Annotated in this window: 47 protein-coding genes and 2 pseudogenes (1 of these 49 only partly in view); 35 read left to right on the top strand and 14 right to left on the bottom strand. The window is 65.6% G+C overall.

The genetic code is table 11. The features are described 5' to 3' along the window. On the bottom strand, positions 1-947 hold the 5' portion of the coding sequence (locus tag M3I54_RS22125) for a zinc-binding dehydrogenase (protein ID WP_254339798.1). 124 nt of this gene lie to the left of the window's left edge; only the first 947 of its 1,071 coding nucleotides appear in the window; the start codon lies at positions 945-947; the stop codon falls past the left edge of the window. Positions 948-1,018: 71 nt separating this feature from the next. Between M3I54_RS22125 and M3I54_RS22120 the strand changes: the two genes are divergently transcribed. The 8 genes from M3I54_RS22120 to M3I54_RS22085 all read left to right on the top strand — a co-directional run bounded on the left by M3I54_RS22120 (position 1,019) and on the right by M3I54_RS22085 (position 10,649). Next, a complete protein-coding gene (locus M3I54_RS22120; protein ID WP_254339796.1) occupies positions 1,019-1,987 on the top strand; it encodes a LysR family transcriptional regulator in 969 nt (322 codons plus the stop codon). A 164-nt stretch (positions 1,988-2,151) separates the two neighbouring features. Further along, positions 2,152-3,804, top strand: a complete 1,653-nt coding sequence (locus tag M3I54_RS22115; RefSeq protein WP_254339794.1) for a cyclic nucleotide-binding domain-containing thioredoxin-disulfide reductase — start codon at positions 2,152-2,154, stop codon at positions 3,802-3,804. A 354-nt stretch (positions 3,805-4,158) separates the two neighbouring features. Then, positions 4,159-4,875: a (2Fe-2S)-binding protein gene (locus tag M3I54_RS22110; RefSeq protein ID WP_254339792.1), complete on the top strand. Its 717-nt coding sequence runs from the start codon at positions 4,159-4,161 to the stop codon at positions 4,873-4,875. A 16-nt stretch (positions 4,876-4,891) separates the two neighbouring features. Beyond that, the gene (locus M3I54_RS22105; protein ID WP_254339791.1) at positions 4,892-5,908 is read left to right on the top strand and encodes a xanthine dehydrogenase family protein subunit M; all 1,017 of its coding nucleotides are present in this window, start codon (positions 4,892-4,894) and stop codon (positions 5,906-5,908) included. Continuing rightward, entirely contained in the window at positions 5,905-8,136 is a 2,232-nt protein-coding gene (locus M3I54_RS22100; RefSeq protein ID WP_254339789.1) for a xanthine dehydrogenase family protein molybdopterin-binding subunit, read from the top strand. Before M3I54_RS22105 ends, M3I54_RS22100 begins: the two co-directional genes overlap by 4 nt. Positions 8,137-8,297: 161 nt before the next feature. Further along, complete coding sequence (locus tag M3I54_RS22095; RefSeq protein ID WP_254339787.1) at positions 8,298-8,885, top strand: NTP transferase domain-containing protein; 588 nt, start codon at positions 8,298-8,300, stop codon at positions 8,883-8,885. A gap of 121 nt (positions 8,886-9,006) precedes the next feature. Next, a complete protein-coding gene (locus M3I54_RS22090) occupies positions 9,007-9,156 on the top strand; it encodes a hypothetical protein (RefSeq protein ID WP_176732810.1) in 150 nt (49 codons plus the stop codon). Positions 9,157-9,419: 263 nt separating this feature from the next. Further along, positions 9,420-10,649 carry a PepSY domain-containing protein gene (locus M3I54_RS22085; RefSeq protein ID WP_254339785.1) on the top strand — a complete coding sequence of 410 codons (1,230 nt, stop codon included), beginning with the start codon at positions 9,420-9,422 and terminating at the stop codon, positions 10,647-10,649. A 17-nt stretch (positions 10,650-10,666) separates the two neighbouring features. On the opposite strand, the gene M3I54_RS22080 is transcribed toward M3I54_RS22085, so the two are convergent. After that, entirely contained in the window at positions 10,667-11,767 is a 1,101-nt protein-coding gene (locus M3I54_RS22080; protein ID WP_254339783.1) for a porin, read from the bottom strand. 446 nt (positions 11,768-12,213) lie between these two features. Here M3I54_RS22080 and M3I54_RS22075 point away from each other — a divergent pair, with 446 nt between their 5' ends. The 3 genes from M3I54_RS22075 to M3I54_RS22065 are packed head-to-tail and all read left to right on the top strand — an operon-like array spanning position 12,214 to position 15,360. Beyond that, complete coding sequence (locus M3I54_RS22075) at positions 12,214-13,101, top strand: N-formylglutamate amidohydrolase (protein ID WP_254339781.1); 888 nt, start codon at positions 12,214-12,216, stop codon at positions 13,099-13,101. An 8-nt stretch (positions 13,102-13,109) separates the two neighbouring features. After that, positions 13,110-13,889 (top strand): IclR family transcriptional regulator, encoded by a 780-nt coding sequence (locus tag M3I54_RS22070; RefSeq protein WP_254339779.1) that lies wholly within the window; start codon positions 13,110-13,112, stop codon positions 13,887-13,889. 13 nt (positions 13,890-13,902) lie between these two features. Continuing rightward, on the top strand, positions 13,903-15,360 hold the full coding sequence (locus M3I54_RS22065) for a YfcC family protein (protein ID WP_254339777.1): 1,458 nt from the start codon (positions 13,903-13,905) through the stop codon (positions 15,358-15,360). Positions 15,361-15,423: 63 nt separating this feature from the next. On the opposite strand, the gene M3I54_RS22060 is transcribed toward M3I54_RS22065, so the two are convergent. Genes M3I54_RS22060 through aepX form a run of 3 tightly spaced genes read right to left on the bottom strand, consistent with a single transcriptional unit; the run spans position 15,424 to position 19,389 of the window. Next, on the bottom strand, positions 15,424-16,491 hold the full coding sequence (locus tag M3I54_RS22060; protein WP_254339775.1) for a 2-aminoethylphosphonate aminotransferase: 1,068 nt from the start codon (positions 16,489-16,491) through the stop codon (positions 15,424-15,426). Between the two features lie 10 nt (positions 16,492-16,501). After that, positions 16,502-17,689, bottom strand: coding sequence for a phosphonopyruvate decarboxylase (aepY, locus tag M3I54_RS22055; protein WP_254339774.1), 1,188 nt, complete (start codon positions 17,687-17,689; stop codon positions 16,502-16,504). Beyond that, on the bottom strand, positions 17,686-19,389 hold the full coding sequence (aepX, locus tag M3I54_RS22050) for a phosphoenolpyruvate mutase (protein ID WP_254339773.1): 1,704 nt from the start codon (positions 19,387-19,389) through the stop codon (positions 17,686-17,688). Before aepX ends, aepY begins: the two co-directional genes overlap by 4 nt. 416 nt (positions 19,390-19,805) lie before the next feature. Between aepX and M3I54_RS22045 the strand changes: the two genes are divergently transcribed. Both M3I54_RS22045 and M3I54_RS22040 read left to right on the top strand, forming a co-directional pair. Next, positions 19,806-21,353 (top strand): methyl-accepting chemotaxis protein, encoded by a 1,548-nt coding sequence (locus M3I54_RS22045; protein WP_254339880.1) that lies wholly within the window; start codon positions 19,806-19,808, stop codon positions 21,351-21,353. Positions 21,354-21,572: 219 nt separating this feature from the next. Next, the gene (locus tag M3I54_RS22040; RefSeq protein WP_254339772.1) at positions 21,573-23,354 is read left to right on the top strand and encodes a penicillin-binding protein 2; all 1,782 of its coding nucleotides are present in this window, start codon (positions 21,573-21,575) and stop codon (positions 23,352-23,354) included. An 8-nt stretch (positions 23,355-23,362) separates the two neighbouring features. On the opposite strand, the gene M3I54_RS22035 is transcribed toward M3I54_RS22040, so the two are convergent. Both M3I54_RS22035 and M3I54_RS22030 read right to left on the bottom strand, forming a co-directional pair. Further along, positions 23,363-23,722: a DUF4148 domain-containing protein gene (locus tag M3I54_RS22035; RefSeq protein WP_254339771.1), complete on the bottom strand. Its 360-nt coding sequence runs from the start codon at positions 23,720-23,722 to the stop codon at positions 23,363-23,365. Between the two features lie 116 nt (positions 23,723-23,838). Beyond that, positions 23,839-24,606 (bottom strand): Crp/Fnr family transcriptional regulator, encoded by a 768-nt coding sequence (locus M3I54_RS22030; protein WP_375542186.1) that lies wholly within the window; start codon positions 24,604-24,606, stop codon positions 23,839-23,841. 196 nt (positions 24,607-24,802) lie between these two features. Here M3I54_RS22030 and M3I54_RS22025 point away from each other — a divergent pair, with 196 nt between their 5' ends. The 5 genes from M3I54_RS22025 (at position 24,803) to M3I54_RS22005 (ending at position 30,655) form a co-directional block, all read left to right on the top strand. Continuing rightward, the gene (locus M3I54_RS22025) at positions 24,803-26,473 is read left to right on the top strand and encodes an acyl-CoA synthetase (RefSeq protein WP_254339770.1); all 1,671 of its coding nucleotides are present in this window, start codon (positions 24,803-24,805) and stop codon (positions 26,471-26,473) included. 311 nt (positions 26,474-26,784) lie between these two features. After that, positions 26,785-27,102 (top strand): hypothetical protein, encoded by a 318-nt coding sequence (locus M3I54_RS22020; RefSeq protein WP_254339769.1) that lies wholly within the window; start codon positions 26,785-26,787, stop codon positions 27,100-27,102. 794 nt (positions 27,103-27,896) lie between these two features. Next, complete coding sequence (locus M3I54_RS22015) at positions 27,897-28,490, top strand: YigZ family protein (RefSeq protein ID WP_254339767.1); 594 nt, start codon at positions 27,897-27,899, stop codon at positions 28,488-28,490. A gap of 157 nt (positions 28,491-28,647) precedes the next feature. Next, a complete protein-coding gene (fliD, locus tag M3I54_RS22010) occupies positions 28,648-30,090 on the top strand; it encodes a flagellar filament capping protein FliD (protein ID WP_254339765.1) in 1,443 nt (480 codons plus the stop codon). A 319-nt stretch (positions 30,091-30,409) separates the two neighbouring features. Beyond that, positions 30,410-30,655: a DUF2964 family protein gene (locus tag M3I54_RS22005; protein WP_254339763.1), complete on the top strand. Its 246-nt coding sequence runs from the start codon at positions 30,410-30,412 to the stop codon at positions 30,653-30,655. A gap of 31 nt (positions 30,656-30,686) precedes the next feature. Here M3I54_RS22005 and M3I54_RS22000 read toward each other — a convergent pair whose 3' ends face one another. Together M3I54_RS22000 and M3I54_RS21995 are read right to left on the bottom strand one after the other, a co-directional pair. Beyond that, positions 30,687-31,301 (bottom strand): hypothetical protein, encoded by a 615-nt coding sequence (locus tag M3I54_RS22000; RefSeq protein ID WP_254339760.1) that lies wholly within the window; start codon positions 31,299-31,301, stop codon positions 30,687-30,689. 59 nt (positions 31,302-31,360) lie between these two features. Then, positions 31,361-31,759: a hypothetical protein gene (locus tag M3I54_RS21995; protein WP_254339758.1), complete on the bottom strand. Its 399-nt coding sequence runs from the start codon at positions 31,757-31,759 to the stop codon at positions 31,361-31,363. 808 nt (positions 31,760-32,567) lie between these two features. Between M3I54_RS21995 and M3I54_RS21990 the strand changes: the two genes are divergently transcribed. Next, positions 32,568-32,972, top strand: a complete 405-nt coding sequence (locus M3I54_RS21990; protein WP_028209627.1) for a helix-turn-helix domain-containing protein — start codon at positions 32,568-32,570, stop codon at positions 32,970-32,972. Between the two features lie 43 nt (positions 32,973-33,015). Here M3I54_RS21990 and M3I54_RS21985 read toward each other — a convergent pair whose 3' ends face one another. Beyond that, on the bottom strand, positions 33,016-34,641 hold the full coding sequence (locus M3I54_RS21985; RefSeq protein ID WP_254339757.1) for a diguanylate cyclase: 1,626 nt from the start codon (positions 34,639-34,641) through the stop codon (positions 33,016-33,018). 165 nt (positions 34,642-34,806) lie between these two features. On the opposite strand from M3I54_RS21985, the gene M3I54_RS21980 reads away from it, so the two are divergent. Continuing rightward, positions 34,807-36,396 carry an inorganic phosphate transporter gene (locus M3I54_RS21980; protein WP_254339756.1) on the top strand — a complete coding sequence of 530 codons (1,590 nt, stop codon included), beginning with the start codon at positions 34,807-34,809 and terminating at the stop codon, positions 36,394-36,396. 77 nt (positions 36,397-36,473) lie between these two features. On the opposite strand, the gene ppk2 is transcribed toward M3I54_RS21980, so the two are convergent. The 3 genes and pseudogenes from ppk2 to M3I54_RS21965 all read right to left on the bottom strand — a co-directional run. Next, positions 36,474-37,403 (bottom strand): polyphosphate kinase 2, encoded by a 930-nt coding sequence (ppk2, locus tag M3I54_RS21975; RefSeq protein WP_375542187.1) that lies wholly within the window; start codon positions 37,401-37,403, stop codon positions 36,474-36,476. 110 nt (positions 37,404-37,513) lie between these two features. Beyond that, complete coding sequence (locus tag M3I54_RS21970) at positions 37,514-37,894, bottom strand: VOC family protein (protein ID WP_254339752.1); 381 nt, start codon at positions 37,892-37,894, stop codon at positions 37,514-37,516. A gap of 230 nt (positions 37,895-38,124) precedes the next feature. After that, positions 38,125-38,787, bottom strand: a pseudogene (locus M3I54_RS21965) (FadR/GntR family transcriptional regulator); the annotation flags it as partial. A 207-nt stretch (positions 38,788-38,994) separates the two neighbouring features. On the opposite strand from M3I54_RS21965, the gene M3I54_RS21960 reads away from it, so the two are divergent. The 10 genes from M3I54_RS21960 (at position 38,995) to M3I54_RS21915 (ending at position 50,072) form a co-directional block, all read left to right on the top strand. Then, positions 38,995-39,786, top strand: coding sequence for a (Fe-S)-binding protein (locus tag M3I54_RS21960; protein WP_254339748.1), 792 nt, complete (start codon positions 38,995-38,997; stop codon positions 39,784-39,786). Continuing rightward, positions 39,783-40,517 carry a lactate utilization protein C gene (locus tag M3I54_RS21955; protein ID WP_254339747.1) on the top strand — a complete coding sequence of 245 codons (735 nt, stop codon included), beginning with the start codon at positions 39,783-39,785 and terminating at the stop codon, positions 40,515-40,517. Before M3I54_RS21960 ends, M3I54_RS21955 begins: the two co-directional genes overlap by 4 nt. Next, a complete protein-coding gene (locus M3I54_RS21950; protein WP_254339746.1) occupies positions 40,514-41,980 on the top strand; it encodes a LutB/LldF family L-lactate oxidation iron-sulfur protein in 1,467 nt (488 codons plus the stop codon). The genes M3I54_RS21955 and M3I54_RS21950 overlap by 4 nt, the downstream gene beginning before the upstream one ends. Before the next feature lie 91 nt (positions 41,981-42,071). Then, positions 42,072-43,790: a lactate permease LctP family transporter gene (locus M3I54_RS21945; RefSeq protein ID WP_254339745.1), complete on the top strand. Its 1,719-nt coding sequence runs from the start codon at positions 42,072-42,074 to the stop codon at positions 43,788-43,790. A 278-nt stretch (positions 43,791-44,068) separates the two neighbouring features. After that, positions 44,069-46,882 (top strand): monovalent cation/H+ antiporter subunit A, encoded by a 2,814-nt coding sequence (locus M3I54_RS21940; protein ID WP_254339743.1) that lies wholly within the window; start codon positions 44,069-44,071, stop codon positions 46,880-46,882. After that, positions 46,882-47,235, top strand: coding sequence for a Na+/H+ antiporter subunit C (locus tag M3I54_RS21935; protein ID WP_254339742.1), 354 nt, complete (start codon positions 46,882-46,884; stop codon positions 47,233-47,235). The genes M3I54_RS21940 and M3I54_RS21935 overlap by 1 nt, the downstream gene beginning before the upstream one ends. Then, positions 47,232-48,896: a monovalent cation/H+ antiporter subunit D gene (locus tag M3I54_RS21930; protein WP_254339741.1), complete on the top strand. Its 1,665-nt coding sequence runs from the start codon at positions 47,232-47,234 to the stop codon at positions 48,894-48,896. Before M3I54_RS21935 ends, M3I54_RS21930 begins: the two co-directional genes overlap by 4 nt. Before the next feature lies 1 nt (position 48,897). Continuing rightward, complete coding sequence (locus M3I54_RS21925) at positions 48,898-49,392, top strand: Na+/H+ antiporter subunit E (protein ID WP_254339733.1); 495 nt, start codon at positions 48,898-48,900, stop codon at positions 49,390-49,392. After that, a complete protein-coding gene (locus M3I54_RS21920; RefSeq protein ID WP_069261755.1) occupies positions 49,386-49,661 on the top strand; it encodes a K+/H+ antiporter subunit F in 276 nt (91 codons plus the stop codon). The genes M3I54_RS21925 and M3I54_RS21920 overlap by 7 nt, the downstream gene beginning before the upstream one ends. 12 nt (positions 49,662-49,673) lie before the next feature. Then, entirely contained in the window at positions 49,674-50,072 is a 399-nt protein-coding gene (locus M3I54_RS21915; RefSeq protein WP_254339731.1) for a Na+/H+ antiporter subunit G, read from the top strand. 83 nt (positions 50,073-50,155) lie between these two features. On the opposite strand, the gene M3I54_RS21910 is transcribed toward M3I54_RS21915, so the two are convergent. After that, a complete protein-coding gene (locus M3I54_RS21910) occupies positions 50,156-51,064 on the bottom strand; it encodes a LysR family transcriptional regulator (protein ID WP_254339730.1) in 909 nt (302 codons plus the stop codon). A 147-nt stretch (positions 51,065-51,211) separates the two neighbouring features. Between M3I54_RS21910 and M3I54_RS21905 the strand changes: the two genes are divergently transcribed. The 5 genes and pseudogenes from M3I54_RS21905 to M3I54_RS21885 form a co-directional block, all read left to right on the top strand. Then, a complete protein-coding gene (locus M3I54_RS21905) occupies positions 51,212-53,335 on the top strand; it encodes a 3-hydroxyacyl-CoA dehydrogenase NAD-binding domain-containing protein (RefSeq protein ID WP_254339729.1) in 2,124 nt (707 codons plus the stop codon). Between the two features lie 15 nt (positions 53,336-53,350). Continuing rightward, on the top strand, positions 53,351-54,547 hold the full coding sequence (locus M3I54_RS21900; protein ID WP_254339728.1) for an acyl-CoA dehydrogenase family protein: 1,197 nt from the start codon (positions 53,351-53,353) through the stop codon (positions 54,545-54,547). Between the two features lie 10 nt (positions 54,548-54,557). Further along, positions 54,558-55,694 (top strand): acyl-CoA dehydrogenase family protein, encoded by a 1,137-nt coding sequence (locus tag M3I54_RS21895; protein ID WP_254339727.1) that lies wholly within the window; start codon positions 54,558-54,560, stop codon positions 55,692-55,694. 59 nt (positions 55,695-55,753) lie between these two features. Then, positions 55,754-56,968 (top strand): CaiB/BaiF CoA-transferase family protein, encoded by a 1,215-nt coding sequence (locus tag M3I54_RS21890; RefSeq protein ID WP_254339726.1) that lies wholly within the window; start codon positions 55,754-55,756, stop codon positions 56,966-56,968. A 23-nt stretch (positions 56,969-56,991) separates the two neighbouring features. Further along, positions 56,992-57,435, top strand: a pseudogene (locus M3I54_RS21885) (electron transfer flavoprotein subunit beta/FixA family protein); the annotation flags it as partial.

Below are 57,435 nucleotides of genomic sequence, written 5' to 3'. Positions count from 1 at the left end.
CGCACGAGCGCGATCAGCGCACGGTAGTCCGCACCGCTGTACATGAAGTGGCCCATCAGCTCCCAGTTGTTGAGCAGCATCTCCCCGTACTTGATTGGCAACTCCACCTCCATGCTGCCCATCAGCATCATGCGGCCGTTGCGGCGCAGGCTGCGCAGCGCGGCAAGCGTAGCGCCCGGGTCGGTGGCGTGGCCCACCATGTCGAAGGCGAGATCGGCGCCGCCTTCCGCGGCCGCGCGGATCGCCTCCACGTCGCGCGCCATCTCGCCGCTGAGCGCGACGGTGACCACGCGAGCGCCACCGAGCTTCGCGAGCGGCGCCAGCGCCGCCGCGCGCCGCCCGAGCGCCACCACACGGCCGGCGCCGAGTGCGAGCGCATCGAGTACGGCCGCCGAGCCGAACGCGCCAGCGGCACCGTTCACCACCACGGTTTCGCCTGCCGCGAGCCGGCCGCGCCGCAGGCCGCCGAACGGCACCACGAGCTTGCCGAGCGCCGCGAGCTGCGCCGAGGGCAGGTGATCGAGGCCATCGAGCGGGAACACCGTCGAGGCCGGAAACTCGACGGCCTCGCGCAGCGTGCCGTGCGGAAAATCGCCGAGCATGGGCGCGCTGTCCGGGCTGATCGCCGTAAGCCCGAGCAGCGCCTGGGCGGGCTCGCGCAGCGCCTCGTCGGCGATCCAGTAGGGGCTCAGCGCCACGCGCTGGCCTACGCGATAGCCATACACACCTTCGCCGACCGCAAGCACCCGGCCTATGCCGTTGGTCCCCGGTGAAAACGGCCCCTGCGGGTAGCCGTAGGGCAGCTTGCCTTGCACATACTGGCGCGTATAGCTCAACAGCGGCACGGCCTCCACGCCCACCAGCAACGCGCCGCGGCGCGGTTCGGGTTGCGGCACGTCGCGCAGCGCGAGCGGGTGGCCGGGTTGATCGAGCATCCAGGCTTTCATGGCTTCTCCTGATGGAAAGGGCTTTCACGGTTCATCTGACGGATTGAACTCTAGGCGAGCGACACGTATTCTTGAAATCAATCGCCGACATTCCACCTATCACCGTGATTGATCTCTCTGGCATCGACCTGAATCTGCTCGTGTCGCTGGACGCCTTGCTCGCCGAGTCGAACGTGACGCGCGCCGCCGCGCGCCTGAATCTCACGCAGCCGGCCGTTTCGGCGCAGCTCGCGCGGCTGCGCCAGCTCTTCGACGACCCGCTGCTCATTCCCGCCGCCAATGGCCGCGGCATGACGCCCACGGCACGCGCGCTCGAACTGATGGCGCCGCTGCATGCGGCGCTCCGGACGCTCGAAACGGTGGTGCGCCGCGAGCCCGCCTTCGATCCGCTCACGGGCACGCGGCGCTTTGTGGTCGCCGCGAGCGACCAGTGCGTGGCCGTGCTCGGCCTGCCTCTGATGATCGAGTGGCCGCGTCTGGCCGGGCCTGGGCTGCAGCTGGCGTTCATCGCGATTGAATCCGGTTCGCTCGCGGAGCGCTTCGAGCGCGGCGAAATCGATTTGCTGCTCGGCTCCGCGCAGCAGGTGCCGCCAACGCTCAAGGCCAGGAAGCTCTACGACGAACGCTTCGTCGTGGCGCAACGCAAAGGGCACCCGCGCGGCGCGGCCACGTTCGACCTGGACAGCTATTGCGCGCTCGAGCACGTGCTCGTTTCGACCAGCGGCGCGAGCTTCTTCGGCTTCATGGACGAACATCTGGAAGCGCTAGGCCGACGCCGCCGCGTGGCGCACTCAGTGCAGCACTTCACGCTCGTGCCCGAGGTGCTCGCGCGCACGGACTACGTGGCGACGCTGCCTTACCGGCTCATCGCACGCTACCAGGACTGCGTGGACCTGTTCGAGCTGCCGTTCGAGGCACGCGGCTTTTCGATGCATGCGGCATGGCATCCGCGCAATCATGCGGATCCGGCGCTCGTGTGGCTACGCGAGGCCGTGGCTGCGCTAAGCACAGGTAGCATGGTTAGCGATCCTCTCGAATGATGGCCACACCCAATTCATCAGTCGATTGATTCGGCGAATGTCTGCCTGCGCGCCGCCTATACTGCATGAGATGTCAAAAAAGCGGCCACGCCGCAACACGAAAGCACGTTCCCGCGCCGCTGTCCCGTTCGTCGTTTCCTGCTTTCCCGCTACGTTGCGAAGCCATGCTCACCCCAGACGAAATCCGCGCGGTCCCGCTTTTCTCCACGCTCCCCGACGCCGAACTCGAACGTCTCGCCCAAACCTCCGCGGACCTGCACCTGAGCCCCGGTGAGTACGCCGTGCACGAAGGCGGCGAGCGCGCACTCTACGCCGTGCTGTCCGGCAAGATGGAGGTCGTCAAGCTGTTCGACGGCATCGAGCGCACGCTTGGATGGCGCTTGCCCGGCACGATCTTCGGCGAGGTGCCGCTCGCGCTCAGCTCGCCGTTTCCCGGCGCATACCGCGCAGCCATTCCTTCGCGCGTCATGCGCGTGGACGCACAACACTACTACGCGCTCGCCGCCGCCTCGTCCGACGTTGCCACGCGTATGGGCGCGCTCGCCCGCGAGCGCATAGGCGGCTTGCAGGGCCTTTCCGCGGAGCCGCCGAAAACACGTGTCACGCTCGTTGGCGCGCGCTGGGACCCGACCTGCGCGAACCTGCGCCAGTTTCTCGCGCGCAACCAGATCAGCTGCGATTGGATGACGCCCGACGCGCCCGAACTCAAAACACGCTGGAACGGCCCCTGCCCCGAGGAACAGCACTGCCCCGCCTTGCGCCTCGCCGATGGCACCCTGCTGAGCCGCCCCGCGACGCGCGACCTGGCGGAGCGCCTGGGGCTGCAAACCCAGCCGCGTCTCGCGGAATACGACACGCTGATCATCGGCGGCGGGCCGGCCGGCCTTGCAGCTGCTGTCTATGGCGCGTCAGAAGGACTCCGTACCATTGTGGTCGAGCGTGAAGCACCGGGTGGCCAGGCCGGCACCTCTTCCCGCATCGAAAATTATCTGGGCTTTCCAGGCGGCATTTCCGGCGACGAACTGGCGAGCCGCGCGTTGCAGCAGGCACGACGACTCGGCGCGGAGATCCTCGTCACGCGCGCTGTTGCGCGCGTCGATACCGCCGCGCGCGAAGTCCATCTCGACGGCGGCGACGTGGTGCGCGCGCACACGCTCATTCTCGCGACGGGCGTCACCTGGCGGCGTCTTGCGATCGAAGGCTTCGACCGCTTCATCGGCAAAGGCATCTATTACGGTGCGGCGCGCAGCGAGGCAAGCGGCACGCACGGACTCGACGTATATCTGATCGGCGGCGGCAATTCTTCGGGGCAGGCGGCGCTGTACTTCGCGAATCATGCGCGCGCCGTGACGCTCATCGTGCGCGGCGAATCGCTCGAGAACAAGATGTCGCGCTATCTCGTCGAGCAGTTGGGGGGGAAAACGAACGTCCGCATTGAACTGAATTCGGAAGTGGTCGGCGTGTACGGCGAGACGCATCTCGACGCCATCGACGTGCTCAATACGGTCAGCGAAAACGTGAGCCGCCGCGAATGCGGTGGCCTGTTCGTGTTCATTGGCGCAGACGCGGAGACGGGCTGGCTGCCGCCGGAGATCGCCTGCGACAAACGCGGTTACGTGCTGACCGGCAACGATGCCGTGAAAGCCGGGTGCTGGTCGCACAGGCGCGATCCTTATCTGCTCGAATCGAGCGTACCTGGCATCTTTGCCTGCGGCGACGTGCGGCTGAGCCCGGTCAAGCGCGTGGCCTCGGCCGTTGGCGAAGGCAGCATGGCGATCGCCTTCGTGCATCGTTACCTTCAGGAAGACCGCGCGTAGTATCGCGCCAAACAGCTCGCCGCGCGATCTTTCAATCCGCTTTTTCCTCCTGCAGCATTGCGTTTCTGTCCACTGCGCCAGCTTCGCGCCGGGCTGGCGTCAGGCATGCGACAGTGTTGCGCCATCAAGCACTATGCAGCGAAAAATTCACGCGTAAGCGCTTTACTTTCGTGTTCGAGAAGTGCAATTTGCAGTTCTGCAATGCCTGGCCGAGCCCCCGCGGCATCGGAATTGCTTCACGAAAGAGGCGCCCCGCTGCGCGACGAAGCCCTGCGTAACTACGCGCGGCCAGCGCTTGAAGTCCCGGTTTACGTTCTTTACGTTCCGTCTTCATCCTGGAGTCCGCTGATCGCCATGTCCAACGAACGTCCCCTCGATGCGCCGTGCGATTGCGACGACGCCTCCCAAGCTTCCCCCTCGCGCCCGCCCGCCGACGTCACGCGCCGCCGCTTCCTGCAATCGGCCGCCGCCGCTGCCGCGTTGAGCGCGACGCCTCATCTGCATGCGCAGAATGCGCCGCCAGCCGCCGCCCCAACTGAGGCGCCGCCGCCCGCACCTGCGCAACCGGTCAGGCTCGACATCAACGGCCGCGAATACGCGCTGCATATCGAACCGCGCGTCACGCTGCTCGATGCGCTGCGCGACTATGCGGGCCTCACCGGCACGAAGAAGGGCTGCGATCGCGGGCAGTGCGGCGCATGCACAGTGCTCGTCGAAGGACGGCGCATCAATAGTTGCCTCACGCTCGCGGTGATGCACGAAGGGCAGCGCATCACCACGGTCGAAGGGCTCGCCAGCGCGGCCACGTTGAGTCCTGTGCAGCGTGCCTTTATCGAGCACGACGCCTTCCAGTGCGGCTTCTGTACGCCGGGCCAGTTGTGTTCGGCAACGGCATGCCTGAGCGAATTCGCAGCAGGCGCAGCGAGCGCCGCCACGCCCGACGTGCGCACACGCCCCGCGCAACTGAGCGATGCCGAAATACGCGAGCGCATGAGCGGCAACATCTGCCGCTGCGGCGCCTATGTCAACATCGTGGCCGCCGTGCGCGACGCGCACACGGCCAGCGTCTGAGTACGGAGGCACAGCAATGGATGCCATCTCCTACCAGCGCGCGGCCGACGTAAACGGCGCGATTGCCGCTGCGCAGCGTCCCGGTGCGATGTTCATCGGCGGCGGCACGAATCTGCTCGATCTCATGAAAGGCGGCGTCGCGCATCCGGTGACGCTCATCGACATCACGCGCATCGAGGCGCTCGATCAAGTCGAAACGCTGCCCAACGGCGGCCTGCGCATCGGCGCACTCGTGCGCAACAGCGACGCGGCCAATCACGCACTCGTACGCACGCGTTACCCGCTGCTCTCGCAGGCGCTGCTCGCTGGCGCTTCGCCGCAACTTCGCAACATGGCGACCGTGGGCGGCAATCTCATGCAACGCACACGCTGCCCGTACTTTTACGACACCGCGTTCACTCAATGCAACAAGCGCGCGCCAGGCAGCGGCTGTGCGGCGATTGACGGCTTCAACCGCATGCATGCGATCCTCGGTGCAAGCGCACAATGCGTGGCCGTCAATCCGTCCGATATGAGCGTCGCGCTCGCGGCCCTCGACGCCACCGTGCAGGTGAGCGGGCCGCGCGGCGCACGCTCGATTCCGTTCGCGTCATTTCATCGCCTGCCCGGCGACCGGCCCGATCTCGACACGACACTTCAGTCAGGTGAACTGATCACCTCGGTCGACTTGCCGCCACCGTTGTTCAGCGAGCACGCGCACTACCTCAAGGTGCGCGACCGCGCGAGCTATGCATTCGCGCTCGTCTCCGTAGCGAGCGCGTTGCAACTCGACGGCCACCGCATCCGCACGGCGCGCATCGCGCTGGGCGGCGTTGCGCATCGGCCCTGGCGCGCGAGCGTGGCAGAGCAGCATCTCGCGGGAAAAACGCTCGACGAGTCGACGCTACGCGAGGCCGCTGCGGCGGAACTCGCGCAGGCAAAGCCGCTGAGTGGCAATGCGTTCAAGGTCGGGCTCGCGCAACGCGCGATCGTCCGCTCGACCATGCTCGCCGCCGCCGGCACGCAAGGTAAAAGCACCGGAGATTTCGCATGAGCGCGCTGACCGGACAACCGATGGACCGCATCGACGGCATGCTCAAGGTCACGGGCGGCGCGCTCTACGCGAGCGATTTCCCCGAAACGCGACTCGCCCATGCCGTGCTCGTCACCAGCACGATTGCGAGCGGCACCATCACCTCGATCGACACGAACCGCGTGCAGTCGATGCCCGGCGTGCTGCTGGTCATGACGTACCAGACCGCGATGCGGCTGCCCAACGGCGGGCGCTCGCCGCTCAAACCGCCGGCGGGGCGGCACCTCACGCTGCTGCAGGACAACGTCGTGCGCTACAACAACGAGCCGGTTGCGGTCGTGGTGGCCGATACGCTGGAACACGCCACGGATGCCGCGCGTCACATCAACATCGCCTACGCGCCGACGCAAGCCACACTGGACTTCAACCGTGCGAAAGGCGACGCGCACGCGCCGCCAAGCCCGATGGGCCGCCCGGTCGAATCGACGCGCGGCAACGTCGAAGCCGGGTTGCACGAAGGCGCGGTGCGATTCGAGGCCGTCTACACGACGCCCACGCAGTTCCACAACCCGATGGAACCGCATGCGACGATGGCGCGCTGGGACGGCCCGGACCTCACGCTCTACGACGCCACCCAAGGCGTGAGCGGCGCGCGCAACGCGGTGGCGGCCGTGTTCGGCATCGCGCCGGACAACGTGCGCGTGATCTCGCCGTTTCTCGGCGGCGGCTTCGGCTGCAAGGGGTCGTCGTGGTCGCATGTGAGCCTGTGCGCGATGGCCGCGAAGCAGACGGGACGCCCCGTGCGACTCGCGCTCGCGCGTCCGCAGATGTTCGGGCCGGTCGGCTCGCGCCCGCACACGGAGCAGCATCTCTCGCTCGCCGCACGCGCGGACGGCACGCTCACGGGCCTGCGCCACGACACGCTCGCCCACACGTCCACGTTCGAAGACTGGCTCGAGATGTGCGGCCTCGTCACGCGCATGATGTATGCGGTGCCCAATTGCAGCACGAGCCATCGTGTCGTACCCCTGAATGTCGGCACACCGACTTTCATGCGCGCGCCCGGTGAAACCACGGGCTCGTTCGCGCTCGAATCGGCCATGGACGAGCTGGCGTGGCAACTGAAGATGGACCCGGTTGCGCTGCGCCTGAAGAACTACGCAGAAAGCGAGCCGCAGGACGGCAAGCCGTGGTCGTCGAAGGCGCTGCGCCAATGTTATGAGGCGGCCGCGCAACGCTTCAACTGGTCGCGGCGCATCGCCACGCCGCGCGCCATGCGCAACGGCAACACGCTCATCGGCCTTGGCATGGCGAGCACGACCTATCCCGCGAATCGCAGCGAAGCCGCCGCCGTGGCGCGCATCCTGCCCGACGGCAACGCGATGGTCGCGTCAGGCACTCAGGAGATCGGCACCGGCACCTACACAGTCATGACCCAGGTGGCCGCCGACGCGCTCGGCTTCCCGCCCGATCGCATCCGCTTCGCGCTGGGCGATTCGACCCTGCCGAGCGCGCCGGTTTCGGGCGGCTCGCAGTCGGCGGCGAGTGTCTCGCCCGCCGTGCAGGCCGCGTGCACAGCCGTGCGCGACAAGCTCATCGCGCTCGCGCGCGCCGATCGCGGCTCGCCCGTCTACGGACTCGCCGCCGACGACGTGACCGTGCAGGACGGCTGGGTCGTGAGCCGCAGCGACAGCTCGCGCCGCGATCCGGCCGCCGCCGTCATCGCACGCGCGGGCGGCCAGCCGGTCGAGGCGCAGGTCGCGACGAAGCCTGGCGCGGAGAAGCAACAGTATGCGTTTCACTCATTCGGCGCGGTGTTCGCCGAAGTGCACGTCGATGCCGATACCGGAACGATACGGGTAGCGCACATCGTCGGCGCGTACGACGTGGGACGCGTGCTCAACGAAAAAACGGCGCGCAGCCAGTTGATGGGCGGCATGGTGTGGGGCGTGGGTACAGCCCTGCACGAAGAGGGCCTCTTCGACACGCGCATGGGCCGCATTGCGAACAACAATCTCGCCGAATATCACGTGCCCGTGAATGCAGACATCGGCGAGCTGGACGTGCTGTTTGTCGGCGAGCCGGATCTGCACTTCAATCCGCTTGGCGTGCGCGGCATCGGCGAGATCGGCATTACCGGCGTGCCGGCGGCCATTGCGAACGCCGTTTATCACGCCACTGGCGTGCGAGTGCGCGATTTGCCGATCACGCTCGACAAAGTCGTTCCGCAGATGAATTCGCTTGCATGATCGGCACTGTGCGGCCTGCAATGCAGGGCCTGCACCCGCATAGTGCATGAGCGATCGGTAAATGCAGGAGAAAGCCAGGCAAATGCCGCGCGCGGGGCTTGCCTCATGCGCGCTTGCGCCGCACAATCAGTGCTCACCCTCTTCGCGGGCGTTCCACACCCATGGCCTATGCTTCGTTCGCCACCGGCGTGTTGCTCGCCGCCGGCACCGGTTCGCGCTTCGACCCCAACGGACTGCGCAACAAGCTCCTCGCTCCACTTCCAGAAGGCACGTGCGTCGCGCGCGAGTCCGCGCAACGGCTGTTGCGCGTCGTACCCAAAGTGATCGCCGTGGTACGTCCCGGGGCGGAAACGCTCGCGCATGTGCTCAACGACGCGGGCTGCGACGTGGTGTTCGCGCCCGACGCCGCGCGCGGCATGGGCGCGAGCCTCGCTGCCGGCGTGGAAACCGATCATGAAGCGGAAAGCTGGATCGTCGCGCTCGCCGACATGCCCTGCATCGCCGTCGAATCGATCGAAGCCGTGGCGCGCGCGCTGGACGGCGGGGCACCGCTCGTCGCGCCGTTCTATCGTGGGCAGCGCGGGCATCCGGTGGGCTTCGGCTACCCGCATCGCGCGGCGCTCGTCGCGCTCGATGGCGACGCGGGCGCACGCGCCCTGCTGAGTACGCACCCGCTTACGCGCATCGAAGTCGACGACCCCGGCATTCTGCGCGACGTCGACACGCCGGCCGACCTCAACGGGCTTTGATTCCCCCGCACCTACGTGCCGCGATTGTTCAATTGCGAGTGCCAGACATGCAATCGATCGCCTAGGCTATAAGCTGACGCGCACCACACGTCCACACGCTTTAGCGCAAGAGGACCTCGCGATGATCTGTTCGCACACGAATCCGCTTCCCGATCCACTCGCCGATCCGACGCGGGACCCCGAACGCGACCCGCTCACCCCGCCGGCACCGGGCCATCACAAAGACGAACCGCAGCAGCCCGAGGGGCCGCCGGACAAGGACCCCGTGTGATCGCACGCCCGGTCGCAACGGCCGGGCATCGTGTCTCACGGCCGTAGCGGCGCTCGCGACGACGGTTCGCACGCGCCGCGGCCGTTCCTGCGCGCTCCGCACTTCTTCCGCCCCCAAATCCCCGCCTTTCGCAAAGCTTGCGCCTTCGACGGTCGATCCGTAGAATGCAAACGATTCCTATTTGCAGTATTTCCCAAGATTGCCGTGAGCCCAATCGTGATCGCGTTCGCCCCCGCACGCCGGCCGGCGAGCCGAGGTTTCGCATGAGACCGTTGCTGGTCCGCCTCCACCGCTGGTTCGGTCTTGGCACCGCGGCCTTCCTGTTCCTCGCCGGACTCACCGGCGCGGTGATCGCATGGGACCACGAACTCGACGCGCTGCTCAACCCATCGTTCTTCCGTAGCGCGACGCCGGGCACGCCGCTGCCCGCGCTCGAACTCGCGAAGCGTCTCGAGGCCGGAGAACCGCACGCGGTCGTGACCTTCATGCCGCTATCCGTCGAGCCCGGCCATACCTGGATTGCGCAGGTGGCGCCGCGCCTGAACCCCGAACGCCACGCGCCCTATGCGCTCGACTTCAACCAGGTGGCACTCGACCCCGTAACGGGCGAGGAGCAAGGCCGCCGCATGTGGGGCAAGGCATCGCTTGCGCGCCAGAACCTGATCCCCTTCCTCTACCAGCTCCACTACACGCTGTTCATGCCAACGAAGATGGGCATCGACTTCGGCGTGTGGACGATGGGCGTGGTGGGAATCGTATGGCTTCTCGACGGCTTCATCGCGATCGTGCTCGCATTCCCGAGCCTGAAAAGCTGGCGCAAGTCGCTCGCCTTTCGCGTGAAGCGCGGCGGTTATGCGCTCACGTTCGATCTGCATCGCTCGGGCGGTGTATGGCTCTGGGGACTCCTGATCGTAGTGGCCGTGACATCGATTTCGATGAACCTCGGCGCGCAGGTCGTGCGCCCCGTGATGTCGGTGTTCTCGACGCTCGCGGCGGACCCGTTCCGCATCATCGCGCCGGGCCCCGCGCTCACGCCCGCCGAAGCAACGGCCGCGCGTGAACGCATCGTGGCCGAAGCCGCCGATATGGGCCGCCGCGAAGGCATCACGGCGCCGCCGGGCGGACTCTTCCGACTGCCCACATCGGGCGTGTATGGGGTGGGCTACTACGCGGCGGGCAAGGATCACGGCGACGCGGGCCTCGGCAATGCGTGGCTCATCATGAACGCGCGCACGGGACAGGTGCTCGGCAGGCAGATTCCGGGCCAAGGCAGCGCAGGCGACATCTTCATTCAGGCGCAGTTTCCGTTGCATTCGGGACGCATCGCCGGATTGCCGGGACGCATCGCCATCAGCTTTACCGGCATTGTCGTCGCCATGCTCAGCGTGACCGGCGTGCTCATCTGGCTAAAGAAGGCGCGTGCGCGGCGCAAGCCCGCGAAGCAGGCGAAGGCGGCGAGCACGATCGGCACGCGCGAGCGCGCCGCGAACTGACCGCCCGGGTCAGACAATCAGAACTTGTGGCGGATGCCCGTCACCGCGAGGAACTGATTGCCGTTGCTCGATGCGCCCGATGTCCCTTCGATCTGCGCCACGGCATTCGTCGCGCGCTGATAGATGAGGTCGAGATAGACGTCCGTGCGCTTCGAGAGGAAGTACTGCAGCGCGCTGGTCGTTTGCCAGTAGTGCCAGCTATCCTTCTGGCCGTTCGCATTCACGCCCGTCCAGGTTTCGCCGATCGCAGCATGAATGGACGGCGTGATCGCATAGCGCAGGCTGACTTCCGCGTTCTGATAGTGCTGGTACTGGCTTTGCGGCGTCAGCTCGAACGCGACGTTCGTGTACATCGCACCCACGCCGAGTTTGCCGAAGCTGTACACACCGCCCGCGCCCCAAATGCGCTGTTGCGTAATGCCCTTCAGGAATGTGAAGTAGTTGTCCGAAGGAATCGCACCGGTCGTGTCCGTGGCCGGATGATCGAGCTGCACGTACGCCGCGCCGAGCTGCAGCGGCCCGCCCGCGTAGCTCGCGCCCACGCTCCACGAGCGGTTCGTCGCGAAGTCGCCCGCGTTGTTGCTGAAGCCGTACATCGAGTTGATCGTCAGGCCGTGGAAATTGGGCGTGACGTACTTGACGGAGTTGTCGGTGCGGAACGTGTTGTTCAGGTCGTCGGTGTCGAACGGGTGCGTACCGTACTGCGACGTCTCCACGGCCATTTGCAGCGGTTCGAGCGAGTCCTGCGCCGCGTTGTACTGGCGGCCGAACGTGAGCGAGCCCCAGCGGTCGCTCGCAAGTCCCACCCACGCCTGGCGGCCGAAGATGCGTCCGTTCGCGCTCGCGGTGCCGGTCTGCAGGTTGAAGCCGTTCTCGAGGCGGAAGATCGCGCGATTGCCGCCGCCCAGATCCTCGCTGCCGAGAAGGCCCCAGCGTGAGCCCTGCTCGCTGCCGGCCGTCGCCTGGAAGTTCGACTTGCCGCCCTGGTTGCTCGTGTAGGTGAAGCCACCGTCGGCGATGCCGTAAAGCGTGACGCTCGACTGCCCGTTAGCGTGCGAGGCCGCGAGACCGAGACCGCCGATGACGAGTGTGAGGGTGCGCCGGGATGCTTGAAACATGCGTTTTTCTCCTTCTGGCATTCGATGTGCCGTGAATTGACGTTGATCTCCAGATGCGCGCCGCAAGGTGCGATCTATCTTTTTGCAGTCCTGATGAAGCGGCATTGCTGCGCAGCGCAGAGCAACGGCTACCCGCTTGCGCTCCCCGTTGGCGATGACTCGTTTCATCGTCCGCTTGTTTTATTGTTTAAAACAGCGTATTATTTATTATTCGGGCTAGCTTTCCATCCCGTCAAGAATCTGTCAAAAACCTGCGACACGATGTGGGTCGTCGCGGCGTCCGTCAAAAACGCTGCAACCCTTTACAGCTGGTTCAACGCGCCATTTTTACGGTGCCATTCCAGGGGAAACCCCAATCGGCCCGGTTGATATCGCGCGCTACGCTGTCTCTTGAAATTAAAACGCTGTTTTATTCATTAAAACATGCGGCGAGCGACTGACTACCGATGACGAATACCAGCCCACTTTCCTCCCAGACAGACGAACACGCGCCCTGCTTCACCGTTGCGGCACAGGCTGCGCCGCTGCCGATCGTGTTCGACTCCCCGCATAGCGGGATCACTCTGCCGGACGACTTCGGCACCGTCGCGCCGCGCGAGGCGATCCTCACGTCGTGGGACGCGTTCATCGACGAACTGTGGGACGGCGTCCCCGCGCGCGGCGGCGTGCTGATCGGCGCACGATTTCCGCGCGCCTATATCGACCCGAACCGCGCCATCACCGACATCGACGCCGAACTGCTCGCCGAGCCCTGGCCCGAGCCGCTCGCGCCCGAACCGTACACGCAGCGGGGTATGGGCCTGATCCGCCGCTACGCGCTCCCCGGCGTGCCGCTCTATGATCGCAGGCTGCCGATTGCCGAAGTCCGGCACCGCATCGACGCGTATTACCGCCCCTATCGCGCGGCGCTCGCCCAGGCGGCCGAAGCGGCCTACGCGCAGCACGGCGCGCTGTGGCACGTGGACTGTCACTCCATGAAATCGCGCGGCAACGAAATGAACGTCGACTCGGGCGAGGCGCGCCCCGATTTCGTCATCAGCGACCGGCGCGGCACGACATCGGATCCGGCATTCACGCAATGGGTCGCCGATCACTTTGCGGCTGCCGGCTATCGCGTGCAGATCAACGAGCCGTACCAGGGCGGCGACCTGTTGCGCGCCGTGAGCGATCCGGCGCGCAACCGCCACAGCATCCAGATCGAACTGAACCGCGCGCTCTACATGGATGAGGCCGCGTTTTCGAAGCATGTGGGTTTCGACGCGCTCAAGCGCGACCTCGACGCCTTCGCCGACGCCCTCGCCAACTGGGTGCGTGCGCAACTCAACGCAAAGTGAGCCTGGCCATGACCTACATCGTCGATGCCGTCGACAACGCGCTCAAACTGCTCAGTTATGTGGCCGAGCATCCCGGCCTTGGCGTAACGGAGCTGTCCACGCAGTTGGGCATCAACAAATCGCGCACCTATCGCATGCTCTGCACGCTGGAGCTGCACCGCTATGTCGTGCAGGACGCGCAAACCGCCACCTACGCGCTCGGTCCGCAAGCCTTCGTGCTCGGCGTGGCAGCCACGCAGCAGAACACACTCGTACGCTCGGCGTCGCGCCACATGCTCGCGCTCAACCAGGCCATCAACGAGACGATCGTGCTGCGCGTGCGCGAGGGCCTCGAGACGGTTTGCGTCGCGCGTTGCGAGACCACGCACCAGGTGCGCGCCGTAGGCGCGGTGGGCAACCGCCGGTCGATCAACCACGGCGCTTCGGGCAAGGTGCTGCTCGCGTTCGCACCCGGTGCCGTGCGCACCGACTATCTCGCGCGCATGAAGAAGATGCCCGAGGCGCCGGACCTGATCGCGCTCGTGGAGGAACTCGATGCGATCGCGCGCAAGGGCTACGCCGTGAGTCTCGGCGAAGTGACGGCCGGCGCGGTGGCGATCTCCGCTCCGGTGCGTGATATGTCGGGCGCGACGGTCGCGGCCATCGCCATTTCGGGGCCGGAAATGCGCATTGGCCGCGCCGAGATTCCCGACTACCTCGAACGCCTTCAGGCCTGCGCCGATGCGATCTCCGCCGAACTCGGCTATACGGGCGCACGCGCGGCGGCGCTTTCCGCCGAGCACGCATAGAGGATTCCTGATCATGATCGCCGCTCCGCCCTCTTCCCCGCGTGACGACACGCCGCCCGCAGAAGGCGCGAAACAGGAAACCAGGCCGCACGGCAAGATGCTGCACCCTGTCGTCATGATGCTCTGGGTGCTCGCCGCCGCATTGGCGATGACCTGGTTCGTCGACGCGGGCCGCTTCGAGCGCCACGACAAGCTCGTGATTCCGGGCACCTACCATGTGGTGCCGAAAAGCAGCGACCTCGCCACGCTCGTCGCGCCGGCAGTGACGAAGAGCACGCCGGACCATGCGGCGCCCGCGAGCCTTGTCTCGGTGTTCGTCGCCATACCGAACGGGCTCATCAAGAACGCGCCGCTCATCGTCATGGTGATGTTCGTGGGCGGCATGTTCGGCGTCATGAAGCGCACGGGCGTAGTAGACGCCGGCATCGACCGCCTGCTCCAGCTCACCGCCGGCAACGTCTACGTGCTCGCGCCGCTGCTCATGATCCTGATCGGGCTTGGCAGCACCATGCTCGGATTTATCTCGGAGTACCTCGTCATTATTCCGATGGTGATGCTGCTCGCAAAACGGCTCGGCCTCTCGAATCTGTTCGCGGTGGCGCTCGTCGCGATTGCCGCGAAGATTGGCTATATCGCGTCGGTCACGAATCCGCTTTCGCTCGCAGTGGCGCAGCCCATCGTCGGCGTGCCGCTCTTCAGCGGGCTGGCGTTGCGGCTTGGCGTGTTCGTGGTGTTTCTGACGATCGGCATCGCGTATCTGCTGCTATATGTGCGCCGCAGCGGCTATCGGCGCGACGCCGCCACCGAGGCGCTGCATACGCCCACGCCGCTCTCGCGCCGCCACAAGGCAACGCTCGTCATCCTCGCCATTGCGGCCGCCGCACTCGTGTTCGGCACGCGCGAACTGAAGTGGGGGAACATCGAGCTATCCGCGTTCTACGTGGCGATCAGCATCGTGACAGCGCTCGTGGGGCGGCTCGATTCGCGCAGCGCGTCCGAGGCCTTCGTCGACGGCATGAAGGGCATGGTGCTCGCGGGTCTCCTGATCGGGCTTGCGGCATCGGTCGAATTGATCCTCCAGAACAGCTTCGTGCTCGACACGCTAATCGACTACTTCACGCGCCTCGCGCACGGTCGCTCCAGCGTGTGGGTCGCCAACGGACTCATGGCCGTGCAGATGCTGCTCGACGTGTTCATTCCTTCGGTCTCGGGCAAGGCCGCGGTGAGTATGCCGATCATCGGGCCTATCGCACAGCTTTCCGGCGTGAGCGGCCAGACCTCGGTGCTCGCATTCGTGCTGGGCGGCGGCCTCACGAACCTGGTCACGCCCACCTCCGGCATGCTGCTCGCGTATCTCGCCACGGGGCGCGTGGGCTTTGGCGAGTGGATACGCTTCATTCTGCCGCTCTTTCTCGTGCTGCTCGTGCTGTCTTCGGCGACCCTTGCGTTTGCGGTGCTCACGGGATATTGAAGCGCAGCCAAAAAAGCAAACGGGCGGCCGAAGCCGCCCGCTAATCGCTTTCGAAATACGCCTTTAACGCTTCACTTCATCGAACGCCGCAAGCAAGCGCTCGACGTCGGCGGCATGAATGTCGCCCATCGTCGAAATGCGGAACAGCTCCGCCGACAAGCCGCCCTGCCCCGCGTAGATCACGAAGCCGCGCGCCTTGAGCGCGTCATGCAGCAACAGATATTCGACGCCTGCGGGCAAGCGGAACGCGCGCAGCACCACCGACGATTCGTCCTTCGGCAGCACGCTCTCCATGCCGCGCGCGGCGAGCCCTGCGCGCACCTGCTCGGAAAGCGCCGCATAGCGAGCGTGACGCGCCTGCCAGCCGCCTTCGTCGGCGAGTTCGCGCAGCGCCTCGACGAGGGCGTAATACGCGTGCACGGAAGGCGTAAAGGGCGTATTGCGCTGATCCTGCAGCGTGGCAAGACGCTTGAGGTCGAGATAGTACGTGCGGCTATGCGCTTGCGCGAGCGCGGCGCGGCGCACCACCACGAAGGCCGCGCCCGGCACGCCGTGCAGGCACTTGTTCGCCGTAGCCGCCACCGCCGCGATGCTCGTGTCGCCGAAGTCGATCGCTTCGGAACCGAAGCTGCTCACGCCGTCCACGAGTAGCTGCACGTCGCGCTCGCGGCACGCTTCGCCCAGTGCGCGCAGATCGTTCAGGCGGCCCGTGGTCGTTTCGTGATGAATGACCGCGACGTGCGTGATCGCTTTGTCGGCGTCGAGCGCGGCCGTGATGCGTGCGAGGTCCGGCGCCTGCATCCAGTCGTGTTTTACGACCTCGTTCGCAATGCCATACTGCTTCGCGATCGCGCTGATGCGCTCGCCATACACGCCATTCTCGACGATCAGCAGCTTGCCGTTCGAGGGCACGAGCGTCGAGATCATGCTTTCGACCGCAGCCGTGCCGGAGCCCGTCATGAGCACGGCCTGCCATTGCGCGGGGTCGAGATCGTAGACGCCCACGAGACGCGTGCGCGCCTCTTCCTGCACGTCGAAGAACTCGCTTTCGCGATGGCACAGGTCTTCCTGGAGGAGGCTCTGGCGCACGCGTTCGGTGAGCGTGACCGGGCCGGGATTGAGCAGCAGCATCGGTAGTTCCTTATTGAGCGAGCGCGCCGATGTGGCGCATGAGGCGCGTCTTGACATCGGGCGGCGTGATCGTCGGGCGCGGCAGGCCATCGGGCGTGCCGCGGCGAATCGTCAAGCGTACGAAGCGTGTGCCTTCGACGCCCGACGTGCTCTTCGCGCGTTCGCGCGCGGCGGCGAGCACGCTGTCAAGCATGGCGAGATCGTCGCCTTCCACGGCGTCGGCGTAACCGCACGCGGCGGCCACGTTCGCGAACGACACCTGTCCCGACACGGTGGCCTGGCCACCCGTCGAATCGTGCGCGCCGTTGTCGAGCAGCACGTGTGTGAGGTTCGCGGGGCCATAGGCGCCGAGCGTGGCGAACACGCCCATGCGCATGAGCGCCGCGCCGTCGCCATCGAGCGCGACCACGTTCAGGTCGGGCCGCGCAAGCGCGAGGCCGAGCGCGAACGGCGTGACGCAGCCCATCGAGCCCACCATGTAGAGCTGGTTCGAGCGGTCGTCGAGCGCGTAGAGTTCGCGGCCGCAGAAACCCGTCGAGGCGACGACCACCGTCGACTCGGCAGGCGTCGCGGCGATCACGCGCTCGAGCGCCTGCTGGCGCGAAGGCAGTTGATCAGGAGTCCGTCCGGTCCATTTGGCCTGCGCGACGCTCAGCGCGTGCTTTGCCGGCATCGCGCCGCCGCCCGTGAGTTCGTACGGCGCCACGCTGCCCTTCTGCATGACGAGCGCGTACGGGCGGCCCGTTTCGTCCATGTGCTTGACGGCCCGATCGAGCGCCGCCGCAATCTGGCCGGCTTCCGTGGGGAACGTCTCCCACGGAATTTCCATCGTTTCCAGCATCTGCGGCGTGACCGGGCCCATCAGCGCATGCTGCGGCTCGTCGGACACGCCCGGCTGGCCGCGCCACGTCACGATCAGCAGTTGCGGCAGGCGGAACGTCCACGTAAGCGAGGTGAGCGGGCTCACGGCGTTGCCGAGGCCCGAATTCTGCATCATCGTGATGCCGCGCTTGCCCGCGAGCGCCACACCCGCGATGACCGCGACCGCGTCGCCTTCGTTGGCCGCGCTCACGTAGTGCAGCGAGTCGTCCTGCAGCACGTAGTTGATGAACGGCGTGAGGTACGAACACGGCACGCCTGCATACCACTCGAAGCCACGCGAGCGCGCCGCTTCGACAAACTGTGCGGCTTCGATCATGCCTGGCCCTCCGCGCCCAGCGGCGTTTGCGCGTGCGTATAGACGCCCTGAGCGAAATCTCCAGCCCGACGGAAGTCTTCGAGGTCGTTCACGCCGCGCCAGTGGCCGTGCACGTATTGCACTTCGATTTTCTCGCCATCCGCGATCAGCGCGTTGAGCAGCGCCGGCATGTCGAGCGTGTCGAAGTCGGCGCGCGTTTGCAGTTGCGCGAGCTTCTTCGCGAGCTTCGCGCGGCCTGCGCCGCGCACGTTCACGAGGCCGATCCAGCGGCCGTGCGGGGCCGCGCCGTTCGCAGCCGGATCGCTCGCCACGCGCTCGAGGAATACCTTGTTGCCGAACAGATCGCGCTCGTCGGCGGCCGAGCACCATGCGAAGTCGCGCGTGCTGCTGTTCTCCGACTCAGGCGACGAATCCACCACCACGCTGACGTCCGCTTCGCTTTCCACGAGATCGCGCAGGATGTAGCTGCGGAACACCAGGTCGCCGTACGAGATCACCGTGTCGTTATCGAGCGCGCCAACCGCACACGCGAGCGAAGCGAGTTCGTTCGTCTGCGCGAATCGCTCGTTGCGCACGAGCTTGATGCCCGCCGTGTCGATGGCTTCGGCCTTGTAGCCGCCCACCACGGTGATGTCATTGACCGACTGCTTCTTGAATGCATCGACGAGCCAGCGCAGGAGCGGCTTGCCCGCAACCGGCAGCATGACCTTGGGCTTGTCTTGCGTGTAGGCGTCGAGGCCCGAGCCGCGGCTCGCGGCCAGCACGATCGCCGAGCCTGCGCCGCGCGACGTAGCCGAAAGGTAGCGGTCCTCGGCTTCCGAGTATTCGTCGGCGTCTTGCAGACGGAAAATTTCGTTGACCGTAGCAATGCGGTCTTCGACATCGACGAGCGTTTGCGTTTCGTAAATCGTCCTGGTCACGGCCTGCATGGCCGAAACGGCCGCGCGGATCTGGTGGTTCGCCCAGATCACCGTGCTGATGCCGGCCTTGCGGAACACATCGGTCGGCGTGCTGTAGTACTTGGTCGGCACGATCACGAGCGGGCCGCGGCCCGCCCACTCGCGCGCGAACGTGAGGATCTCGTCAGGCCTGGAGAGCTTGCTGTGGATGAGGATCGCATCCGCGCCGGCCAGGCGATACGCCTCGGCGCGCTTGAGCGCTTCGTCCATGCCCCAGCCCGCGATCAGCGCCTCGACGCGCGCGACGATCGAGAAGTGCTCGTCCGTCTGCGAGTCCTTACCGGCCTTGATCTTGCCGCAGAACTCGTCGATGTCGGCGAGCGGTTGCGCCTCGCCCTTGATGAAGCTGTTGGTCTTCGGGAACTGCTTGTCTTCGATACACACGCCCGCAATGCCGCGCTGCTCCAGCTTGCGCACGAGACGGCGCACGTTGTTGAAGTTGCCGTAGCCGGTGTCGCCGTCGAGCAGGATGGGCAGGTCGCTCGCATCGGCCATGAACTCGAGGTTGTCGACCACCTGGGTCCAGCTCGCCTCGTTGTTGTCGCGCACGCCGAACTGCGCGGAGATCGAGAGGCCCGAGCCCCAGATCGCCTTGAAGCCCGCCTCGCGCGCAATGCGTGCGGAAAGGCCGTTGTGCGCTTCCATCAGGAATTCGAGTTCGTTGCTGGTCAGCATCTGGCGCAGCCGCGCGCTGCGCGATGTGGCCATAGCGGCGGGGACCAGGGGTTCGCGTGCGTTCATTCTTGTTACTCCAGTGGACGTCATGACGGCGGCAGCGGGGGCTGCGCCGTGTGCGTCGCATCGTTGGGAAAGGTCCTTCATCCCGGCGTCATCGCGGGCCTCGAAGTCCGGCCGGCCGGGGGCAAAGTCGCGACTATAACGGAAATGATTCCTATCCGCAGTCGATCACCGCAGAGAGTGGCAAATCATGGAGTTACAGTGAAATTTGTGGCTTTTGTCGGCGCGTTCGCAGGTGTTTCAGCGTCGCGTCATATGAGCCAGATCAAAGATCTTTGTTTTGTATGAAGAAAATCTGCCTAAGCAGGGTTCCCCCTGGGTCTCGCGCACGTTTGCGTGGGCCGTAAACACACTCTGGCGGCAACGTATCGCCAGTCGTCCCGCTCCTGCCCTGAAATACCCGACCGACCATGCAGAACATGACCCTCAACAAGAAGCTCCGCTCGATGATCGCGATCCTCTGGATCGGATTGCTGTTGATCGTCGCCTTTGGCGCCTGGCAAAGCCGCGAAGCGATGATCCGCGAGCGGCGCGCGCAGCTCACCACGCTCGTCGACGAAGCGACGAGCATCGCCAACTACTACTACGGCCTCTCGCAACGCAACGTCATGCCCGAAGCGGACGCCCAGAAGCAGGCGCTCACCGTGATCGGCTCGATCCGTTATGGCACCGATGGCTACCTGAGCATCAACAACTCGCAGTCGGTCATGCTGATGCATCCGATCAAGCCCGAGCTCGACGGCAAAATGCTCGCCGATTTCACCGATCCCGCCGGCACCCACGTGTTCAGCGAGCTCGTCAGGGTCGCGAACGGCCCGAACGGCGGCTTCCTCGACTACCTCTGGGCCAAGCCGGGCCACAGCGACCCCGTTCCCAAGCTGAGTTTCGGCCACCGCTTTGTGCCGTGGGACTGGGTGATCGTGACGGGCATGTACATGGACGACGTGCGCGCCGAGTTCTACGACAGCCTGCTGCGCTGGCTCGGCGTGACCTTCCTGCTGGGCGGCGCCGCCACCGCCGTGATGGTGCTCGTGGTGCGCAGCGTGCGCAGCAGCATCGGCGGCGAACTGGAAGGCGCGGTGGATGCGGCCAATCGCATCGCCCAGGGCGATCTCACCTTGCGCCTGCAGGTGCAGGGCACGAACGAGACCAGCCTGATGCGCGCGCTCGCAACGATGCAGACGGCGCTCGTGCAAACCGTCTCGCGCGTGCGCAGCGGCGCGGAAAACATCAACGTGGGTGCGAACGAGATTGCGGCGGGCAACACGGATCTCTCGCAACGCACCGAGGAACAGGCGGCGGCGCTCGTGCAGACCGCGTCGAGCATGGATCAGATGACGGCGAACGTGCGCCAGAACGCGGATAGCGCCCAGCATGCGGCGTCGCTCGCGAGCCAGGCCGCCGACGTCGCGACGCGCGGCAGCGCCGTAGTCGACGACGTGGTGCGCACCATGGGCGACATCACGACGAGTTCGCAACAGATCGGCGACATCATCGGCGTGATCGACGGCATTGCGTTCCAGACCAATATCCTCGCCTTGAACGCGGCCGTGGAAGCGGCGCGCGCGGGTGAACAGGGACGCGGCTTCGCGGTGGTGGCCGCCGAAGTGCGCAGCCTCGCGCAGCGCTCCGCCACCGCCGCCAAGGAGATCAAGGCGCTGATCGAAAAGTCGACCGGCACCGTGACCGAAGGCCAGCATCTCGTGACCAACGCAGGCTCGACGATGACCGAGATCGTGCAGTCGGTGCGACGCGTGCACGAGATCCTCGAAGAGATCAGCAACGCTTCGCGCGAGCAGAGCGCCGGCATCGAGCAGGTCAACCGCGCCGTGGGCGAGATGGATCAGGTGACGCAGCAGAACGCGGCGCTCGTTGAAGAGGCCGCCGCCGCCGCCCATTCGCTCAAGGATCAGGTGAGCATGCTGCGCGAGTCGATCGCGAGCTTCCGCTTGCCCGCGCACGCGTAACGCTGTCGCCACACCGGCTCGGCGCCGGTTCGCTTGTCTTCCCGCCGGGCCGCATTCGCGGCCCGGTTCGCTTTGCGCCTCTCCCGCTCCCCTCTAGCGCTCGCGCCGCACGACGGCTCGCAACGCGCGCCCAATTGTCTTGCGGCCGTGCGCACGCATCATTTCAATTAAATTACATCATGTTTACAATGTAATTCTGCCTCCCACCCCGCCTTGCCGATGATCCGTTCCAGGAAACCGCCGCGCGACCCGCACGCAGCCGCGACCCGTCACCCGATGCTTGCGCCGCGCCTGCCTGCGTGGCGCTCGAAGTTCATCGTCTTCGTCACCTTCGCGGCCTTTGCTGCGCTGGCCGGGCGTGCGTTCTGGATTCAAATCGCCAATCACGGCTTTTACGTGAAGCAGGGCCAAAAGCGCTACCAGCGCACGCTGGAGCTCGACGCCATGCGCGGGCGCATCGTCGACCGCAACGGTGCGCTGCTGGCGGTGAGCCTCGCGACCTTCGAAGTCTGGGTGAATCCGAGGCTCCTCGACGCCGCCGCCCACGCGCCGCTCGCGCGCCTGCTCGACATGCCGCTCGCGGAACTGGACCGGCGCGTTGCCGGCGACCGCTCCTTCGTGCTGCTCAAGCGCCAGGTGGACGCCAACACCGCCGAGCATATCGAGGAGATGGGCATGGGCAGCATCACCCTGATCGCCGACTCGAAGCGCTATTACCCCGAAGGCGAATCGGCCGCGCATGTGGTGGGCTTCACCGACATCGAAGACGCCGGCCAGGAAGGCGTGGAGCTTGCCGCGAACGCGCGGCTGCGCGGCACGCCGGGCCAGCGCGAGGTGATCCGCGACCGGCTCGGGCGCGTCGTTTCGGAGCCGAGCGAGCGCGTGCAGCCGCGCAACGGCGACACCGTGCAGCTCACCATCGACCGCCGCGTGCAGCAGCTCGCGTACACGCAGCTCAAGGTCGCCGTCGCGAAGAATCATGCAGAAGCGGGCAGCGTCGTCGTGCTCGACGCCCAGAACGGCGAAATCCTCGCGCTCGCGAACTGGCCGTCGTTCGACCCGAACGACCGCACGAGGCTCACGGGCAAGCAGTTGCGCAACCGCGCCGTGGTCGACACGTTCGAACCCGGCTCGACCATCAAGCCCGTGCTCGTTTCGCTGGCCATGGACCTGCGCAAGGTCAACGAGAACACGATCATCGACACCTCGCCGGGCACGTACCGCATTGGTCCCGCGACGATCCACGACACCTCGAATCACGGCCGCATGACCGTGGCGGAGGCGATCCAGAAGTCGAGCAACATCGCTCTCGCCAAGCTCGCGCTGAATCTTCCTGCGCAAACGATCTGGGACAAGTATCAGGAGTACGGACTCGGGCAGAAGCCCGCCGTCACGTTCCCGGGCGTGGCGCCTGGCCGCGTGCGGCCGTGGGCGCGCTGGCGCCCCATCGAACAGGCGACGATGGCATACGGCTACGGCCTTTCCACTTCGCTCCTGCAGATGGCGCAGATCTACACGGCCTACGCCGGTAACGGCACGCTGCATCCGGCCACGCTGCTGCGCGATGCGCCAGGTGGGGGCAGTGCATCCGCGTCGGCGGAGCGCGCGGTCACGACACCGACCACGGCCGCCTCCATGCGCAGGATGCTGGAAATGGCGACGAGCGATGGCGGCACGGGGCGCGCCGCCAATGTGGAAGGCTATCGGGTGGGCGGCAAGACCGGCACCGCGCGCAAGCAGGTCGGCGCGGGCTACGCGACGAACCGCTATCGGGCGCTGTTCGTCGGCATGGCGCCGATGAGCGCGCCGCGCGTGATCGTCGCGGTCATGATCGACGATCCGGCGGGCAAGGCGTTCTACGGCGGCACGGTCGCAGGGCCGGTGTTCTCGGGTGTGACGGCCGGCACGCTCCAGTTGCTCGGCGTGCCGCCCGATGTCGCGGCCGGGCCCGAGAGTGCCAGGGGTGCGAACGGCACCAAGGTCGGCTCAGGGCGCGGTTAGCGCCGCCATCAATGGTGGCGATAAGCGGGCGGCTCACTGCCGGACACGGCGGCAGGCGCGCCCGCTTCACCGTTCTGCGCAGGCGGTGCGCCGTAACCCGACTGTGCGACCTGCGCCTGCGCCAAACGCGCTTCGTTGGCGCGCTTTTCGGTAAGCCGGCGCATGGCTCTCTGCACATCTTCCGGGTACGTGACGTCGTTCGCCGAAGCCGGGTTGTAGCCCACCGACTCCAGATCGGCCAATTCCTGCAGTACCTGGGCGCGCGTCACCGGGCCGTTTTGCGTGCCAGTGGATTGGGCAAACGACACCGCCGGAACGATCGCCATCATCGAAACCAGCGCCGCGCGTAGTATTGCGTTTTTCACCATGCTCTCCGTATGAACTCGATGAGCAAAGTCTACGCAGCGCGGCCACACATAAAAACCGGCTCGCGGGAGAGAGAGTCTTCTATTCCTCGCAAGATTGATAAGGAGTTCTGCAATCCTCAGATCTGGTCGCGGCCAAATGCGCGCAGCCCGTCGAGATCGAGCACGTCCACGCGGTTATACGAGAGCGCGACGAGCCCCTGGCGCTCGAGCATCTGCAGGGCCTGGTTGATCCGTTGACGCGACGCGCCCGCCAGCATGCCGATCTCCTCCTGTGAGATGTCGAGCGCACGCCCCGTCTCGGGGTAAAGATCGGGATTGAACATCTGCGCGAGCGACTGCGCGACGCGCGCATCCACGTCGAGCAAGCGGCTGTTCTGGATCAACGCGATGAACTCGCCCATGCGGTTGTTGAGCTGATGGATCACGAAGCGGTTGAACGGCAGGCTGCAGTCCATGAGCCGGTGGAACGTATCGGTGGCGACGGCCATGACGAGCGACGGCTGCAGCGCGATCACGTCGTACTTGCGCGGCTCGCGCTTGATCACGCTCCCCTCGCCGAACCAGCCGCCATGCGGCACGCCCGAAAACGTGCAGCCGCGCCCCGATGCATTGAAGATCGCCAGCTTCACGAGACCGGCACTCACGCCGAGCCACCAGTCGGAGGGCGCTTCGCGCGCGGCGACGATCGCGCCCGCGGCATAGCCCTGCGCATGCGAGGACGCCAACACCCACTCGCGATGCTCGGGCGCAAGCGCGCGGAACCACACGCAGCGCTCGAACAGTGCGGCGAGGCGCGCGGTGTTTGCTGCGTCGATGCGCTCGCCTTCGCGCCATGAATCGCGGGCGGGCGGTGTCCCGTCCGGGGGCATAATGGATTGCGACATCGCGCTTTCCTGGGGTTAGGTCAATCTTTGGGTCGATCTTGTCGAGCGGATCGTGCGTCGCGGCCCGCTCTGTCGCGCCGGCGACAGACTGGCGTGCGCGGCCCTGCTACGGTAGCGCGAATCATACCTACAAACCTACGACTGACCGCGGCACGGCTTGAGGCCGGCATCGGCGATCGACACCGGAGACACCGCCATGTTGCATCCGCACGAAGAAGGGCTCGCGCAACGCGAAGCCAATTATGTGCCGCTCACGCCGATCGATTTCATCGCCCGCGCCGCCGAAGTCTATGGCGACCGCCTGGCCGTCGTCCACGGCGACGTCCGCCGCAACTGGCGCGAAACCTATGCGCGCACGCGGCGGCTCGCGAGCGCGCTCGCGCAGGCGGGCATCGGCCGCGGCGACACGGTGGCGGCGCTGCTGCCCAACATCCCCGCGATGGTCGAGGCGCACTTCGGCGTGCCCATGCTCGGCGCGGTGCTCAACACGCTCAACACGCGACTCGATGTCGCAACCATGCTGTTCATGCTGCGCCATGGCGAAGCGAAGGCGTTGATCGTCGATACCGAATATGCAGCGCTCGCGCAGCGCGCGGCGCTCGAATTCCCCAACCTGAAGATCATCAGCGTGGCCGACATCGCGGCCGCCGACCCCGAGTTTTTCCCGCGCGCAACCGACTACGAGGCGTTCATCGAACAAGGCGATCCCGAGTTCGCCTGGGAGCCGCCGCGCGACGAATGGGACGCCATTGCGCTGAACTACACCTCCGGCACGACGGGCGACCCCAAGGGCGTGGTCTATCACCATCGCGGCGCATACCTCAACGCCGTGAGCAACATCCTCGAATGGGACATGCCCAAGCATGCCGTGTATCTCTGGACGCTGCCGCTCTTTCACTGCAACGGCTGGTGCTTTGCGTGGACCGTCGCCGCGCGCGCGGGCGTGAACGTGTGCCTGCGCAAGTTCGACGCGAAGCTCGTGTTCGACCTCATTCGCAGCGAGCGCGTCACGCACTATTGCGGCGCCCCCATCGTTCAGGGCGCGCTCGCCGACGCCCCCGCTGAGTATCGCGAAGGCATCGCTCACACGGTGCGCACGATGGTGGCCGGCGCGCCGCCCGCGCCGGCCGTGATCGCGAAGATGAAGGCGATCGGCATCGAACTCACGCATGTCTATGGCCTGACCGAGGTGTACGGCCCCGCTGCTGTGTGTGCGGTGCAGGAGCGCTGGCAGACGCTGCCCGACGAGGAACAGGCGCGCCTCACCGCACGTCAGGGCGTGCGCTATCACCTGCAAAGCGGCGTGAGCGTGCGCAATGCGCTGACGATGGAACCCGTGCCCGCCGACGGCGAAACGCTCGGCGAGATCATGTTCCGCGGCAACATCTGCATGAAGGGCTATTTGAAGAACGAGCGCGCGACCGAAGAGGCGTTCCGCGGCGGCTGGTTCCACACGGGCGACCTCGGCGTGATGACGCCCGACGGCTACGTGCGCATTACCGACCGCAGCAAGGACATCATCATCTCGGGCGGAGAGAACATTTCGAGCATCGAGGTGGAAGACACGCTGTATCGCCATCCGGCCGTCGCGCTCGCCGCCGTCGTGGCGATGCCCGACCCGAAGTGGGGCGAAGTGCCTTGCGCGTTCGTCGAACTGCGGCCCGGCGCGAGCGCCACGGCCGAGGAAATCATCGCGCACTGCCGTCTCTTTCTCGCGCACTTCAAGGTGCCGCGCGCCGTGCGGTTCGGTGAACTGCCGCGCACGGCCACGGGCAAGATCCAGAAATATGAGTTGCGCGCGCAACTAGGTTCGCAAAGCGCAATCGACGTGGCTGGCGCACCACTCGCGCCGAAAACACCCCGGTAAGAACGACATCGGGACCTTCTGGCCGGTACAGGTGACGCATTCGGGTGGCCAGCGCCGCCCGAATGTAACGTCAGTTGACAACCCGACCCCCTCTGGTTTGTTCCCAATTGTCAGGTATGGCGCTTAAACCTTTCTGCATCAAGGGCCAATTGTCAGATCGGCCTTTTTCGCGCGAACAATCGTATGAAACGAAAGCTTACAAGTGGTCACGTTTTCCTCCGCTTCGGGCCGATAAGCTTTGAACCGTGGTCGCAACACAAAGGCATCCCGATGCCGCGTGACTGACGACGCAACCAAAGAGGAGGTAACTCATGAATACGAAGAGCTGGAAGACCCCCGCCCGCGCCATCGCCGCAGCACTGATCGCCGGCGGCGCATTGATGGGCGCATCGAGCGCCTTCGCTCAATCCGCACCGTATGGGCTGCGTGCCGAATCGGCGCCGCAATACGGTCAACCGCACATGATGCCGGTGGACGCGCGCGTCTCGATCGGCTGGCACGACAACCGTTACTACGACGGCCACCGCTATTGGGAGCACGACGAGTGGATGCACCATCACCCGCACGATCCGGGTCCCTCGCACTACCGTGACGACGACCATCGTCCGCCGCCCCCGCCGCGTTACTGATCCGCACGACGCACGCGTGATTCAGGGGCCACCTTCTCTGGAGGCGCCTGAAGCGGCACACCGAGGCCGGTCTCCCCCAGGGAGACCGGCCTCGGCGCATTTCGGCTCCTTACTTCGCCATGCGCGCGCGTTCGTATCGATATTATTCGGCATGCGAATCAATATGACCGCAATGGCCGCCACACGGCGGATCCGGACTGCCATGCCGCGCGCCGGGCGCAGCCAGAAAGGCATACGTCAGTAATTGCAGGTAATGCGGAAGTGTTGCCCGCCGCACGCCCGGCGGGTAACGTTGATGGGCGTTTCGTTCCCCGGAGCGCACGGTGTATTCTCATTGCCCGGCCAGAGATGGCCGGGATTTTTTTTGCGCGCTGATGAGAACGCTAGCGCCCTTCGGGCGCAGGCGCACCAGGTTTTTTTTCCGATTGCGGACGCAATTTTGCGCACGTAAGGTGGGATTGCCTCTTGAGAACAGGCGAGCCTTGTGACCCCCGGTCGTGACACAGTCCGACCGGGGCTTTTTTTGGGCTTCTGTGCTTTTGGAGAATCGCGTCTGCCGGAATGGCGCCGCGAGAGAAAGAACTATGACGGATCACCGAATGAGGAGTTCGGCTTCGCTCCAGCCAGAGCTAGATCCGTCATGCCGTGCATTATCCGGGCTGAAGGCCGGGGCGTCACTAGCATCTAGCGCAAAGAACCATTACGCAAACTGGCAAGATATGGGGGCGGACGTCGAAAGCCGACCCGTACGCATCGGTTAACATGGTGGTTTCGCCTGCAGTGCCCACCCGCTTGTGCCAACTTTCACGCTCGCCCATCCCGTCACCGCGGAACTCGAGATCCGCAAGAGCCGCTTCATCGCGCACGCCATTCCTGTTGCCGACCGCGAAGCGGCCATGGCTGAAATCCGCCGTCTGCGCGACGAACATCCCACCGCCACGCACGTTTGCTGGGCGCTGCTCGCGGGCGGCCAGTCCGGCATGGCCGACGACGGCGAACCCTCCGGCACCGCCGGGCGCCCGATCCTCGAAGTGCTGCGCCATCACGACCTCGATGGCGTGCTCGCAGCCGTGGTGCGCTACTACGGCGGTGTGAAGCTCGGCGCGGGTGGCCTCGTGCGCGCCTATACCGACGCCATTGCCAGCGCCTTGCATGGGGCCGAGCGCGTCGAGCGCATCGCGCAGGCGCGCCTCACGGTCGAACTCGGCTATCCCGACGAAACTCGCGTGCGCCACTGGATCGACCAGGAGCAGTTCACGCTCGTGGCGAGCCAGTACGCGATGACGGTGCGCCTCACGATCCAGTTGCCCGCCACCGCCGTGGACGCCGCGCGCAACACGCTGACCGACCTCACGCAAGGCCGCTCGGGCTTCCCTGAGCACGTCTGAAGCGGGCAGCCGGCTGCCTGGGCAGTGCAAGTCGCGCACTTTTCAAAATCTTTTCATTTCTTTCATAAAGTTTCATGAAAGCTTGCCGTAATGAAAGCAAGGCCGCGCATTCGCGCGCTCCGTCGACTCGACGCACCAGAACGAACGGACTTCTTTCATGGCAAGCACGATCACGAACACCACGACCGCCAGCGCGAACAGCGCGCTGAGCGACGCCGCCCAGTCGATCATCAGCGGCGCGACCAACTCCTCGCTCGACGTCAACCAGCTCGTCAAGGCGCTCGTCAACGCAAAGATCGCGGGGCCAAGCGCCATCCTCAGCGCGAAGCAGACCGCCAGCAACACGACGCTATCGGCGCTCGGCACGCTGAAGTCGGCGCTCGCTTCGCTCCAAACCGCACTCGAGCCATTCAAGGACGGCGCCGCGCTGCAACGCTTCACCGCCACGACCAGCGAGAAGGACAAAGGCTTGAGCGCAGTGCCCGGCAAGAACGCCGTGGCGAGCAGCTTCACGGTCGAAGTCGATCACCTGGCGACGGCGCACAAGCTCGCCACGGACAGCTTCGACACCGGCGAGACCCTCGGGGAAGGCAGCCTCGACATCTCGATGGGCGACAAGTCCATGCATCTGACGATCGCCGCGGGCAGCAACAAGCTCACCGACGTCGTCGCGGCGATCAACCGGGCGAAGGACAATCCCGGCGTCACGGCTTCGATCGTCAACGGCGCCGACGGTCAGCACCTCGTGCTGACCGCGAACAAGACCGGCGCGGCCCACGCGATCGACGTGCAGGCGGGCCCGGGCGTCGATACGCGCCTCGCTTCCTCACAGATGCGCGAAGTCGAGGCAGCCGGCGACGCCGAGCTGCGCATAGACGGCACGCGCGTCACGAGCGCAAGCAACACGGTCGAAGGCGTGGTGAGCGACATCACGATCAAACTCGAAAGCGCCTCGGTGGGCACGAAGCAAACGCTCACCATCGCTCGCGACACCGAAGCGACGGGCACATTCATCCGCGACTTCGTGAAGGCGTACAACAGCTACGTGGTTGCCCTGAACGGGCTGACCTCCTACACGGCCGCGACCGGTTCGACGAGCGCGCAAGCGGGCGCGCTGCTCGGCGACTCGATCGCGCGCACACTCGCGGCGAGTTTGCCGGCGGTCGTTTCGGCGGGCGTGAAGGGCAGCGACGGCGTGACCCATTCGCTGGGCGAGATCGGCATCAAGCTCGACAAGAGCGGGAAGCTGGAGATCGACGACGATACGTTCAAGAAGGCGCTGCAACCGGGCAACAGTGCGATTGCGGCGCTCTTCGGCAGCGGCGGCATGACCGCAAAACTCAACAGCGCCATCACGCCCTACGTGCAGTCGAGCGGCATCATCGAGCGGCGCAGCACTGCCATCAACAAGGAGCTCGACGACATCAAAAAGCAGTCGTCGATGCTCGATGTGCGCGCAACCCAGCTCACCGCGAAATTCAACCGGCAGTTCACCGCGCTCAATAACCTCATGTCGATCATGAACAACAACCAGCAATATCTGACACAGCTCTTTGGCGGCGCAAACAGCGCGGGCGCCCTCGCGACGAATCACAAATAAGGCGGGAATACGCACGGCTCGACGCTAGCAAACGTCGACGACAGACAAAAAAAAGGCCGCCGAACGAATCGGCGGCCAACAGGGGACGTGAAGAACAACCGCGAATCGAACTATCGAATCGACCCGACCGCTCCATCATGGCGAGCGAAAATTAAGACAAACTTAAACGCGCGCAAAAAACGATCGGGAATTCCGGAGCGATAGCGCGCAGGCAAATGAAAGAACGCGTGATAATGGGCTGGCTATACTTGATCTGGTCCAGGCCGCTCATTCATTCGAGCCCGTATGACCGACTTCTACCCAACCCGGAAGAGCCGCCATGTTTGATCGACTGCATCGGTTTATCGAAGGCGCAGGTCCCGAGCGGCGCCATCGCGTCTGGAGCAAGCTGCGCATTTTCGTGGCCGCAATGGGCACGCTCGGCTCGGCCGCCGGCATCGCCATCGCGGTGGTCGGCCTCATCAACTTCGACCACCAGAAGGTGATTACCGGCGTGGCAGTCATCATCGTCTGCACGGCGATCTACGTGTCGATCCTCGTGCGCGACCGCAATCGCGCCGACTAGCGCACGCCGCCACGCCGTCACTGCCGCTGCCTCACTGCAAGTTCTGACCGCCGCGCGTGACCTGTATGGCCGTCGCGCCCACGTAGTCGGCGCGAATGCTGTCGCCCACCTTGATCGATTCTAGCGGCACATCGGGCGGCGCCACCACCACGACCGTGCGGTTCGGTCCGCGCAATGCGACCTTGCGGCTCTTGCGGTCGATCTTCTCCACCGTCGCAATCACCTGCACGCTACGCGCCGTCGCCGTCACGCCACCGGAAGCGGGCATGGTAGCGACCGTATCCACGCGCGAGCGTATGCCCCTCGTGGCCACCTTTTCGGCACGCAGCAGCAACGCCTCCTTGTAGAGGATGTTCACATGATCGCCGGGCTTGAGTTTGCTCACGTCGCCGACCGCGGGATCGACCGCGACCGTCACCAGGTTGCGTCGCGCGCCGCGCAGCGTGACCGAATTGGTCGCCGCGTCGATGCTCACGACCGTCGCCGTGGTCTGCACCTCGCCGATCTGCAGCGCGGCATTAGGCGCACTTTCAGGCGCGGCATCGGACGCCGTCTGCGCAAGCAGCGGCACGTGCGGCGACACGCCGAGGGCAAGCACGAGTATGGCGCCGAGCAGCGGCGTGGAAGAACGATAGCGCGTGGACATGTAGCCTCCTTGTGTAGATCGTAAATGGCAAAAGAGCGGCATGGCGCCGCCCCCACGCATCAAGCGCTGTTCATGCAGGCGTCTTCGGCCGCACAGCGCAGGTAATGCGCATAGACACGCTCGCGTTCCTCGCTCGCGAGCTGACGCTTTTCGGCAAGCCGCAGCATCCGATGCCGGTCCGCGCCGAGCGTTTCGTAGTAGCGCTCGGTATGCAAGCGCTTGAAACGCGTATAGAAGTCCGGGCCGGGCAAGCCCGAATCGGTCGAGAGCAACGAGGCATAGTCGGCCTCGTGCAGCTCGCACAACGCGGCCGCGGCCGCCTCGAGCTTTTCGTAACGCACCCGCAACGGCACGTCGCCTGCGAACAGCGCATGAAACGCACCGTACGGCACGAGCGAGCGCCGGCTCGCAGCGCGGCGCAGCAAACGACCTACCTTTTCATCGAGTTCTTGATTCATCCGCAGCGGCCAGAAAGCGGGCCGCCGCCCATGCCGCGCGTCGTTTGACGAAAAGCGCGGACGCATTTGGCGGCCCGGCAGGATTCAGGGACCCGTTTCGCTACGCGATACGCTGCGCGGCGAATCCGGCATTCTGCATTCGCTCATTCGAATCCAATCCGCATTCGAATCGATTCGAAATGTTTGCGAAAAACATTCTGCACAAAAAAATCAAATCACTCTCTGAAAATGCTCCATAGCCCTCGCCAGCCACGCGGAGCCACGCCAATTTTTACCGCGCAGAGCGCCGAAAACGCTAACAAACATCTAAAGGTGCAACCACCACCATTTAATCCATATTGGATAAGATCGATCCAACTCAATATATGCTGAATACTGAATTAGTCATACAAAACAATGCAGAGTGTTGCTTTCCAATGTTTGAGCAATTAAGTCAGGTTATTCGGCTGCAATTGGAGCAAACTTCGCATTGCGGGATCGACGCGAAATGGCAGCGTCCATTGTGACCAACGCGAGTCGGTTGTTTTTTCCATTAGTTCAGGATTATCCACAAGTCAAGCAGACTATTTTTCCGCTAGCTATACACATTCCCTACAAAAACAATTATTAATATCCGCTGCGGAACACCGAGGCGTTTCGCAACAAGCGCCCTTCACCGGGCGTCGATTTCGCCGTCCGTCATGGCTCTCGCGTCACCGCACCGGCGCCAGGTCCATGGCAAGCGACAAGACCCGCTTGCAGGAAGGGTTACAGGAGCGGCACATCCGCAATGCCGCGTGTCCGGAATCTTTCGTCGACGAGTGAACACATGCTTACCCGAACCGAGAACCTGCCGAGCGTCGCGAGAAGAATGGCCGCCGGCCAGATGTTGATGGAAGGCGCGACCGTGAATAGCGTCGCCGACTCACTCCACCTTTCCGCCCAGACGGTGAGGCGCTACAAGTCCATCGTCGAGGACGGCGGTCTTGCAGCGCTCCAGCAGATGAGCGTGGGCGGGCGGCCTTCGGTGCTCGATCAGGCCGCGCTAGGCTGGATCGCGAGCGCCCTGCACGGCTCCGCGCGCGACCACGGCTTTCCGAGCGATGCGTGGACCAACAGCCGCGTGCGCGAGCTGATCGGCCGACAGTTCGGCGTGCACTATTCGCGCGTCTATACCTGGCAGATCGTCTCGAACCTCGGCCTCGGCCACCGGCTGTCGAAATCGGCGCGCTGAACGGCATGGAGGGCGTCGCGCGCCGCACGAAAGGCGGCGCGCCTCAGCCCCGGGTTGCGGGCGCATCGCGGCCTCGGCTTCCGGCTTCGGAATCCACCAGTGGCTGCGCCCCCTCGCCCGTCCATTGCTGCGACCGGACCTGATTGCGGCCCGCTTCCTTCGCCTCGTAGAGCAGGCGATCGGCGGCGGCCAGCAGTTTGGCGCCGCTGCCGCCCACCGGCGGATTGCAGCTCGCACACCCCGCGCTCACCGTCACGCGCCCATGGTGCGTACCACTCAGCGTGAGATTGTCCGACTCGATGCGTTTGCGGATCTTCTCCGCCATGCGCGTCGCGGCGTCGAGCGCCGTGCCCGGCAGCACCATCGCGAACTCTTCGCCGCCAAAGCGTGCGGCGAGATCCGTTGCGCGCCGCGATCCCGCAGCGATGCGCCCGGCCACGAACACCAGCACCTCGTCGCCGGTGGCGTGCCCGTAGGTGTCGTTGAAGAGCTTGAAGTGGTCGATGTCGAAAAACAGCACGGAAAGCGGCGTGCGTTCGCGCACCGCGTGATGCCATTCCTGCGCGAGACGGCTGTCGAGCGCGCGGCGGTTCGCGAGACCCGTGAGCGGGTCGGTGACGGCGAGGCGCGCGAGCTTGCCCTCGGCCACCACCTTGTCGCGCAGCGCGAATGCGAGCATCCAGGACACCACGACCCACGCGCCGCCGAACAGCGTGGTCATCGCCAGCGCAATATAGCTGCGCCGCCGCCAGCCGGCGAGCACGTCCTCCACGGCGGGCGCCACGACGACGATGAACGGCCAGTTGCCCACATGCGCAAAGGTGTAGATGCGCTCAACCCCGTCGAGCGCCGAATGCGACGTATAGGTGCCGGCGTCGCGCCGCGAAAAGAACGCGAAATTCGGCAGGTCCGCGTAGTTCGAGCCGGCGCCGCGCATCGAGGACGGCTTGCTCGCGAGCAACGTGCCGTCGCGCATCAGAATGAAAAGGTGGCCGCCTGGGCCCAGGTCGATGCGCTCGAGCTGTTGCTGAAAATAGTCGAGGCGCACCCCGAGCAGCGCGACGCCGGCGAACGTGCCGTCGGGCGCGTTGATGCGGCGCGTGAGGCCAATCGTGAACGCGCCGCCGCGCAGGCGAGAATGGAACGGCTTCGAAAAGAAGAGGCCTGGATGCGGGTCGCGCTGCTGCGCGATGAAGTAATCGCGGTCGGCGAACGAAACGCTGGCGGTTAAAGCCTCCAGGGTGTTGCTCCGCGACGCTTTCACGTGGCCCGTGGCGTCGATCACATAGGCCCCGCCGAGCCTCGATGCCGCCGTTGCGCGGTCGAACAGCATGCGCTGGCGCAGCGCCTCGGGCATGTGCCAGGTCTGCGGCTGCTGCGCCGCCATGACCACGGCCTGCAGGGACAGGTCGTAAATCTCGACGTTGCGGGCAATATCGTTGCTGATGAGCTGCACGAGGTTGCGCGAGTTCTCCTGCGCATGACGCAACTCTTCGGCCCGGCCCTCGTAGAGCGCCGCGTAGGTCAGGATCGCCATCACCGTCGCGACGAGCGTGCCGGAGAGCCCCGCGAAAAAGGGATAGTTGGCGATCAGGCCGGTCGCCGCCTTAGCCCGCGCGATGGCCCAGCGGCGCACCAGAAGACGCAGCGAAAGAACCCGTTTTGGCATCTGCGCAATCCTATTGCTGACGGCGCGAATCGATGGGGCGCCGATCTATCTGTCGGGCATGCATCGGGCATGGCTGGCACGAATCCGTCATCAAACGGACACCCGGGCGGTTCAGCATCGAAGGCGAAACCTCTGCCCACTGCCTCCCCCAGGAGCCCGCCTGCCATGCCAGAATTTTCCCTGTCACCGCAACCGGGCACCGCCCCCGCGCGCGGGCGCAACGCCAGCCTGCTCGCCTTCCTCATCGTCATCGCCGCAGGCGCCGTGTACGTGGGGATGCATCTCGCCGACGACCTCTCGTCGGTGCGCGAAAGCTCGGCGATGCCCTGGATCCTGCTCGGCATCGCGCTCCTGATCGCCCTCGGCTTCGAGTTCGTAAACGGCTTCCACGATACCGCGAATGCGGTCGCGACCGTCATCTATACGCACTCGCTTTCGCCCAATATCGCCGTGATGTGGTCGGGCGCCTGGAATTTCCTCGGCGTGCTCACGTCCACCGGCGCGGTTGCCTTCGGCATCCTGCAACTGCTGCCTGTGGAACTGATCCTGCAGGTGGGCAGCAGCGCGGGCTTCGCCATGGTGTTCGCACTGCTCATTGCCGCGATCATCTGGAACCTGGGCACGTGGTACTTCGGCCTGCCTTCGTCGAGCTCGCATACGCTGATCGGCTCGATCATCGGCGTGGGCCTCATGAACCAGCTCATGCACGGCGCGAACGGCACGAGCGGCGTCGACTGGAGCCAGGCGCTCGGCGTGGGCAAGTCGCTGCTCTTTTCGCCGATCGTCGGCTTTTTGCTGGCCGGCCTGCTGCTGCTCATACTCAAGGCCGTCGTGCGCGTGCCCGCGCTCTACTCGGAGCCGAAGGGCAAGGAGCCGCCGCCGTTCTGGATCCGCTCGCTGCTCATCCTCACCTGCACGGGTGTGTCGTTCGCTCACGGCTCCAACGATGGCCAGAAGGGCATGGGCCTCATCATGCTGATCCTGATCGGCACAGTGCCCACGGCCTATGCGCTGAACCGCGCCGTGACGGCCGAGCAGACGCAGACCTTCATCGCCGTCGCGCACGACGCCACGCGCGCGCTCGAGCGCTACACGAACGGCGTGGCCGCGCCCGCCGATCCGCGCGCCGAAGTGGAACGCTTCATCGGCAGCCGCACGATGTCGAGCACGACGGTGCCCGCGCTCGCCGCGCTTTCGAACCAGGTGGCCAACCAGGTGCACGGCTACGGCTCGCTCGCGGCGGTGCCGCAATCGGTCGTCGATAACGTGCGCAACAACATGTACGTGATTTCCGAAGCGATCCGCCTGCTCGACAAGCAGAAGGCCGTGGCCTTCTCAGCCGACGACGCGAAGACCATCAACAACTTCCGCAGCCAGATCGACCACGCGACGAAATTCATCCCGACGTGGGTGAAGGTGGCCGTGGCGATCGCACTGGGACTCGGCACGATGGTGGGCTGGAAGCGCATCGTGGTGACGGTGGGCGAGCGCATCGGCAAGCAGCACCTGACCTACGGCCAGGGCGGCTGCGCGGAGGTCGTGGCGATGGTGACGATCGGCGCGGCGGACGTGTACGGCCTGCCGGTCTCGACCACGCACGTGCTCTCCTCGGGCGTGGCGGGCACGATGGCCGCGAACGGTTCGGGCCTGCAATGGAATACGGTGCGCAGCCTCGTGATGGCGTGGGTGCTCACGCTGCCCGCTTCGATCGTGCTGGCGGGGGCGCTTTATTGGGTGTTCAAGCACGTGTTCTGAGCACGAACGGCCAGAAAAAAGCCGCTCCCTTTGAGGGGCGCGGCTTTTTAATTGAATGCTGCGAACGGGACAACCCCTCAATAAATCTCCGGAATGATCATGTCCTGCGGCACCGGCTGGCGAATGTAGTCGGGATGATGCACGCGCCCCGGCAGATTGACTTGCGGGTGCTCGATCTCGTGATACGGCACCTGGCTCAGCAAATGGTGAATGCAGTTCAGGCGCGCGCGCTTCTTGTCCACGCCCTGCACGACCCACCATGGCGCCTCGGGAATGTGCGAGCGCTGCAGCATCACTTCCTTCACGTGCGTGTAGGCCTCCCAGCGGCGGCGGCTTTCGAGGTCCATCGGCGAGAGCTTCCACTGCTTGAGCGGATCGTCGATGCGGCTCTGGAAGCGCACTTCCTGCTCGTCGTCGGTGATCGAGAACCAGTACTTGACGATCTGGACGCCGCTCCTCACGAGCATCTTTTCGAACTCGGGCACCGAGCGGAAGAACTCTTCGTATTCGTCATCGGTGCAGAAGTTCATCACGCGCTCCACGCCCGCGCGGTTGTACCAGCTGCGATCGAACAGCACCATTTCGCCGCCCGCCGGCAGATGCTGCACATAGCGCTGGAAATACCACTGCGTGCGCTCGCGGTTGTTTGGCGCAGGCAGCGCGGCCACGCGGCACATGCGCGGGTTCAGGCGCTGCGTGATGCGCTTGATGACACCGCCCTTGCCCGCCGCGTCGCGTCCCTCGAAGATCACGACGAGCCGGTGCCCCGTGCTCACGATCCAGTCCTGCATCTTCACGAGTTCGCCTTGCAAACGGATTAACTCGCGGAAATAGACGCGGCGAAGCGCACGTGCCTCGTCGCTGATATGCAGGCCGCTTTCCTGCAGCCGGTCGTCGACCTCCATTTCGAGCTCTTCGTCGTAGGCGTCGATGAGCTCTTCATCCAGACGCCGGCGGCGATGCAGTTCGGCTTCCTGCAGTTGCGCATCGCGTTGTTCGGCGTCCATCGTGCGGTCCAATTCATTCATGGCGACTCTCTCCTTGGTCGATATGCTGGCAACTCGCGCCACTATCGGCGTAGCGAGTGTCACGAATATTTCAAATGCATTGCGGCAGCTCAAGTGAGCGGCATTGCAAAGCTCAGTTCGTGGCCGTCCGGATCGACGAGATGGAAATAACGCTCGCCCCACGGCGCGTCGCACGGCGCGAACCCGGGCTTGGCGCCGGCCGCCAGTGCGTGGGCGTAGAACGCGTCCACGTCGGCGACGTAGAGGATCACGCGGCCCCAGCCGTTCACCGCGCCGTGCGGCCCCTCCAGCAGGTTCAGATAGCAGACGCCGGCCGCGCCGCCCAGTTCGAACGACGCGAAGCCCGACGCCGCCGGCCCGGCTTTCTGCACGAAGCCGAGCGCCTCGTAAAAGGGCACCGACCGCGCGATATCGCTGACGGTCAGCGTCACGGCGCTCAACGCTACGATTTGCGCGGCGCGCTCGTTCATATTTTCCTCCTGCTCACGCGGCTATGTACTGCGTGCGGCCTGGAATGAGGCCAACGGCCCGATCAGTCGACTTTAGCAGCGTTCGCACGCCCAGAGCGGGCCGCTGGTCTTTCCTCTGCGCTGCCCGGCGCCTTGCGCGGCGTTTTGCGCGCCGTCTTACCCGCCTGCGCGGCCGCTGGCGCGGCGCGCTGCGCATCGCCACTGGTTGGACCACTTTCCGGCCAGCCGATCTCCTCTCCCACCCGCGTGCGCACGAAGTCGATGTGCGTCTGCATCGCCGTGCGCGCCTCCTCGGGACGCCGCGCGACGATCGCGTCGCAAAGCGTTCGGTGCTGCTGCAGCAACTGGTCAGGCGCGTCTTCGTTCTGCACGCGCAGCCCCGTGCCGTTGATCGTGATGTGCTCGCGCAGCACGCCCAGCACGCTGGTGTGCAGATGCAGGAACATCGCGTTGTGCGAGGCCTGCGCGATCACTTCATGCAGCTTCGCGTCGGTGTCGGCTTCGGCGGCCTTGTCGTCCACTTCGCGCGTACGCTCCAGTTCCTGCATCAGCGCGCGAATGCGCGCGAGATCGTCGTCGCTCGCGCGCAGCGCCGCGAAATACGCAGTCGCGCCTTCCAGCACCCGGCGAAATTCGAGGATGTCATCGCGCAAGGCCGGATGATCGGCCACGAGTTGCCCCCAAGGCGACGCAAAGCCCGTGCGCAGCTGGTCGGTGACGAACACGCCCGCGCCCGGCCGGCTCTGCACGAGGCCGCGCGCGGCCAGGCGCTGGATCGCCTCGCGCACCGTATTGCGCGCCACGTCGTATTCCAGCGCAAGCAAGCGCTCGGAAGGCAGCTTCGCTCCCGCGCGCCAGGTGCCGTCGAGCAGCGACGTCTCCATCTGACGCATCACGGTTTCCACGCGCCCGCGCAAGCCTGCCCTGTCCCTCATTATCATACCCGAGTCTCGTTCTAGCTTGCGATAAGTGGTCCAACCAGTTTGAACCGTTCGCCCGAAGCGGGGATTATGCGCCCAAACCAGCGCTCGTCCCCAAGCTGCCCGGCCCCGGGCCCGCGGGGAAGGAGCACGAAAGCGCGCAAAGACACCGAGCGAGACATGAAGCCACGGCAATACCCCACCGAGCGCCCCATCCACGTCTATCTGTTCGCGACCTGCCTCGTCGACCTGTTCGTGCCGCAAGCCGGCCTCGACGCGGTGAAGCTGCTCGAACGCGAAGGCCTCACGGTCCATTTCCCGCGCAGCCAGAGTTGCTGCGGCCAGCCTGCGTACAGCAGCGGCAACCCGCGCCAGGCGCGCGAGGTCGCGCTCGCGCAACTCGGACTCTTCGAAAAGCCATGGCCCGTGATCGTGCCTTCGGGTTCGTGCGCGGGCATGATGCGTCACCACTGGCCCGCGCTGTTCGATGACGACGCCGCAAACGCCGCGCGCGCCGAGGGACTTTCGGAGCGCGTGTACGAACTCACGGAATTCCTGGTGCGCGTGCTGAACGTCGATTTCAACGCGTATGGCGCGAAGGGTTCCGTCCAGCAGCCCGAAGAGCGCGTCGTGCTGCACACCTCATGCGGCGCGCGGCGCGAGATGGGCACGCGCGTGCACGGCGTCGAAGTCGTCGATGCGCTGCCGGGCGTCACGCGCATCGAGCACGAACGCGAATCGGAATGCTGCGGCTTCGGCGGCACGTTCTCGCTCAAGCACCCGGACATTTCCGGCGCGATGGTCGCAGACAAGATCGCCTCCGCCTGCGCCACTGGCTGCGAGCGACTCGTTTCCGCCGACTGCGGGTGCCTGCTCAACATCGGCCACGCGGCGGCGCACAAGGGCGCGCCGCTCGCCGTGGAGCACCTCGCCTCGTTCCTCTGGCGCCGCACCGGCGGGGAGGCTGCATGAACGTCGATACGATGAGCGCGCGTGCGCGCATGCTGCAACGCCTGCGCGGCCATGCACCCGCCGCGCCCTCCACGACGCTCGAAGCGCTCGACGCGCGCATCGACGCGCATTTCACCGAACGCCGGGCGCTCGCCCCGCTTGCGCTGAACGAACGCATCGCGCAGTTCCAGCGCATGCTCGAAGCCGCCCACGCCGAGGTGATCTGCGCGAGCGCCGCAACCTGGGCCGGCGATCTCGCTGAGCGCTTCGCAGCGGCAGGCGTGCGCAGCGTGCTGCTCGACACCGCCTGCGCCGAAGGCATGGCGCTCGAGGCAGCGCTCCCGGCCGCCGTGCAGGCACGCAGTTACGCCCAGCCGATCGAGCAGTGGAAGGCCGAACTCTTCGACACCATCGACGCCGGCTTCACGGTCGCGCGCTCGGGTCTCGCGGCGACGGGCACGCTCGTGGTCGTGCCCGACGCGAACGCGCCGCGCACGGTCTCGCTCGTCCCGCCGCTGCACGTCGCGCTGATCCACGCGAGCACGCTGCACCCGGACCTGCACGCCGCCGTGGCCTCGGAGCGTTGGCGTGACGGCATGCCCACCAATCTCGTGATGATCTCAGGCCCTTCGAAGACCTCGGATATCCAGCAGACCACCGCCTATGGCGCGCATGGTCCCCGCGCTCTGTGGGTCGTCGTCGTGACCGATGAAGATCGCGAAACGAGTGTCCAGCGCGGAGCCGCCGAATGAGCACGACACCGCAGACATCTCAGGAAAACACGCTCCATTTCGTCCCGACCGCGGAATTCCGCCAGCGTGCACGCACGGCGCTCGACGATCCGCAGTTGCGCAAGAGCTTTCGCGGCGCGATGGACTTCCTGCAAGGCAAGCGCGCCGCGCAGTTCCCCGAAGCGGACGAACTCGAAGCCCTGCGCGATCTCGGCGAAGCGATACGCCAGCATGCGCTCGCGCGCCTGCCTGAACTACTCGAGCAACTGGAAACGAAGCTGCGCGCGAACGGCATTCAGGTGCATTGGGCCGAGACCGCCATTGAGGCGAACCGCATCGTCCACGCCATCGCGCAGCGTCACGCGGCCACGCGCGTGATCAAGGGCAAGTCGATGGCGAGCGAGGAGATCGAGCTCAACCATTACCTCGCGGCGCGCGGCGTCGACTGCATCGAATCGGACATGGGCGAGTACATCGTGCAGCTCGCGGGCGAGAAGCCCTCGCACATCGTGATGCCCGCCATTCACAAGACGAAGGGCGACATCGGGCACTTGTTCGAAGAGCACATTCCCGATACGCCCTTTACGGAGGACGTGGACACGCTCATTCAAACGGGCCGCCGCGCGCTGCGCCGCGCCTTCGTGGATGCGCAGATCGGCCTCTCCGGCGTGAACTTCGCCGCCGCCGACACGGGCACGCTCTGGCTCGTGGAAAACGAAGGCAATGGGCGCCTTTCCACCACGGTGCCCGACGTGCATATCGCGATCATGGGCATGGAAAAGGTGGTGGCAAAGCTCGAGCACATCGTGCCGCTTTCGAGCCTGCTCACGCGCTCGGCCACGGGCCAGCCGATCACGACGTATTTCAACCTGATCAGCAGCCCGCGCCGCGAAGGCGAGAAAGACGGCCCGCGCGAGTTGCATCTCGTACTGCTCGACAACGGCCGCAGCCAGGCCTACGCCGACGAGCAATTGCGCGCCACGCTGCAATGCATCCGCTGCGGCGCGTGCATGAACCACTGCCCGGTATACACGCGCATCGGCGGCCATGCGTACGGCACGACGTACCCGGGGCCAATCGGCAAGATCATTTCGCCGCATCTGCTCGGGCTCGACGCGACCGCCGAGCTGCCCACCGCTTCGAGCCTGTGCGGCGCGTGCGGCGAAGTCTGCCCGGTGCGCATTCCGATCCCGCAACTACTCGTGCGCCTGCGCACCGAAGCGAACCGCGACCCCGAGGAAAGCGTCGCGCATCCGTTGCGCGGCCAGGGCGCGAATCACAGCAGGAGCGAGCAGTTCATCTGGCGCTTCTGGAGTGGCGCGTTCGCGCATCCGCGCGCCTACCGTGCGCTGCGCTGGGCCGTGACGCGTTTGCGCGGCCTCGCGCCCTCGCAGCAAATGGGCTGGACGCAGCACCGCACGCCGCTCAAGCCCGCGCCGCGCAGCCTGCACGACCTGCTGCGCGAGCGCGACCAGCCGCAATAGCGTTCATGTCGTCAGGCATGCGAAATAACACTCAAAGCAAGCCTGGCGGCCTTACATAAATTTTCTACCCGCATCATCGGAGGAGACCGTAGTGCAACCCTGGTATCAGATCTATACACCGCTCGGCAGTCTGTGGCTATCCGCGCTCGTGGCCGCCATTCCCATTCTGTTCTTCTTCGTCGCGCTCGCCGGCCTGCGCATGAAGGGCCATGTCGCCGCGGCGATCACCCTGCTGCTCGCGCTCGCCGTGGCGATCTTCGAATACGGCATGCCCGTGCGCCAGGCGCTCGTTTCCGCGGGTTTCGGCTTTGCCTACGGCATCTGGCCGATCGCGTGGATCATCGTCACCGCGGTGTTCCTCTACAAGATCGTCGTGAAGACGGGACAGTTCGAGATCATCCGCGCCTCGGTGCTCTCGATCACCGATGACCAGCGCCTGCAACTGCTGCTGATCGGCTTCTCGTTCGGCGCGTTCCTCGAAGGCGCGGCGGGCTTCGGCGCGCCGGTGGCGATCACCTCGGCGCTGCTCGTCGGCCTCGGTTTCGAGCCGCTCTACGCCGCGGGCCTGTGCCTCATCGCCAATACCGCTCCGGTTGCGTTCGGCGCGATGGGTATTCCCATCATCGTCGCGGGCCAGGTGACGGGCATCGATCCGTTCCTGATCGGCGCGATGGCGGGCCGTCAATTGCCGCTGCTGTCGCTCTTCGTGCCCTTCTGGCTCGTCTTCATCATGGACGGCAAGCGCGGCGTAAAGGAAACGTGGCCCGCCGCGCTCGTGGCCGGCGGCAGCTTCGCTGTGACGCAGTACTTCACGTCGAACCACATCGGGCCCGAGTTGCCGGACATCACCTCGGCGCTCGTGAGCCTCGTCGCGCTCGCCGCGTTCCTCAATGTGTGGCAGCCGCGTCGGGCAACCCAAGGCACGAGCGTGAAGGTGAGTGGCGGTGCAGCTGTGCTGGGCGGCTTCGGCGGCATAGGCGGGAACAAGGGCGGTTCGCGTGCGGCGGCTTCGAGCCGCAAGGCGTCGCCGTACAGCATCGCGCAAACCGTGCGCGCGTGGGCGCCGTTCATTCTGCTCACGGCCATCGTGACCGTGTGGAGCGTCAAGCCGTTCAAGGCGCTCTTCGCAGCGAAGGGGCCGCTCGCGGGCACGATTCTGAGCCTCCACGTACCGGGTCTCGATCAGCTCGTGGTGCGCACGGCGCCGATCGTCGCAACACCCAAGGCCTATGAGGCCGTGTTCAAGCTCGACTGGCTCTCCGCCGTGGGCACCGCGATCATGATCACCGCGATCCTCTCCGCGCTCCTGCTGCGCATGAAGCCCCGCGCCGCCGTGGCCGCGTTCTTCGAGACGCTCGGCGAACTGCGCCGCCCCGTGCTTTCCATCGGTCTCGTGCTCGCCTTCGCGTTCGTCGCGAACTACTCGGGCATGTCGTCCACGCTCGCCCTCGCGCTTGCGGGCACCGGCGCCGCCTTCCCGTTCTTCTCGCCGTTCCTCGGCTGGCTCGGCGTGTTCCTCACAGGCTCCGATACGTCGTCGAACGCGCTGTTCTGCTCGCTGCAGCACACCACGGCGCACCAGATCAACGTGTCGGACACGCTGCTCGTCGCGGCCAATACCTCGGGCGGCGTGAGCGGCAAGATGATTTCGCCGCAGTCGATCGCGGTGGCCTGCGCGGCAACCGGGCTCGTCGGCAAGGAGTCATCGCTGTTCCGCTTCACCCTGCGTCATAGCCTGTTCTTCGCGGCTGTCGTGGGCGTGGTGACGCTGATTCAAGCTTATGTGCTCACCGGCATGATTCCGCAGTGATGGCGTAGTCGCGGTCACAACGCGAAACGAGCATGAACGGTCCGCGCGTGCGTGCGGAAAGGATTGGCAAAACGACACGCGCTCACGAAACCTTCGTCTGGCCGATGTGAAGATCATCGACGAGCCCCCAGGCCAGAGGACCTGACGCACGTTTCTTTCGTATGACACCCCGTGGCCGCCTTGATGCCACATGAATGAACTCCGTCCCCGTTTGCGGCTATGATCGTGAACTGCGGCGCGGCGGCTCGGCGCCCAGCCGGATTCACGGGGAGTGTCGAATGGCAATGGGGTGGCTCGTCGTATTACCGTTCGTCGCCGCGGCGCTCGTCGCGTTCGCGAGGCCGCTCCCTGGACGCTGGGCGCCCGCCTTCGGCACGTGGGTCGCATTCGCGGCCCCGCTCTTCGGCCTGGGACTGCTGGGCAGCGAACGCGTGGGCATGGCCACCCATGGTGTGCTGCACTGGCAAGCCGACTGGATCCCGCAGCTCGGCCTCTCTTTCGCGCTGCGTCTGGACGGTCTTTCGTTCATGTTCGCGCTGCTCGTGCTCGCGATCGGCCTGCTCGTCTTTATCTACGCGCGCTACTACCTCGCGGGCAGCGAGTCGCTGCCGCGCCTTTACGCGCTGCTTCTGCTCTTCATGGGCGCGATGCTCGGCGTGGTGCTGTCGGACAACCTGCTGCTGCTCGTGATCTTCTGGGAACTCACGAGCATCGTGTCGTTCCTGCTGATCGGCTTCTGGCCTTCGCGCCCCGAAGCGCGGCGCGGCGCGCGCATGGCGCTCACCATCACGGGCGCGGGCGGCCTCGCGCTGCTGGCCGCCGTGCTGCTGCTTGGCCACGTGTGCGGCAGCTACGACCTCGACGTCGTGCTCGCGCATGCGGGCCAGGTGCAACGCAATCCGCTGTATCCCGCGATTCTCCTGCTCGTTCTTTTCGCGGCCTGCACGAAGTCGGCGCAGTTCCCGTTCCACTTCTGGCTGCCGCATGCGATGTCGGCGCCCACGCCCGTTTCCGCGTACCTGCATTCGGCGACCATGGTGAAGGCGGGCATCTTCCTTATCGCGCGTTTTTACCCCGTGCTCGAAGGCACCGACTGGTTCTTCTACGTGACGAGCCTGATCGGCCTCGTCACGCTCACGGGCGGAGCGCTCATGGCACTCGTGCAGCGCGATCTCAAGGGGCTGCTCGCGTATTCCACCATCAGCCATCTCGGGCTCATCGTGCTGCTGTTCGGCCTCGACACGCAGCTCTCCACCGTCGCCGCGCTCTTTCACACCTTCAATCACGCGGTATTCAAGGCCTCGCTCTTCATGGCGGCGGGCATCATCGACCATGAAACGGGCACGCGCGACCTGGGCCGCTTGCGTGGCCTGCGTCGCTTCATGCCGCATACCGCCGCGCTAGCCGCCGTGGCATCGCTCGCCATGGCAGGCGTGCCGCTGCTCAACGGCTTCCTCTCGAAGGAGATGTTCTTCGGCGAAACGCTTGCACAAGGACTCCTCGGCGACTTCAACTGGATCATTCCCGCGCTCGCCGTCATTGCGGCGGGGCTCTCGGTCGCGTACTCGCTGCGCTTCGTGTGGGGCGTGTTCTTCGACGGCGAGACGCCGCACGACCTTCCCCACTACCCGCCGCACGAACCCCCGCGTTTCATGAAGCTGCCCGTCGAGATTCTCGTCGTCATCTGTCTGCTCGTGGGCCTCGTGCCGGAGCAAACCATTGGCAAGATGCTCGAGTCCGCGGCGTGGTTCGCGCTGGGCGGCGTCGTGCCCACCTACAGCCTGAGCTTGTGGCACGGCATCAATCTGCCGCTCGTGATGAGCTGCGTGTCGTTCGTGGGCGGCGCGCTGCTGTTCTTCTATCGCCGCGACGCGTTCCGCCATCATCGTTCGCTACTCTCCGAAATGAACGCGAGCGAAGGCTTCGACCGCTTCGTGCAGCAGCTCGAAAAAGCCGCGGGCTTCGTGGTGAATCTCTTCGAAACGCGCTCGCTGCCGTCGTATCTCGCGTGGATGATCGCGGCAATGCTGATCGTGCCAGGCGCCGCGCTGCTCGGACTTGCGTCGCTGGACGGCGCGTACCGCTCGGCGCCGCTCGATGCGATGACGCTCGTCGGCCTCGTGCTGATGGCGCTGATGGCAGTGGGTGTCGTGCTCGTGCGCGCCAATACGCTCTATGCACTCGTGGTGCTGAGCACCTGCGGGCTGCTCGTCACGCTGGCGTTCGTGCGTTTCTCCGCGCCGGACCTCGCGCTCACGCAGATCTCCGTGGAAGTGGTCACGGTGTTGCTGCTCGTGCTCGCCATCTACTTTCTGCCTGTCGCGCAGCGCGCGCAAGAGCCTCCAGCCGCGCGTGCCCGCAACGTGGTGCTCGCAATCGCGGGCGGCGCGCTGATCGGCGGCGTGGCATATGCGGTGATGACGCGCGCACCCATCGATGGCGTCGGCCAGTTCTTTCTCGCGAACGCGCTGCCGGGCAGCGGCGGCCACAACGTCGTGAACGTGATCCTCGTCGATTTCCGCGGCTTCGACACGATGGTCGAGATCAGCGTGCTGGTGGTGGCGGGGCTCGCCGTGAAGGCGCTGCTGCGCGGCCTGCGCCTGAAATCGCCCGACACGGGCCCGGGCGGCCTGCCGTGGTCGTCGCAGTCGCACCCGCTGCTGCTCGCCATTCTCGCGCGCCTCATGCTGCCGCTCACCCTGCTGGTTGCCGTGTTCATCTTTCTGCGCGGCCACAATCTGCCGGGCGGCGGCTTTATCGCCTCGCTCGTGATCTCGATTGCGCTCCTGCTGCAATACGTGGCGAGCGGCGTGCTGTGGACCGAGTCGCGCATCCGCATCAACTACCGCGCGCTCGCGGGCCTCGGCATTCTCGTTGCGGCCGCAACGGGCGTGGGCGCGATCGTGCTCGGCCGGCCCTTCCTCACCAGCGCGTTCGGCCATTTGCATGTGCCGCTGATCGGCGAAATCGAACTGAGCACGGCCATGCTGTTCGACCTCGGCGTGCTGGGCGCCGTGGTCGGAACGACGCTCACGATCGTCTCGCACCTCGGCGTGCGCGACAAGGACATGCAATCCGTGGAGAAAAGCTGATGGAAGCCGCCTTCGCCATTACGCTCGGCGTGCTCTGCGCGAGCGGCATCTACCTGCTGCTGTGCGCACGCGTGCTGCCGGTGATCCTCGGCATCACGCTGTTCTCGTACGCGATCAACTTGTTCCTGCTCGGCATGGGCCGGCTCTCCACCGGCAAGCCGCCCGTGATCGCGCCGGGCGCGCACTATGCGGACCCCGTGCCGCAGGCGCTCGTGCTCACCGCGATCGTGATCGGCTTCGCCATGACGGCCTTCACGGTCGTGCTCGCGCTGCGCGCGCTCGCGATCGACGGCACCGATCATGTGGACGGTGACAACCCGCAGCGGATTGGCAAGGAGATGCGCGGCGAATGAATCACGCTCTCATCCTCCCCATCCTGATTCCGCTTTTCGCGGCCGGCGCGATCGTAGCGCTACCGCTACGCGCGAAGCGCTTGCAGCGCGCGATCAACGTAGTTGCCACGCTCGCGCTGCTGCCCATCGCGGTGGCGCTCGCCGAATTCGCGGCGCAAGGACAGGTTGCCAGCTATGCGCTCGGCGCGTGGCCCGCGCCGTTCGGCATCGTGTTGCAGATCGACCGGCTTGGCGCGCTCATGCTCCTGCTGACCGCGCTGCTCGCGTGCTGCTGCCTGCTCGGCACCACGAGCGCCGACGTCCGGCGCGGACGCTACTATCGCGCGCTCGTGCAGTTCGAACTGATGGGCCTGAACGGCGCGTTTCTCGCCGGCGACCTCTTCAATCTGTTCGTCTTCTTCGAACTGCTGTTGATCGCCTCTTACGCGCTGCTGCTGCATGGAGGCGGCCGCCGCCGCGTGCGCAACGGCTTGCACTACATGCTGTTGAACCTCGTGGGCTCGTCGTTCTTCCTGATCGCGCTGGGCGTGCTATACGGCCTCACGGGCACACTCAACATGGCCGACATGGGCGAGCGGCTCGCACATCTGGACGCCGCGTCGCTGCCCCTCGCGCAGTTCGCCGGCGCGACGCTCATGCTCGTATTTGGCCTCAAGGCCGCCGTGTTCCCCATGTCGTTCTGGTTGCCACAGGCGTATCGAAGCGCGATCGGGCCCGTAGCCGCGCTGTTCGCGATCATGACCAAGGTGGGCATCTATGCGATGCTTCGCTGCGACGCGCTCGTGTTCGGCGCGGCCGGGGGCGTGCTCGACGCGTTCCTGCATCAATGGGCGTGGTGGCTCGCCATTGCGACGATCGTCTACGGCGCGCTCGGCGCGCTCGCGGTATCGAGCCTCAAGACCACGACCGGATTTCTCGTGCTGGTCTCGGTCGGCCTGCTGATTGCGGCCGTCACGATGCAAACCGTGCTCGCGTGGAGCGCGCTGCTGTACTACCTCATCAGCACGACGCTATGCACGGGCGCGCTGTTCATGCTCGCCGATACGCTGGAGTCCGAAGCAAGCGAACCTGCGGTCGTGCCCGCTGCACCGGAAACACGCGAGGCCGCCTCGCTCGAATCGCTCGACGACGCCACCGCGCCCGCCATCACGCCCGAGGCGGACGGCGAGCCCATCGCAACGCCTCCCAAGGCAGCGGACCCTGAAAAAACGCCCGCGCCCTGGCCCTCGAACATCGCCGGCGTACTCTATCTCGCGGCAGCGGTTGGCGCAGTCGGCCTGCCGCCGCTCTCGGGCTTTCTGGGCAAGGCCATGGTGCTAGCCGCCACGCCGCTTTCGCAGGCCGTCGTGCTCTGGCCCGTCGTGCTGCTCTCGGGCCTGCTATCGATCGTCGCGCTCAGCCGCACGGGCACGCGCCTGCTGTGGGCGATTCCCGCTGCACGCGCCTACGATGGCGCACCAGCCGCCGCGCCGAGCGGCAGCCGCGCCAAGCTCGCCGCGTGTGCGCTGCTCCTCGCGGGCGTGGTGGCTGCCACGGTGTTTGCTGGCCCGCTCAAGCAGTACCTCGACGCCACCGCCGCACAGTTGCTCGACCGCGAAGCCTACGTTCACGCGATCCTGCCCGCGCAGGCACCGCAAACGTCACAGAGCGGAGGAAGCTGACATGCTCAAGAGGCTCTTTCCGCACCCCTGGCTCACCGTCGTGCTGCTCGTATGCTGGGTATTGCTGATGAACGACGTGTCGCCGGGCAACCTGCTCCTTGGACTCGTGCTCGGGACCGCCATCGCCTACCGCGTGGGCGAAGGGCTGTGGCTTACGCCCGTACGCTTCGGCAAACCGTGGCTGCTCGTGCGGCTCTTAGGGCATGTGCTCTACGACATCCTCGTGGCGAATCTCGAAGTCGCGTTGCTCGTGCTTGGCCCGACGAAGCGCCTGCGCCCCACCTTCATCGACGTGCCGCTCGACAGCACCCACGAAATCGCGCTTTCGGCGCTCATCAGCATCGTCTCGCTGAGCCCCGGCACGCTGTGCGCCGAGCTCTCCGACGACCGCAGGCGGCTCGTCGTGCACGTGCTCGATCTCGAAGACGAAGCCGCGCTCGTCGCCTTGATCAAGTCCCGTTACGAAGCCCCGCTCATGGAGATCTTCGCATGCTAGCCATCGTCATTCCGGTGTCGTTCGCGATCCTCGGGCTCGCGTTCCTGCTCACGCTAGTGCGCCTCGTGCGCGGGCCTTCGCTGCCAGACCGGCTCGTTGCGCTCGACACGCTCAATATCAACGCGATCGCGCTGATCGTCGTCTACGGCATCATGCTGCGCTCGACGGTCTTCTTCGAAATTGCGCTGCTCATCGCGGTCATGGGGTTCGTGGCGACCGTCGCGTTCACGAAGTACCTGCAGCGCGGCGACATCATCGAACTGAACTAGGGCGAGTCCGCTATGCAAATCGTCATCGAAGTGATTGTCTGCGTGCTGCTCCTGCTTGGCAGCGCGTTCACGCTGATCGGCGCTCTAGGCCTTGCACGCCTGCCCGACTTCTACATGCGCCTGCACGGACCGACCAAATCGACCACACTCGGCGTAGGCGGCGTCGTGCTCGCCTCCGTCGTGTACTTCAGTGCGCACAACAATTTCGCGAGCCTGCACGAAGTACTGATTCCGGCGTTCCTGTTTCTCACCGCGCCCATCAGCGCGCATATGCTCGCGAAGGCCGGGATCCAGCAACGCGTAGCCGTTTCGTCCGTCACACGCGGACGGCCGGACGCCGCCGGCGCCAGTGCAAGCGGCGAGCGTGCGCAAGACGCGAACCCGGACAACAATGCCGCACAGGATTCTTGAATATCGGCGCGAATCTTCGCGCAGTCGGCCCCCTTCAACCTCGCGAACAATACGGACGAGTGAAGGCGCGCTAGCGGCGCCTCTCACGCGGCCGCGCCGCGCCCGGTCTTGCGGGCCTCGCCCAGCACGTAATCGATGAAGGTAGACGCCGCCCGCGTGTGGTGGCGGTTCGGCATATAGAGCATGTACATATGTGTGCCGAAAATACTCAAGCGCCACGCGTCGAGCGACGTCACGGCAGCGCCCTGGCGAATGTCGTCGTGCATCACGTAGTCGGGCACGATGCCCACGCCGAGTCCCGCGAGAATCGACTGGCGCAAAAATAGAAAGTTTTCCGAAATAATCGAGGGCTCGAGCAACACCTCGTGCCGGTCCTCGTTCAGATAGCCCGCAAGGCGCAATTGCCGCCCCACCACCGTTGCCGTGATGACGGGCGCGCGCGCCAGATCTTCCAGCGTTTGCGGCATGCCGTGCTTTTCAGCCCATTCCGTGCACGCACACGCGATGTACTTCACCGGCCCCATATCGCGCGCCACGAGATTCTGCGGCGGCTCGTGCATCACGCGCACGGCAATATCGACTTCGTCGCGCAGCAGGTCTTCGACGCGATTTTCGAACATCACGTCGAGCACGATGCCGGGGTACATCCGCTTGAACTGGATGAGCCAGTCCGACATCACGAGCTGCCCGTAGCCGCTCGGCACCGAAAGCCGCACGCGCCCCTGCAAGCTCTGGCCGAGGGTGGAGACCGATTCGCGCGCGGCGAGCAGCGCGTTCTGGATCGCGCGGCCGTGCTCGTAGAGCTTCAGGCCGATTTCGGTCGGTTCGACACGGCGCGTGGTGCGGCGCACGAGCTGCAGGCCGATCGACTTCTCCAGGTGGTTGAGGTGGTAGCTGACGTTCGCGCGGCTCATCTTGAGCCGGCGCGCCGCCTCGCTCAGGTTGCCCGCGTCGAGAATCTCGACGAGCAGGGTCAGCGCATTGACGTCCATGGCACATCCACTGTCAAAGATATTTTGACAGTCTGTCAACGAGCGATGGGATTGTCAATTACTCCTGACGCGCCGAGAATCGACGCGAACATGAAAGATTACCGTCTGGTCCGCCAGTCCAGCCCTCATTATGGAGACAGCATCGCCATGGCATCCGATCCCGTGAACGCCTCCCCCGTCACTCACGAACTGCGCGGCAAGGTGCTGCTCGTCACCGTGGACAATCCGCCCGTCAACGCGCTGGGCGTGGACGTGCGCCGCGGCCTCGCGGCCGCCATCGAGCATGCCGAGGCGAACGATGCCGTGCAGGCCGTGCTGATCGTCGGCGCGGGGCGCAATTTCATAGCCGGCGCGGACATCCGCGAGTTCGGCAAGCCACCGCAGCCGCCCGCGCTGCCCGACGTGTGCAACCGCATCGAGGCCTGCCACAAGCCGGTGATCGCCGCCATTCATGGCGCGGCGCTCGGCGGCGGCCTCGAAGTGGCACTCGCGGCGCACTACAGGCTCGCCGTGGCGGGCGCGAAACTCGGCCTGCCCGAAGTGCAACTGGGCCTGCTGCCCGGCGCAGGCGGCACGCAACGCACGCCGCGCCTAATCGGCGCCGAAGCGTCGCTCTCGCTCATGCTGAGCGGCCGTCACGCGAGCGCGCAGGAAGCACACAAGCTCGGCCTCTTCGACCGGGTGGGCGCGAGCGACGACATTCTCGCCGAAGGGCTCGCCTACGCGCAGGAAATGCTCGCGGGCCATACGCCGGTGCGACGCACGCGCGACGCCCAGGCGCTCGCCGACCGCGCTCAAGCGCAAGCCGCGATCGACGCCGCGCGCGCCGACACCGCGAAGAAGTCGCGTGGCCTCTTTTCGCCGCTGAAGATCGTCGATTGCGTGCAGGCCGCGCTCGATCTTTCGTTCGACGAAGGCTTGCGCTTCGAGCGCAAGCAGTTCCTCGAATGCCTCGAAAGCCCGCAGCGCGCGGGTCTCGTGCACGCATTCTTCGCTGAGCGCGAAGTGCAGAAGGCCCCTGAAACGAAGAGCGCGAAGCCGCGCGCGATCGAAACCGTCGGCGTGATCGGCGGCGGCACGATGGGCGCGGGCATTGCCGTGGCCGTGCTCGACGCGGGCCTGCCGGTGACGATGATCGAGCGCGACGACGCCTCGCTTGCGCGCGGCCGTGCACATGTGGAAAAGGTCTACGACGGCCTCATCGCCAAGGGCCGCATGAAGCCCGAAGCGAAAGCACAGATCCTCGCGCGCTTCAGCGGCAGCACCTCGTACGATGCGCTCGCGAACACCGATCTCGTCATCGAAGCCGTGTTCGAGGACATGGCCGTGAAACAGGCCGTGTTCGCCGAACTCGACCGCGTGTGCAAGCCCGGCGCCGTGCTCGCGACCAATACCTCGTATCTCGACATCGACGTCATTGCCGCCAGCATCAAACGCCCGCAGGACGTAGTGGGCCTGCACTTCTTCTCGCCCGCCAACATCATGAAGCTGCTCGAAATCGTGGTGCCGAAGCAGGTGAGCGCCGACGTGGTCGCCACGGCGTTCGAGCTGGCGAAGAAGCTGCGCAAGGTGCCCGTGCGCGCCGGCGTATGCGACGGCTTCATCGGCAACCGCATTCTCGCGGTGTTCCGCACCGCTGCGGATCATCTGATGGAAGACGGCGCTTCGCCGTACCAGATCGACAAGGCGGTGCGCGACTTCGGCTTCCCAATGGGCCCGTACCAGGTGGTCGATCTCGCGGGCGGCGACATCGGCTGGGCCACGCGCAAGCGCCGCGCCGCCACGCGCGACCCGAAGGCGCGCTACGTGCAGATCGCCGACCGCATTTGCGAGCGCGGCTGGTTCGGCCAGAAGACGGGCCGCGGCTTCTATCTCTACCCGGAAGGCGCACGCACGGGCACGCCCGACCCCGAAGTCGAGGCCATCATCCGCACCGAGCGCGAGCGCGCCGGCATCGAGCCGCGCAGCTTCAGCGACGAAGCGATCATGCGCCGCTACATGGCTGCGATGATCAACGAAGGCGCGAACGTCGTGCATGAAAAGATCGCACTGCGCCCGCTCGATGTGGATGTCACGCTGCTCTACGGCTACGGCTTCCCGCGCTATCGCGGCGGCCCGATGGCGTACGCCGATACCGTGGGCCTCGCCAACGTGCTCGCCGATATCCGCGAGTATGCGAAGGAAGATCCGCTGTTCTGGCGTCCTTCGCCGCTGCTCGTCGAACTGGTCGAGCGCGGCGAGAATTTCGCGAGCCTCAATCAATCGGCCTGAAGGAGCTTTTCACACATGGACCTCAAATTCACCGCCGAAGAAGAAGCGTTTCGCAGCGAAGTGCTCGCGTTCCTGCATGACCGTCTGCCACAGCGCCTTGCCAGCAAGGTGAGCAACGGCCGGCACCTCACGCGCGACGACATGGCGCAATGGCACGCCATCCTCCACGAAAAAGGCTGGCTCGCGAATCACTGGCCGCAGGAATACGGCGGTCCCGGCTGGACCGCCGTGCAGAAGTTCATCTTCGAGAACGAATGCGCGATTGCAGGCGCGCCGCGCATCGTGCCGTTCGGCGTGAACATGCTCGGGCCCGTGCTCATCAAGTACGGCAGCGAGGCGCAAAAGCGCTACTGGCTGCCGCGCATTCTCGACGGCTCGGACTGGTGGTGCCAGGGCTATTCGGAACCGGGGGCGGGCTCGGACCTCGCCTCGGTGCGCACGACTGCCATTCGTGAGGGCGACCACTACGTGGTGAACGGCCAGAAAACGTGGACCACGCTCGGCCACTACGCGAACATGATTTTCTGCCTCGTGCGCACCGCCACCGACGTGCGCAAGCAGGAAGGTATCAGCTTCCTGCTGATCGACATGAACACGCCGGGCATCGAGGTTCGCCCTATCATCACGCTCGACGGCGAACATGAGGTGAACGAAGTGTTCTTCACCGACGTGCGCGTGCCGGTGGCGAACATGGTTGGCGAAGAAAACAGGGGCTGGACCTACGCGAAATATCTGCTCACGTATGAGCGCACGAATATCGCGGGCGTGGGCTTTTCGGTGGCGGCGCTCGCGCGCCTGAAGCGCGCCGCGCAGACAATCACGCGCAACGGCAAGCCGCTCGCAGAAGATCGGCAATTTGCGGCGCGCGTTGCAAAGGTCGAAATCGATCTGGAGAACATGAAGACGACGAACCTGCGCGTGATCGCTGCCGTGGCGGGCGGCGGGGTACCCGGTGCGGAAAGCTCGATGCTCAAGATTCGCGGCACCGAGATCCGCCAGGAGATCGCCTCGCTGCTGCGCCGCGCGATGGGACCGTATGCCGCGCCGTTCGTCGAAGAAGCGCTCGAAGCAGGTGATGCGGGCGAGGCAATCGGCCCCGACGGGGCCGCCAGCGCCGCCGCGCAATACTTCAACAACCGCAAGCTGTCGATTTTCGGCGGCTCCAACGAAATTCAGAAGAACATCATCTCCAAGATGATTCTCGGGCTTTGAGAGGCACGCCATGGACTTCCAGCATACTGAAGACCGCCGCATGCTTGCGGATACGCTCAATCGCTTCGTCACGGAGCAATACAGTTTCAATACGCGCGATACAATCGCGCGCTCCAACGAAGGCTTTAGCGCGGACATGTGGCAGCGCTTCGCCGAACTCGGCGTGATCGGCGCGCTGTTCGACGAGGCCGAAGGCGGCTTTGGCGGCGCGGGCTTCGATGTCGCCGTGGTGTTCGAAGCGCTCGGGCGCGGACTCGTGGTCGAGCCGTTCCTCGATACGCTGATCGTTGGCCGTGCGCTCGCCCACGCGGGCAGCGAGTCGCAGCGCGCTCGCATTGCATCGTTCATCGACGGCTCACAAATCGCCGCGCTCGCCCACGACGAGCCGGGTTCGCACTACGAGGACGCACGCGTTGCGACGCGCGCGGAGAAAAGCGGTGATGGCTGGGTACTGCAAGGCGCGAAAGGCGTCGTACAGCATGCCGAACAAGCCGATGTGCTGCTCGTTTCGGCGCGTACCTCCGGTGATGAATTCGCCGAAGCAGGCATCTCCCTCTTCCTCGTGCCGCGCAATGCAGCGGGCGTGAGCTTGCGTGGCTACCGCAAGATCGACGGCGGCCGCGCAGCGGAAGTGGCGCTCGACAACGTGAAGGTGAATGCCGATGCGCTCGTCGGCGCGCTCGGCAGCGGCTTCGCGACGCTCGAACATGGACGCGGATACGGCATCGTCGCGCTCGCATCGGAGGCCGTGGGCGCGATGGATATCGCGCGCGACTTCACGCTCGAATACCTGCGCACGCGCAAGCAGTTCGGTGCGCCCATCGGCAGCTTCCAGGCGCTGCAGCATCGCATGGCGGACGTGCTGCTCGAAATCGAGCAGGCGCGCTCGGCGGTCATCAACGCGGCAGCGGCGATCGACGCGCCGCGCGCGCCGCGCGAACGTGCGCTTTCGGCCGCCAAGTATACGATCGGGCGCATCGGCGCGCGCGTGGCCGAAGAAGCGATCCAGCTGCATGGCGGCATTGGCATGACGTGGGAATTGCCGCTCGCGCACTATGCAAAGCGGCTCGTGATGATCGATCATCAACTCGGCGACGAGGATCATCATCTCGCGCGCTACATCGCATTGGGGCGTGAGGCGGCGTGAGCCACGAGGTGGGGCGACTGCGTACAGTTGCCCCGACAACGAACCAGGAGTACCTGTTGATGCAGACGGACAAAAACAGCTTGCCTCTATCGGGCGTGCGCGTGCTGGATCTTTCGCGCGTGCTGGCCGGGCCGTGGAGCGCGATGGTGCTCGGCGACCTCGGCGCGGAAGTCATCAAGATCGAGCATCCCGACCGCGGCGACGACACGCGCGACTGGGGCGTGCGAGTCGGCAAGACGGAGACTGCGTATTTCAACAGCGTGAATCGCAACAAGCGTTCGATCACGCTCGATCTGCAAACGCCCGAAGGCCAGCAGATCGTGCGCGAGCTGGCGAAAACCAGTGACATCGTCATTCAGAACTTCAAGTTCGGCGGCGCGGAAAAGCTCGGGCTCGGCTATGAGCCGTTGAGCGCGGAGAATCCGCGTCTCATCTATTGCTCGATTTCGGGCTACGACCGCACGGGACCCGAAGCGAAACGCCCCGGCTACGACCTCGTCGTGCAGGGTGAAACGGGTCTCATGGCGATGAACGGCGAAGCTCACCAGCCGCCGCTCAAATTCGGTGTGGCAGCCGTGGATCTTTTCACGGGTATGTATTCCGCACAGGCGATGCTCGCCGCGCTCTACGAGCGCGAGCGCACGGGTCGCGGGCGCCACATCGAGATGGCGCTGTTCGACTGCGGCCTCATGATTACCGCTTACTACGGCCTCGAAGCGCTGCTGATCGGCGAGGACCCGCCGCGTTATGGCAACGCGCACCCGTCGATCGTGCCGTATGGCGTGTTCGATGCGGCCGACGGTCCGCTCGTCATCACCGTGGGCAACAACGCGCAGTTCGAGCGTTTTTGCCGCGAGGTGATCGAGCGCGCCGACCTCGCCGACGACGCGCGCTACAAGACCAACATCCTGCGCGGGCAGAACCGCGAAACGCTCGTGCCGGAACTCACGCGCGAACTGGGCAGCCGCCCGCGCAAACTGCTGCTCGAACGGCTGGCGAGCGCTGGCATTCCGTGCGGCGAAGTGGCGGGCTTGCGCGAGGCGCTGCTTTCGCCGCGCGCAACGCTTGGCGGGCTCGTCACGCAGCAGCCGCATCCGCATACCGAAAGCGGCACGACGCCGGTGCTCGCGCCGCCGTGGCGCTTCGACGGCGAACGCATGCCCGTGCGGCACGCGCCTCCGCAACTGGGCGAAGGCACGCAGGAGGTCTTGCAGTCGATGCTCGGCTATTCGGCGGAGAAGCTGGCTGAGTTAAAGAACAAAGGCGTTATCTAGTTAACTATGGATGGAGGCATGCTGTGAAAATTCTTGTGCCAGTCAAACGCGTTGTCGATTACAACGTGAAGGTTCGTGTGAAGTCGGATGGCACGGGCGTCGACATCGCCAACGTGAAGATGTCGATGAACCCGTTCGACGAAATCGCCGTGGAAGAAGCGGTGCGTCTGAAGGAAGCGGGCGTGGCGACGGAAGTCATCGCGGTGTCGGCGGGCGTCACGCAGGCGCAGGAAACGCTGCGCACGGCGCTGGCCATCGGCGCGGATCGCGCGATCCTCATCGAGTCGAACGAAGACCTGCAGCCGCTGGCCGTCGCCAAGCTCCTGAAGGCGCTGGTCGACAAGGAACAGCCGCAACTGGTCATCCTCGGCAAGCAGGCCATTGACGACGATTCGAACCAGACCGGCCAGATGCTCGCCGCGCTGGCGAACCTGCCGCAAGCCACGTTTGCTTCGAAGGTTGTCGTT

The organism is Paraburkholderia sp. CNPSo 3274 (genome assembly GCF_024206475.1).
Lineage (GTDB): Bacteria > Pseudomonadota > Gammaproteobacteria > Burkholderiales > Burkholderiaceae > Paraburkholderia.
The sequence above is the reverse complement of the archived record's forward strand: the minus strand, read 5'-3'. Positions and strand labels throughout refer to the sequence as shown.

What these genes read in the sequence shown, in the direction of transcription:
- M3I54_RS22075 (WP_254339781.1), top strand. Translation starts at nt 12,214, where the DNA reads ATGACGAATACCAGCCCACTTTCCTCCCAGACAGACGAACACGCGCCC.
- M3I54_RS21900 (WP_254339728.1), top strand. Translation starts at nt 53,351, where the DNA reads ATGGACCTCAAATTCACCGCCGAAGAAGAAGCGTTTCGCAGCGAAGTG.
- M3I54_RS21915 (WP_254339731.1), top strand. Translation starts at nt 49,674, where the DNA reads ATGCAAATCGTCATCGAAGTGATTGTCTGCGTGCTGCTCCTGCTTGGC.
- M3I54_RS21980 (WP_254339756.1), top strand. Translation starts at nt 34,807, where the DNA reads ATGCCAGAATTTTCCCTGTCACCGCAACCGGGCACCGCCCCCGCGCGC.
- M3I54_RS22115 (WP_254339794.1), top strand. Translation starts at nt 2,152, where the DNA reads ATGCTCACCCCAGACGAAATCCGCGCGGTCCCGCTTTTCTCCACGCTC.
- M3I54_RS22080 (WP_254339783.1), bottom strand. Translation starts at nt 11,767, where the DNA reads ATGTTTCAAGCATCCCGGCGCACCCTCACACTCGTCATCGGCGGTCTC.
- M3I54_RS22095 (WP_254339787.1), top strand. Translation starts at nt 8,298, where the DNA reads ATGGCCTATGCTTCGTTCGCCACCGGCGTGTTGCTCGCCGCCGGCACC.
- M3I54_RS22045 (WP_254339880.1), top strand. Translation starts at nt 19,806, where the DNA reads ATGACCCTCAACAAGAAGCTCCGCTCGATGATCGCGATCCTCTGGATC.
- M3I54_RS21910 (WP_254339730.1), bottom strand. Translation starts at nt 51,064, where the DNA reads ATGGACGTCAATGCGCTGACCCTGCTCGTCGAGATTCTCGACGCGGGC.
- M3I54_RS21935 (WP_254339742.1), top strand. Translation starts at nt 46,882, where the DNA reads ATGGAAGCCGCCTTCGCCATTACGCTCGGCGTGCTCTGCGCGAGCGGC.
- aepX (WP_254339773.1), bottom strand. Translation starts at nt 19,389, where the DNA reads ATGAACGCACGCGAACCCCTGGTCCCCGCCGCTATGGCCACATCGCGC.
- M3I54_RS21990 (WP_028209627.1), top strand. Translation starts at nt 32,568, where the DNA reads ATGCTTACCCGAACCGAGAACCTGCCGAGCGTCGCGAGAAGAATGGCC.
- M3I54_RS21950 (WP_254339746.1), top strand. Translation starts at nt 40,514, where the DNA reads ATGAGCACGACACCGCAGACATCTCAGGAAAACACGCTCCATTTCGTC.
- M3I54_RS22110 (WP_254339792.1), top strand. Translation starts at nt 4,159, where the DNA reads ATGTCCAACGAACGTCCCCTCGATGCGCCGTGCGATTGCGACGACGCC.
- M3I54_RS21995 (WP_254339758.1), bottom strand. Translation starts at nt 31,759, where the DNA reads ATGAATCAAGAACTCGATGAAAAGGTAGGTCGTTTGCTGCGCCGCGCT.
- M3I54_RS22105 (WP_254339791.1), top strand. Translation starts at nt 4,892, where the DNA reads ATGGATGCCATCTCCTACCAGCGCGCGGCCGACGTAAACGGCGCGATT.
- aepY (WP_254339774.1), bottom strand. Translation starts at nt 17,689, where the DNA reads ATGATCGAAGCCGCACAGTTTGTCGAAGCGGCGCGCTCGCGTGGCTTC.
- M3I54_RS21940 (WP_254339743.1), top strand. Translation starts at nt 44,069, where the DNA reads ATGGCAATGGGGTGGCTCGTCGTATTACCGTTCGTCGCCGCGGCGCTC.
- M3I54_RS22060 (WP_254339775.1), bottom strand. Translation starts at nt 16,491, where the DNA reads ATGCTGCTGCTCAATCCCGGCCCGGTCACGCTCACCGAACGCGTGCGC.
- M3I54_RS21925 (WP_254339733.1), top strand. Translation starts at nt 48,898, where the DNA reads ATGCTCAAGAGGCTCTTTCCGCACCCCTGGCTCACCGTCGTGCTGCTC.
- M3I54_RS22070 (WP_254339779.1), top strand. Translation starts at nt 13,110, where the DNA reads ATGACCTACATCGTCGATGCCGTCGACAACGCGCTCAAACTGCTCAGT.
- M3I54_RS21895 (WP_254339727.1), top strand. Translation starts at nt 54,558, where the DNA reads ATGGACTTCCAGCATACTGAAGACCGCCGCATGCTTGCGGATACGCTC.
- M3I54_RS22085 (WP_254339785.1), top strand. Translation starts at nt 9,420, where the DNA reads ATGAGACCGTTGCTGGTCCGCCTCCACCGCTGGTTCGGTCTTGGCACC.
- M3I54_RS22100 (WP_254339789.1), top strand. Translation starts at nt 5,905, where the DNA reads ATGAGCGCGCTGACCGGACAACCGATGGACCGCATCGACGGCATGCTC.
- ppk2 (WP_375542187.1), bottom strand. Translation starts at nt 37,403, where the DNA reads ATGGACGCCGAACAACGCGATGCGCAACTGCAGGAAGCCGAACTGCAT.
- M3I54_RS22040 (WP_254339772.1), top strand. Translation starts at nt 21,573, where the DNA reads ATGATCCGTTCCAGGAAACCGCCGCGCGACCCGCACGCAGCCGCGACC.
- M3I54_RS22020 (WP_254339769.1), top strand. Translation starts at nt 26,785, where the DNA reads ATGAATACGAAGAGCTGGAAGACCCCCGCCCGCGCCATCGCCGCAGCA.
- M3I54_RS22065 (WP_254339777.1), top strand. Translation starts at nt 13,903, where the DNA reads ATGATCGCCGCTCCGCCCTCTTCCCCGCGTGACGACACGCCGCCCGCA.
- M3I54_RS21930 (WP_254339741.1), top strand. Translation starts at nt 47,232, where the DNA reads ATGAATCACGCTCTCATCCTCCCCATCCTGATTCCGCTTTTCGCGGCC.
- M3I54_RS21970 (WP_254339752.1), bottom strand. Translation starts at nt 37,894, where the DNA reads ATGAACGAGCGCGCCGCGCAAATCGTAGCGTTGAGCGCCGTGACGCTG.
- M3I54_RS22000 (WP_254339760.1), bottom strand. Translation starts at nt 31,301, where the DNA reads ATGTCCACGCGCTATCGTTCTTCCACGCCGCTGCTCGGCGCCATACTC.
- M3I54_RS22090 (WP_176732810.1), top strand. Translation starts at nt 9,007, where the DNA reads ATGATCTGTTCGCACACGAATCCGCTTCCCGATCCACTCGCCGATCCG.
- M3I54_RS22025 (WP_254339770.1), top strand. Translation starts at nt 24,803, where the DNA reads ATGTTGCATCCGCACGAAGAAGGGCTCGCGCAACGCGAAGCCAATTAT.
- M3I54_RS21955 (WP_254339747.1), top strand. Translation starts at nt 39,783, where the DNA reads ATGAACGTCGATACGATGAGCGCGCGTGCGCGCATGCTGCAACGCCTG.
- M3I54_RS21985 (WP_254339757.1), bottom strand. Translation starts at nt 34,641, where the DNA reads ATGCCAAAACGGGTTCTTTCGCTGCGTCTTCTGGTGCGCCGCTGGGCC.
- M3I54_RS22030 (WP_375542186.1), bottom strand. Translation starts at nt 24,606, where the DNA reads ATGTCGCAATCCATTATGCCCCCGGACGGGACACCGCCCGCCCGCGAT.
- M3I54_RS21905 (WP_254339729.1), top strand. Translation starts at nt 51,212, where the DNA reads ATGGCATCCGATCCCGTGAACGCCTCCCCCGTCACTCACGAACTGCGC.
- fliD (WP_254339765.1), top strand. Translation starts at nt 28,648, where the DNA reads ATGGCAAGCACGATCACGAACACCACGACCGCCAGCGCGAACAGCGCG.
- M3I54_RS22035 (WP_254339771.1), bottom strand. Translation starts at nt 23,722, where the DNA reads ATGGTGAAAAACGCAATACTACGCGCGGCGCTGGTTTCGATGATGGCG.
- M3I54_RS21890 (WP_254339726.1), top strand. Translation starts at nt 55,754, where the DNA reads ATGCAGACGGACAAAAACAGCTTGCCTCTATCGGGCGTGCGCGTGCTG.
- M3I54_RS21960 (WP_254339748.1), top strand. Translation starts at nt 38,995, where the DNA reads ATGAAGCCACGGCAATACCCCACCGAGCGCCCCATCCACGTCTATCTG.
- M3I54_RS22005 (WP_254339763.1), top strand. Translation starts at nt 30,410, where the DNA reads ATGTTTGATCGACTGCATCGGTTTATCGAAGGCGCAGGTCCCGAGCGG.
- M3I54_RS21920 (WP_069261755.1), top strand. Translation starts at nt 49,386, where the DNA reads ATGCTAGCCATCGTCATTCCGGTGTCGTTCGCGATCCTCGGGCTCGCG.